The organism is Streptomyces sp. NBC_00237 (assembly GCF_026342435.1).
Lineage (GTDB): Bacteria > Actinomycetota > Actinomycetes > Streptomycetales > Streptomycetaceae > Streptomyces.
The window spans coordinates 1,611,763-1,669,433 of sequence record NZ_JAPEMT010000002.1 but is presented as its reverse complement, the minus strand read 5'-3'; the positions used below and the strand labels follow the sequence as shown (position 1 = coordinate 1,669,433).

50 protein-coding genes and 2 pseudogenes (2 of these 52 only partly in view) are annotated in these 57,671 nt (G+C 70.1%); 46 read left to right on the top strand and 6 right to left on the bottom strand.

From position 1 onward, the window contains the following. The 9 genes from OG897_RS21210 to mutM all read left to right on the top strand — a co-directional run. Nucleotides 1–2,520 carry the 3' portion of a BTAD domain-containing putative transcriptional regulator gene (locus OG897_RS21210; protein ID WP_266658775.1) on the top strand. The gene continues 561 nt to the left of window position 1, outside the view, so 2,520 of the gene's 3,081 nt are visible here — the last part of the coding sequence; the start codon falls outside the window, past its left edge; its stop codon occupies nt 2,518–2,520. 101 nt (nt 2,521–2,621) lie between these two features. After that, nucleotides 2,622–4,835, top strand: a complete 2,214-nt coding sequence (recG, locus tag OG897_RS21205) for an ATP-dependent DNA helicase RecG (RefSeq protein ID WP_266658774.1) — start codon at nt 2,622–2,624, stop codon at nt 4,833–4,835. 76 nt (nt 4,836–4,911) lie between these two features. Further along, nucleotides 4,912–5,496, top strand: coding sequence for a 16S rRNA (guanine(966)-N(2))-methyltransferase RsmD (gene rsmD, locus OG897_RS21200; protein WP_266658773.1), 585 nt, complete (start codon nt 4,912–4,914; stop codon nt 5,494–5,496). Nucleotides 5,497–5,522: 26 nt separating this feature from the next. After that, nucleotides 5,523–6,023 carry a pantetheine-phosphate adenylyltransferase gene (coaD, locus tag OG897_RS21195; protein ID WP_266658772.1) on the top strand — a complete coding sequence of 167 codons (501 nt, stop codon included), beginning with the start codon at nt 5,523–5,525 and terminating at the stop codon, nt 6,021–6,023. 91 nt (nt 6,024–6,114) lie between these two features. Further along, nucleotides 6,115–7,221, top strand: a complete 1,107-nt coding sequence (locus tag OG897_RS21190) for an ATP synthase F0 subunit B (protein ID WP_266658771.1) — start codon at nt 6,115–6,117, stop codon at nt 7,219–7,221. Between the two features lie 107 nt (nt 7,222–7,328). Then, entirely contained in the window at nt 7,329–8,030 is a 702-nt protein-coding gene (locus OG897_RS21185) for a DUF177 domain-containing protein (RefSeq protein WP_266658770.1), read from the top strand. A gap of 2 nt (nt 8,031–8,032) precedes the next feature. After that, nucleotides 8,033–8,206, top strand: a complete 174-nt coding sequence (rpmF, locus tag OG897_RS21180) for a 50S ribosomal protein L32 (protein WP_003965982.1) — start codon at nt 8,033–8,035, stop codon at nt 8,204–8,206. Nucleotides 8,207–8,225: 19 nt separating this feature from the next. Further along, a complete protein-coding gene (gene rnc, locus OG897_RS21175; protein ID WP_266658769.1) occupies nt 8,226–9,026 on the top strand; it encodes a ribonuclease III in 801 nt (266 codons plus the stop codon). Nucleotides 9,027–9,135: 109 nt separating this feature from the next. Further along, nucleotides 9,136–9,999 (top strand): bifunctional DNA-formamidopyrimidine glycosylase/DNA-(apurinic or apyrimidinic site) lyase, encoded by an 864-nt coding sequence (gene mutM / locus OG897_RS21170; RefSeq protein WP_266658768.1) that lies wholly within the window; start codon nt 9,136–9,138, stop codon nt 9,997–9,999. Nucleotides 10,000–10,056: 57 nt separating this feature from the next. On the opposite strand, the gene OG897_RS21165 is transcribed toward mutM, so the two are convergent. Beyond that, a complete protein-coding gene (locus OG897_RS21165) occupies nt 10,057–10,986 on the bottom strand; it encodes a CAP domain-containing protein (RefSeq protein ID WP_266658767.1) in 930 nt (309 codons plus the stop codon). A 134-nt stretch (nt 10,987–11,120) separates the two neighbouring features. Between OG897_RS21165 and OG897_RS21160 the strand changes: the two genes are divergently transcribed. From OG897_RS21160 to OG897_RS21145, 4 genes are all read left to right on the top strand, one after another. Further along, nucleotides 11,121–11,414 carry an acylphosphatase gene (locus OG897_RS21160; protein WP_266658766.1) on the top strand — a complete coding sequence of 98 codons (294 nt, stop codon included), beginning with the start codon at nt 11,121–11,123 and terminating at the stop codon, nt 11,412–11,414. Between the two features lie 407 nt (nt 11,415–11,821). Further along, nucleotides 11,822–12,043: a hypothetical protein gene (locus tag OG897_RS21155; RefSeq protein WP_266658765.1), complete on the top strand. Its 222-nt coding sequence runs from the start codon at nt 11,822–11,824 to the stop codon at nt 12,041–12,043. Nucleotides 12,044–12,306: 263 nt separating this feature from the next. After that, complete coding sequence (gene smc / locus OG897_RS21150) at nt 12,307–15,858, top strand: chromosome segregation protein SMC (protein ID WP_266658764.1); 3,552 nt, start codon at nt 12,307–12,309, stop codon at nt 15,856–15,858. A 142-nt stretch (nt 15,859–16,000) separates the two neighbouring features. Continuing rightward, nucleotides 16,001–17,401 carry a sugar porter family MFS transporter gene (locus OG897_RS21145; protein ID WP_266660371.1) on the top strand — a complete coding sequence of 467 codons (1,401 nt, stop codon included), beginning with the start codon at nt 16,001–16,003 and terminating at the stop codon, nt 17,399–17,401. A 62-nt stretch (nt 17,402–17,463) separates the two neighbouring features. Here OG897_RS21145 and OG897_RS21140 read toward each other — a convergent pair whose 3' ends face one another. After that, nucleotides 17,464–18,447 carry an LLM class flavin-dependent oxidoreductase gene (locus OG897_RS21140; protein WP_266658763.1) on the bottom strand — a complete coding sequence of 328 codons (984 nt, stop codon included), beginning with the start codon at nt 18,445–18,447 and terminating at the stop codon, nt 17,464–17,466. Between the two features lie 61 nt (nt 18,448–18,508). Beyond that, a complete protein-coding gene (locus OG897_RS21135) occupies nt 18,509–19,966 on the bottom strand; it encodes a cytosine permease (protein ID WP_266658762.1) in 1,458 nt (485 codons plus the stop codon). 198 nt (nt 19,967–20,164) lie between these two features. Between OG897_RS21135 and ftsY the strand changes: the two genes are divergently transcribed. Then, nucleotides 20,165–21,388, top strand: coding sequence for a signal recognition particle-docking protein FtsY (gene ftsY, locus OG897_RS21130; protein WP_266658761.1), 1,224 nt, complete (start codon nt 20,165–20,167; stop codon nt 21,386–21,388). A 67-nt stretch (nt 21,389–21,455) separates the two neighbouring features. On the opposite strand, the gene OG897_RS21125 is transcribed toward ftsY, so the two are convergent. Then, the gene (locus tag OG897_RS21125; RefSeq protein WP_266658760.1) at nt 21,456–22,109 is read right to left on the bottom strand and encodes a bifunctional DNA primase/polymerase; all 654 of its coding nucleotides are present in this window, start codon (nt 22,107–22,109) and stop codon (nt 21,456–21,458) included. 504 nt (nt 22,110–22,613) lie between these two features. On the opposite strand from OG897_RS21125, the gene OG897_RS21120 reads away from it, so the two are divergent. The 6 genes from OG897_RS21120 (at nt 22,614) to ftsH (ending at nt 32,576) form a co-directional block, all read left to right on the top strand. Next, nucleotides 22,614–24,104 carry a hypothetical protein gene (locus OG897_RS21120; protein ID WP_266658759.1) on the top strand — a complete coding sequence of 497 codons (1,491 nt, stop codon included), beginning with the start codon at nt 22,614–22,616 and terminating at the stop codon, nt 24,102–24,104. 330 nt (nt 24,105–24,434) lie between these two features. Beyond that, complete coding sequence (locus OG897_RS21115) at nt 24,435–25,814, top strand: ammonium transporter (RefSeq protein WP_266658758.1); 1,380 nt, start codon at nt 24,435–24,437, stop codon at nt 25,812–25,814. Then, the gene (locus OG897_RS21110) at nt 25,811–26,149 is read left to right on the top strand and encodes a P-II family nitrogen regulator (RefSeq protein WP_069170469.1); all 339 of its coding nucleotides are present in this window, start codon (nt 25,811–25,813) and stop codon (nt 26,147–26,149) included. The genes OG897_RS21115 and OG897_RS21110 overlap by 4 nt, the downstream gene beginning before the upstream one ends. 91 nt (nt 26,150–26,240) lie before the next feature. Then, nucleotides 26,241–28,685: a [protein-PII] uridylyltransferase gene (locus tag OG897_RS21105; protein ID WP_266658757.1), complete on the top strand. Its 2,445-nt coding sequence runs from the start codon at nt 26,241–26,243 to the stop codon at nt 28,683–28,685. Between the two features lie 288 nt (nt 28,686–28,973). Continuing rightward, nucleotides 28,974–30,530 carry a signal recognition particle protein gene (gene ffh, locus OG897_RS21100; RefSeq protein ID WP_266658756.1) on the top strand — a complete coding sequence of 519 codons (1,557 nt, stop codon included), beginning with the start codon at nt 28,974–28,976 and terminating at the stop codon, nt 30,528–30,530. 114 nt (nt 30,531–30,644) lie between these two features. Beyond that, complete coding sequence (ftsH, locus tag OG897_RS21095) at nt 30,645–32,576, top strand: ATP-dependent zinc metalloprotease FtsH (protein WP_266658755.1); 1,932 nt, start codon at nt 30,645–30,647, stop codon at nt 32,574–32,576. A 16-nt stretch (nt 32,577–32,592) separates the two neighbouring features. On the opposite strand, the gene OG897_RS21090 is transcribed toward ftsH, so the two are convergent. Then, entirely contained in the window at nt 32,593–33,435 is an 843-nt protein-coding gene (locus tag OG897_RS21090; protein ID WP_266658754.1) for a class I SAM-dependent methyltransferase, read from the bottom strand. Nucleotides 33,436–33,972: 537 nt separating this feature from the next. On the opposite strand from OG897_RS21090, the gene OG897_RS21085 reads away from it, so the two are divergent. The 22 genes and pseudogenes from OG897_RS21085 to OG897_RS20980 all read left to right on the top strand — a co-directional run bounded on the left by OG897_RS21085 (nt 33,973) and on the right by OG897_RS20980 (nt 53,268). Further along, on the top strand, nt 33,973–34,566 hold the full coding sequence (locus OG897_RS21085) for a hypothetical protein (protein ID WP_266658753.1): 594 nt from the start codon (nt 33,973–33,975) through the stop codon (nt 34,564–34,566). Between the two features lie 191 nt (nt 34,567–34,757). Beyond that, nucleotides 34,758–35,195 (top strand): 30S ribosomal protein S16, encoded by a 438-nt coding sequence (rpsP, locus tag OG897_RS21080; protein ID WP_266658752.1) that lies wholly within the window; start codon nt 34,758–34,760, stop codon nt 35,193–35,195. Nucleotides 35,196–35,197: 2 nt separating this feature from the next. After that, nucleotides 35,198–35,437 (top strand): RNA-binding protein, encoded by a 240-nt coding sequence (locus OG897_RS21075; RefSeq protein ID WP_067164759.1) that lies wholly within the window; start codon nt 35,198–35,200, stop codon nt 35,435–35,437. 181 nt (nt 35,438–35,618) lie between these two features. Then, a complete protein-coding gene (rimM, locus tag OG897_RS21070; RefSeq protein ID WP_266658751.1) occupies nt 35,619–36,200 on the top strand; it encodes a ribosome maturation factor RimM in 582 nt (193 codons plus the stop codon). After that, nucleotides 36,200–37,021: a tRNA (guanosine(37)-N1)-methyltransferase TrmD gene (gene trmD, locus OG897_RS21065; RefSeq protein WP_266658750.1), complete on the top strand. Its 822-nt coding sequence runs from the start codon at nt 36,200–36,202 to the stop codon at nt 37,019–37,021. The genes rimM and trmD overlap by 1 nt, the downstream gene beginning before the upstream one ends. Before the next feature lie 131 nt (nt 37,022–37,152). Then, nucleotides 37,153–37,503, top strand: coding sequence for a 50S ribosomal protein L19 (rplS, locus tag OG897_RS21060; RefSeq protein WP_266658749.1), 351 nt, complete (start codon nt 37,153–37,155; stop codon nt 37,501–37,503). Nucleotides 37,504–37,548: 45 nt separating this feature from the next. Beyond that, nucleotides 37,549–38,289, top strand: coding sequence for a signal peptidase I (gene lepB / locus OG897_RS21055; protein ID WP_266658748.1), 741 nt, complete (start codon nt 37,549–37,551; stop codon nt 38,287–38,289). Beyond that, complete coding sequence (lepB, locus tag OG897_RS21050) at nt 38,282–39,391, top strand: signal peptidase I (RefSeq protein WP_266658747.1); 1,110 nt, start codon at nt 38,282–38,284, stop codon at nt 39,389–39,391. The genes lepB (OG897_RS21055) and lepB (OG897_RS21050) overlap by 8 nt, the downstream gene beginning before the upstream one ends. Next, entirely contained in the window at nt 39,384–40,229 is an 846-nt protein-coding gene (gene lepB / locus OG897_RS21045) for a signal peptidase I (RefSeq protein WP_266658746.1), read from the top strand. Before lepB (OG897_RS21050) ends, lepB (OG897_RS21045) begins: the two co-directional genes overlap by 8 nt. Nucleotides 40,230–40,275: 46 nt before the next feature. Beyond that, nucleotides 40,276–41,004 (top strand): signal peptidase I, encoded by a 729-nt coding sequence (gene lepB, locus OG897_RS21040; RefSeq protein ID WP_266658745.1) that lies wholly within the window; start codon nt 40,276–40,278, stop codon nt 41,002–41,004. Between the two features lie 101 nt (nt 41,005–41,105). Continuing rightward, the gene (locus tag OG897_RS21035; protein ID WP_266660369.1) at nt 41,106–41,594 is read left to right on the top strand and encodes an NUDIX hydrolase; all 489 of its coding nucleotides are present in this window, start codon (nt 41,106–41,108) and stop codon (nt 41,592–41,594) included. A 55-nt stretch (nt 41,595–41,649) separates the two neighbouring features. Then, nucleotides 41,650–41,958, top strand: coding sequence for a DUF2469 domain-containing protein (locus tag OG897_RS21030; RefSeq protein WP_266658744.1), 309 nt, complete (start codon nt 41,650–41,652; stop codon nt 41,956–41,958). Between the two features lie 126 nt (nt 41,959–42,084). Next, nucleotides 42,085–42,516, top strand: a complete 432-nt coding sequence (locus OG897_RS21025) for a YraN family protein (protein WP_266658743.1) — start codon at nt 42,085–42,087, stop codon at nt 42,514–42,516. Next, nucleotides 42,516–44,156 carry a YifB family Mg chelatase-like AAA ATPase gene (locus OG897_RS21020; RefSeq protein ID WP_266658742.1) on the top strand — a complete coding sequence of 547 codons (1,641 nt, stop codon included), beginning with the start codon at nt 42,516–42,518 and terminating at the stop codon, nt 44,154–44,156. The genes OG897_RS21025 and OG897_RS21020 overlap by 1 nt, the downstream gene beginning before the upstream one ends. Nucleotides 44,157–44,257: 101 nt before the next feature. Then, nucleotides 44,258–44,734: pseudogene (locus tag OG897_RS21015) on the top strand (DNA-processing protein DprA); the annotation flags it as partial. Nucleotides 44,735–44,767: 33 nt separating this feature from the next. Then, entirely contained in the window at nt 44,768–46,246 is a 1,479-nt protein-coding gene (locus tag OG897_RS21010) for a site-specific integrase (RefSeq protein WP_266658741.1), read from the top strand. 59 nt (nt 46,247–46,305) lie between these two features. Beyond that, nucleotides 46,306–48,123, top strand: coding sequence for a hypothetical protein (locus tag OG897_RS21005; RefSeq protein WP_266658740.1), 1,818 nt, complete (start codon nt 46,306–46,308; stop codon nt 48,121–48,123). Next, nucleotides 48,120–50,264 (top strand): hypothetical protein, encoded by a 2,145-nt coding sequence (locus OG897_RS21000; RefSeq protein WP_266658739.1) that lies wholly within the window; start codon nt 48,120–48,122, stop codon nt 50,262–50,264. The genes OG897_RS21005 and OG897_RS21000 overlap by 4 nt, the downstream gene beginning before the upstream one ends. Continuing rightward, nucleotides 50,261–50,695 carry a hypothetical protein gene (locus OG897_RS20995; protein WP_266658738.1) on the top strand — a complete coding sequence of 145 codons (435 nt, stop codon included), beginning with the start codon at nt 50,261–50,263 and terminating at the stop codon, nt 50,693–50,695. The genes OG897_RS21000 and OG897_RS20995 overlap by 4 nt, the downstream gene beginning before the upstream one ends. Nucleotides 50,696–50,822: 127 nt before the next feature. Beyond that, a pseudogene (locus OG897_RS20990) lies at nt 50,823–51,506 on the top strand (DNA-processing protein DprA); the annotation flags it as partial. 257 nt (nt 51,507–51,763) lie between these two features. Further along, nucleotides 51,764–52,597 (top strand): RNA polymerase sigma factor WhiG, encoded by an 834-nt coding sequence (gene whiG / locus OG897_RS20985; protein WP_189825854.1) that lies wholly within the window; start codon nt 51,764–51,766, stop codon nt 52,595–52,597. Between the two features lie 110 nt (nt 52,598–52,707). Continuing rightward, nucleotides 52,708–53,268, top strand: a complete 561-nt coding sequence (locus tag OG897_RS20980) for a TetR/AcrR family transcriptional regulator (protein WP_266660367.1) — start codon at nt 52,708–52,710, stop codon at nt 53,266–53,268. Here OG897_RS20980 and OG897_RS20975 read toward each other — a convergent pair. Beyond that, nucleotides 53,222–53,944, bottom strand: a complete 723-nt coding sequence (locus OG897_RS20975) for a M23 family metallopeptidase (protein ID WP_323188083.1) — start codon at nt 53,942–53,944, stop codon at nt 53,222–53,224. The two genes, OG897_RS20980 and OG897_RS20975, sit on opposite strands and share 47 nt — an antisense overlap. Nucleotides 53,945–54,253: 309 nt before the next feature. Here OG897_RS20975 and rpsB point away from each other — a divergent pair, with 309 nt between their 5' ends. The 4 genes from rpsB to frr form a co-directional block, all read left to right on the top strand. Next, the gene (gene rpsB / locus OG897_RS20970; RefSeq protein WP_266658737.1) at nt 54,254–55,183 is read left to right on the top strand and encodes a 30S ribosomal protein S2; all 930 of its coding nucleotides are present in this window, start codon (nt 54,254–54,256) and stop codon (nt 55,181–55,183) included. Between the two features lie 156 nt (nt 55,184–55,339). Beyond that, nucleotides 55,340–56,176, top strand: coding sequence for a translation elongation factor Ts (tsf, locus tag OG897_RS20965; RefSeq protein ID WP_266658736.1), 837 nt, complete (start codon nt 55,340–55,342; stop codon nt 56,174–56,176). A gap of 187 nt (nt 56,177–56,363) precedes the next feature. Continuing rightward, nucleotides 56,364–57,107, top strand: a complete 744-nt coding sequence (gene pyrH, locus OG897_RS20960; protein WP_266658735.1) for a UMP kinase — start codon at nt 56,364–56,366, stop codon at nt 57,105–57,107. A gap of 138 nt (nt 57,108–57,245) precedes the next feature. Beyond that, a protein-coding gene (frr, locus tag OG897_RS20955) for a ribosome recycling factor (protein WP_266658734.1) crosses the window boundary here: on the top strand, nt 57,246–57,671 show its 5' portion. It continues 132 nt past the right edge of the window; only the first 426 of its 558 coding nucleotides appear in the window; the start codon lies at nt 57,246–57,248; the stop codon falls past the right edge of the window.

Here is a 57,671-nt window from a genome sequence, read left to right as displayed (position 1 = left end):
CACCCGCTCAGGGAGCGCCCGTACGGGCTCTTGATGCGGGCACTGCGGGCGGCGGGGCGGCCCGCGGAGGCGCTCGCCGTCCACGAGGACGCCCGCCGCACCCTCGCCGAGCAGCTCGGCGCGGACCCCTCGCCCGAGCTGGCCGCCCTGCACCTGGAACTCCTCAACCCACCGAGCGCCGCCGTGCCGCGCCCCCTGCCCGCCCGGCTCACCAGCTTCGTCGGGCGCGACGAGGACCTGGCACGGCTCGGCGGGCTGCTCCGTACGGCACGCCTGGTGACCCTCACCGGGCCCGGCGGGGCGGGCAAGACGCGGCTGGCACAGGAGGGTGCGGGGCGCTGGCCCGGCGAGGTCTGTTACGTGGAGCTGGCACCGGTGCCGGACGCGGCGGGCCTGCCGTACGCCGTGCTGGCGGCCCTCGGCGTGCGGGAGAACGGCTTCCCGGACCGGGCAGGCGCGGGAGACGCCCTGGAACGGCTGCTGGCGGCGCTGGCCGCGTTCGCCGGACGGGAGATGCTGCTCGTCCTGGACAACTGCGAGCACCTGGTCGACGGCGCGGCAGGACTGGCCGTACGGCTGCTGGGAGCCTGCCCGGACCTGCGGGTGCTGGCCACCAGCAGGGAGGCCCTCGGGATCACCGGGGAGACGCTGGTCACAGTGGAGCCGCTGGAGGCGCCCGAGGCGGTACGCCTCTTCGAGGAGCGTGCGGCGGCCGTACGGCCAGGACTCGACCTGCGCCCCGGCAGCGCGGGGCACGCGCGGGCCGAGCGCCTGTGCGCCGCACTGGACGGGCTGCCGCTCGCCCTCGAACTCGCGGCGGCACGCCTGCGCACCCTCTCCGTGGAAGACCTCGCCGACCGGCTCGGCGACCGGCTCGGCGCACCGGGCCCGGGCGACGACCGCTTCCGGCTCCTGTCGCGCGGCGACCGCACCAAGGAGCCCCGGCACCGCACCCTGCGCGCGGTGGTGGAGTGGAGCTGGGAACTCCTCGACGAGCCGGAACGGGAGCTGGCGCGCAGGTTCACCGTCTTCGCCGGAGGGGCCACCGCGGACGCCGTGCAGCGCGTGTGCGGGGTCGCCGAAGCGGAGGACGTCCTGGCCTCCCTGGTGGAGAAGTCCTTCGTGGCGGCCTCCGAGGGGCGCTACCGGATGCTGGAGACGATCAGGGCCTTCTGCGCGGAGCAGCTGGGGCGACCGGGCGCGGAGGAGGAGCGCTACCGGGCGGCCCACACCGCGTACTTCCTGGACCTCGCGGAGCAGGCCGAACCCCACCTGCGCGGGGCGGCACAGCTGCTGTGGCTCGACCGCCTCGAAGCCGAGCACACCGACCTCCTGGCGGCCGTGCGCCGAAGCGACACCGCCTCCTCCCTGAAGCTGCTCGCGTGCCTGTCCTGGTACGCACCGCTGCGCGGACGCTCCGGGGAGCTGGCGCAGGCGGCACGCGAGGTGCTGTTGACCGTGGGCGAGCACCCTCCCGAGGGTCTCGCCGAGGAGTACGCCCTGTGCCTGCTGGCGGCGGTCGACTACCGGTCCTGCCCGGACGGCAGCCCGGCCGACGAGGGGCTGACCGCCCGCGCCGACCGGCTGATCGAGAGCCTGATCGGGAGCCTGCGCCGACCGCACGTCCTGACCCTGTGGTCCCTGGCGTCCGGCCCGCGCATGAGCACGGGGGCGACGCGGGAGGCGGAGAAGGCGTACGGCGACAGCAGCCCGTGGGCGGCGGCGCTGCTGCGGATGGGCCGCGCCTACCAGCACCTGTTCGCGGGACGCCCGGGGCCGTCCGAGGAGGAGTTCGCGGCCGCACTGACCGACTTCCGGGCGACCGGGGACCGTTGGGGCATCGCCAACGCCCTCGATCCGCTGGCCGTGTTCGCGTACTGGCGCGGCGACCACGAGCGGGCGCTCGCCCTCCTGGACGGGGCGCTCGTCCTCGTCACCGAGCTGCGTTCCCCCGAGGAGACCGCCGACATGCTGATGCGGCGCGGCCACGTCCTGCTGCACGCGGGCAGGGCGGCCGAGGCGGTCGGCCTCTTCACCCGCTCCGCCGAACTGGCCCGTGGCATCGGCGTCCCCGACAAGGCCGCCGGGGCGCTGCGCGGACTCGGCGACGCGGCCCGCCTCGCGGGAGACACGGCACGCGCACGCCAGCACTACGAGGCGGCGATCGAAGGCGGCACCGCCAGCTGGTTCGGTACGGGGGAGACCCTGCGCGTGTTCCTGGGCCTCGGCCGCACGGCCCTGGCCGAGGGGGACCCGGCCCAGGCCGAGGAGTGGTTCGCCCAGGCCGCGGTCCTGGCCGAGGACCAGCCCGGCCGCCTGATCCTCGCCGAACTCGCCGAGACCCGGGCGCAGGCGTGCCCTCCGGAGCGGGCGGCGGAACTGCTGGGGGAGGCGGAGGGGCTGCGCGGGACGGCGCTGCTGGGCGACCTCGACGTCGTACGGACGAGGCGGGACGCGCGGTCGCGGCTGACGCCGGAGGTCTACCGGGCGGCGTACGAACGCGGCCGGGCCCGTGCCTGACGGGAGCACGGGAATCGGAAGCCGTCCCCAGGAAGCCGTCCCCAGGAAGTTGTCCACAGGCCGGACGGCCCTGGCCCCCGCTGTCAGACCCATGGTGTCCAATGGATCTCGTGCCCTCGCTCGACGAACCACTCAAGAAGACACTCGGCGGCACCACCGCGAAGGTGATGGCCGAGCACCTCGACCTGCACACGGTCGGCGACCTGCTGCACCACTACCCGCGGCGGTACGCCGAGCGCGGCGAGCTCACCCAGCTCGCCGACCTCCCGCTCGACGAGCACGCCACCGTCGTCGCCCAGGTCGCGGACGCCCGCGTCCTGCGCTTCAACAACGGCAAGGGCCAGCGCCTCGAAGTCACCCTCACCGACGGCAGCGGACGCCTCCAGCTGGTCTTCTTCGGCAAGACGATCTACCACCACCAGAAGGAACTCCTGCCCGGCCGCAAGGGAATGTTCTCCGGCAAGGTCGGCATGTTCCGCAACATCCGCCAGCTGTCCCACCCCGCGTACGAGATGCTCGGCAAGGACGCGGGCGAGGACGCCGTCGAGGCGTGGGCGAACCAGCTGATCCCGCTCTATCCGGCCTGCGCCCAGATGGAGAGCTGGAAGATCGCCAAGACCGTCGACCTGGTCCTGGCCTCCATGGAAGCCACCACCTGGTCCGAGCTCGTCGACCCCCTGCCCTCCGCTCTCCGCGAGGGCCGGGGCCTGATCCCCCTCCCGGACGCCTTCCGCAAGATCCACCGCCCGCGCACCAAGGCGGAGATCGCCGACGCCCGCGACCGCCTCAAGTGGGACGAGGCGTTCGTCCTCCAAGTCGCCCTGGCCCGCCGCCGGTTCGCCGAGACCCAGCTCCCGGCCGTCGCCCGCAGACCCACCCCCGACGGCCTCCTCGACGCCTTCGACGCCAAGCTCCCCTTCACCCTCACCGACGGCCAGCAGAAGGTCTCCCGGGAGATCTTCGACGACCTCGCCACCGAGCACCCGATGCACCGCCTCCTCCAGGGAGAAGTCGGTTCCGGGAAAACGATGGTGGCCCTGCGCGCCATGCTCACCGTCGTCGACGCGGGCGGGCAGGCGGCCATGCTCGCGCCCACCGAGGTGCTCGCCCAGCAGCACCACCGCTCCATCGTCGAGATGATGGGCGAGCTGGCCGAGGGGGGCATGCTCGGCGGGTCCTCGCTCGGGACGAAGGTGGTGCTGCTCACCGGGTCGATGGGGATGCCCGCCCGCAGGCAGGCGCTCCTCGACCTGGTGACAGGCGAGGCGGGCCTCGTCATCGGCACGCACGCGCTGATCGAGGACAAGGTGCAGTTCCACGACCTGGGGCTGGTCGTGGTCGACGAGCAGCACCGCTTCGGCGTCGAGCAGCGCGACGCGCTCCGCTCCAAGGGCAAGCAGCCCCCGCACCTCCTCGTCATGACGGCCACGCCCATTCCGCGCACGGTCGCGATGACCGTCTTCGGCGACCTGGAGACGTCCGTACTGGACCAGCTCCCCGCCGGACGCTCGCCCATCGCCACCCATGTCGTACCGGCCAAGGACAAGCCGCACTTCCTGACCCGGGCCTGGGAACGGGTGCGGGAGGAAGTGGAGAACGGGCACCAGGCGTACGTCGTCTGCCCGCGCATCGGGGACGGCGAGGACGAGCCGAAGAAGAAGTCCAAGAAGGCGGCCGAGGAGGCCGAGGACCCCGAGAAGCGGCCGCCGCTCGCCGTGCTGGAGATCGCCGAACAGCTCCGCACCGGCGCGCTCCACGGTCTGCGCGTCGAGGTGCTGCACGGGCGGATGCAGCCCGACGACAAGGACGACGTGATGCGCCGCTTCGCCGCCGGGGACGTGGACGTGCTGGTCGCGACCACCGTCATCGAGGTCGGGGTGAACGTGCCGAACGCCACCGCGATGGTGATCATGGACGCCGACCGCTTCGGCGTCTCCCAACTGCACCAGCTGCGCGGCCGGGTCGGCCGAGGATCGGCCCCCGGGCTGTGTCTGCTGGTCAGCGAGATGCCCGAGGCCAGTCCTGCCAGGGCCCGGCTCGCCGCCGTCGCCGCCACCCTCGACGGGTTCGAGCTGTCCCGCATCGACCTCGAACAACGGCGTGAGGGCGATGTGCTCGGGCAGGCCCAGTCCGGTGTGCGGTCCTCGCTGCGGGTCCTCGCCGTCATCGAGGACGAGGAGGTCATCGCGGCCGCCCGCGAGGAGGCCGTCACGATCGTCGCCGACGATCCCGAACTGGAGCGGCTCCCGGAGCTGCGGACGGCGCTGGACGCGCTCCTCGACAAGGACCGGGAGGAGTACCTGGACAAGGGGTGACCGGCCCCTACGTCCTATCGTGGGACAGCAGACACCACCCTGCGGACACCACCAGCAGGCCGACCCAGAGGAACCCATGACCCGCGTGATCGCAGGCACCGCCGGCGGACGCCGCCTGGCCGTACCGCCGGGCAACGGCACCCGCCCCACCTCCGACCGCGCGCGCGAGGGCCTGTTCTCGACGTGGGAGGCGCTGCGCGGAACGCTGGAAGGGGTCAGGATCGCGGACCTGTACGCGGGGTCCGGGGCCGTCGGCCTCGAAGCACTGTCCCGCGGCGGGGTGCACGCCCTGCTCGTCGAGGCGGACCAGAAGGCCGTGCGGACCATTCGGGACAACGTGCGCACCCTGGGACTGCCCGGCGCCGAGGTCCGGGCGGGCAAGGCCGAGCAGGTCGTGACGGGGGCCGCGCCCGCCGATCCGTACGACGTCGTCTTCCTGGACCCGCCGTACGCGGTCACCGACGACGATCTTCGGGAGATTCTCCTCACACTGCGAACCCAGGAATGGCTCACGGAGGACGCGATCGTCACCGTGGAACGCAGCACCAGGGGCGGAGAATTCAAGTGGCCCAAGGGATTTGAGCCGTTGCGGGCCCGCCGTTATGGCGAAGGGACCCTTTGGTACGGTCACGCCGCCTCGTCGTGCGAAGACGCACGATGACCGGACCGGAGAGCGAGGGACCTCAGATGCGCCGGGCAGTCTGTCCCGGGTCGTTCGACCCCATCACCAACGGACATCTTGACATCATCGGCCGAGCCTCCAGGCTGTACGACGTCGTGCACGTCGCGGTGATGATCAACCAGTCGAAGAAAGGTCTCTTCTCGGTAGAGGAGCGGATCGAACTGATCAGAGAGGCCACCGCCGACTACGGCAACCTCGTGATCGAGTCCCACCACGGGCTGCTCGTCGACTTCTGCAAGGACCGCGACATCCCCGCGATCGTCAAGGGGCTGCGGGCCGTCAGCGACTTCGACTACGAACTCCAGATGGCACAGATGAACAACGGGCTCGCGGGCGTCGACACCCTGTTCATGCCGACCAACCCCACCTACAGCTTCCTCTCCTCCAGTCTGGTCAAGGAGGTCGCCGCCTGGGGCGGCGACGTCGCCCACCTGCTGCCGGAACACGTCCACGCGGCGCTGATGAAGCGCCTCGCGGAGAACCGCGCCGAAGCACAGGAGAACTGACAGTCCGTCACCCGGTGTCGGACGGGAGCCGACTGGCCTTACAGTCGTCCCGTCCGTCTCCAAACCAGGCCGAGAGAGTGGCGAGCACACGGTGGACGTGCAGAACAAGCTGGACGAGATCGTCGAGGCGATCGGCAGCGCCCGGTCCATGCCCATGTCGGCCTCGTGCGTGGTCAACCGCGCCGACCTGCTGGACATGCTCGAAGAGGTGCGGCAGGCCCTGCCGAACTCCCTCGCCCATGCCCAGGAGCTGATCGGCGGCCGCGAGCAGATGGTCGAGCAGGCCCGCCAGGAGGCGACGCGGATCATCGAGTCCGCCCAGGCCCAGCGCGGCGACCTGATCTCCGACACCGAGGTCGCCCGCCGCTCCCAGGCCGAGGCCGACCGCATCCTCGCCGAGGCCCGCCAGGAGGCCGACGAGATCCGCGCGGAGGCCGACGAGTACGTCGACTCCAAGCTCGCCAACTTCGAGGTCGTCCTCACCAAGACCATCGGTTCGGTGGGCCGGGGCCGCGAGAAGCTGCTCGGCCGGGGCCCCGGCCTCGACGAGCAGGGTTACTCCGACGAGGACGCCCCCGACTACAGCCCGGACCCCGCCACCCTCCTCGGCCGCGCCGACGAGTACGTCGACACCAAGCTCGGCGCCTTCGAGGCCGTCCTCGCCAAGACCCTCGAAGCGGTCGGCAAGGGCCGCCAGAAGCTGCACGGCCGGGTCGCGTCCGACGACCTCGGCCTGCACATGGCCGAGCAGGACGGCCTGGACCACTCGCAGCTGCGCGGCTCCGACGCGGACTTCCTCGCCGACCTGGCCGAGCCCCAGCCCGCCGCCCCGCTGCGCACCCCGGAGCCCCCTCGGCTCCAGCCCCAGGTCCCCGCCCAGCAGCCGTACGACCCGTACGCGGCGCAGTACGGCCAGCAGCCCCAGCCCCCGCAGCAGGACCCCTACGCGGCCTCGTACGGGCAGCAGCCGGATCCGTACGGCTACCAGCAGGACCCGTACGCGGCCTCCTACGCCCAGCACGGCGCGGTCCACGGCGAGCAGCAGGGTTACGACCAGTACGGCCGGCCCGCGCAGCAGCAGCCCCAACAGCAGCCCCAGCAGTCGCACCAGCAGCAGGGCTCCCTCGACGAGACCAGCATGTTCGACACGAGCATGATCAATCTCGACCAGCTGCGCGAGTACGAGCAGGGCCGCTAGGGGCTGGTCGAGGTCGCCAGGGGACCGGATTGGGCCCTGGGCGAAGCGTCAAGTATCCTGGCCATTCGTCGCGGACCACGTCTGCGATCTCGGCTGCCCGATTCGCCATGGATTTCCGTCCTGCGACGCTACGGCAGCCCCTCCACAGCAATCCGAAAGCAGGAAATCCCCTGAACGCGCGCCTCGACCACCGCAACCCTCTCGTGTTCGACACACACGAGCTGGGCCGGCGTCCCGGTGCGCTCCAGCGGCTGACCCGCTCCGCGGAGGCCCCCAAGGACTTCGGTGTCGAAGGGGTCATCGGCGTACCGGAAGGTGCGCCCTTGGAGATCAGGCTCCGCCTCGAATCCGTCATGGAAGGGGTGCTTGTCACAGGCACCGTCCGTGCGGACGCCGAGGGGGAGTGCGTAAGGTGTCTGGAGCCGGTGCGACTCAACGTCAAGGCGGACTTCCAGGAGATGTTCTCGTACCCTGACGCCGACGACCGGGGCCGTGCACAAGCGGAACCGGGCGACGACGCCGAGGACGACGAGGACACTCTCTTCCTTGAGGACGGCTTGTTCGACCTCGAACCGGTGCTGCGTGATGCGGTAGTGCTCGCACTGCCCATGCAGCCGGTGTGCCGGGAGGACTGTGCAGGTATGTGCTCGCAGTGCGGGACCAGCCTGAACGAGAACCCCGACCACCACCATGACGCCGTCGACATCCGTTGGGCGGCATTGCAGGGACTCGTCGAGACCGGCCAGGTCGACGAGAAGGACAACGTGAACGACGCTGAATCTGGCGTCGACGAGAAGCAGGAGAAGTAGCCGTGGCTGTTCCGAAGCGGAAGATGTCGCGCAGCAACACGCGCCACCGCCGGTCGCAGTGGAAGGCTGCGGTCCCCACCCTGGTTTCGTGCGAGCGCTGCCAGGAGCCGAAGCTCCAGCACATTGCGTGCCCGAGCTGCGGCACGTACAACAAGCGCCAGGTCCTCGAGGTCTGAGCGGCTGGTGAGAGGCACCATGTCTGAGTCACACAAGACGGACAATGCCTCGTCTCACACGCTTCTGGAAGGGCGGCTCGGGTATCACCTCGAGTCCGCCCTTCTGGTGCGTGCGCTGACCCATCGTTCGTACGCGTACGAGAACGGCGGCCTGCCGACGAACGAGCGTTTGGAGTTCCTCGGGGACTCCGTGCTCGGCCTCGTCGTCACGGACACGCTGTACCGCACCCACCCCGATCTCCCGGAAGGCCAGTTGGCCAAACTCCGGGCCGCGGTGGTCAACTCTCGTGCGCTGGCGGAAGTGGGCCGCGGCCTCGAACTCGGCTCCTTCATCCGGCTCGGCCGGGGCGAAGAGGGCACGGGAGGCAGGGACAAGGCATCCATTCTGGCCGACACCCTTGAAGCGGTGATCGGTGCGGTCTATCTCGACCAGGGTCTGGACACCGCTTCCGAGCTGGTGCACCGGCTCTTCGATCCGCTGATCGAGAAGTCGTCCAGCCTCGGCGCCGGCCTGGACTGGAAGACCAGTCTCCAGGAGCTCACCGCGGCCGAGGGACTCGGTGTTCCCGAGTACCTGGTCACGGAGACGGGCCCGGACCACGAGAAGACCTTCACTGCTGCCGCCCGCGTCGGTGGTGTCTCGTACGGCACCGGCACCGGCCGCAGCAAGAAGGAAGCGGAACAGCAGGCGGCGGAGTCCGCATGGCGCGCGATCAGCGCGGCGGCGGCGGAGCGCGAGGCGGCGGCGAAGGCCGAAGCCGAGGCTCCGGCGGCTCCCGCTTCCCAGCCGGACGACGAGAACTCGTCGCCGGTCGTCTGACCAGCAGTACTCGCTTCATCAGTAAGCACGTGCCCGGCCCCGGTACCGCCCCTCGCAGGGCGGCGCCGGGGCCGGACGCGTACCCGCAACGCATCACCCGAGGAGAGCCGTGCCCGAGCTGCCCGAAGTGGAAGTCGTACGCCGTGGACTGGAACGGTGGGTCGCCGGGCGGACGGTCGCCTCGGTGCAGGTGCTGCACCCGCGTGCGGTGCGCAGGCACCTCGCGGGCGGCGAGGACTTCGCGTCGCGGCTGCGCGGGCACCGCGTCGGGACGGCGCAGCGTCGCGGCAAGTACCTGTGGCTGCCGCTGGACGACGCTCCGCTCGCGGTCCTCGGCCACCTCGGGATGAGCGGGCAACTGCTCGTGCAGCCCGAGGAGGCGTCGGACGAGAAGCACCTGCGGGTGCGGGTGCGGTTCGAGGACGGTCTCGGTACGGAACTGCGCTTCGTCGACCAGCGCACCTTCGGCGGGCTCTCGCTCCACGACACCACCCCCGACGGGCTGCCGGACGTCATCGGGCACATCGCCCGCGACCCGCTCGACGGGGCCTTCGACGACGCCGCGTTCCACACGGCACTGCGGCTGCGGCGTACGACGATCAAGCGGGCGCTGCTCGACCAGTCGCTGATCAGCGGCGTCGGCAACATCTACGCGGACGAGGCGCTGTGGCGCTCGAAGCTGCACTACGACCGGCCCACCGCCACCATGACCCGGCCGCGCTCGGCCGAACTGCTCGGTCACGTACGGGACGTGATGAACGCGGCGCTCGCCGTCGGCGGGACCAGCTTCGACAGCCTGTACGTCAACGTGAACGGGGAGTCGGGCTACTTCGACCGCTCGCTCGACGCGTACGGGCGCGAGGGCGAGCCGTGCGGACGGTGCGGCACCCTGATGCGACGCCGCCCGTGGATGAACCGGTCGAGCTACTTCTGCCCGAAGTGCCAGCGCCCGCCGCGCCCGACCCTCGCGTGAGGGCGTGGGCGTCGTGAGGACCGTGGGCGTCGTGAGGTCCGTGGGTGTCGTGAGGGTCTAGAACCCGAAGTCCTGCGTCCACCACGGGCCGCCATCGGCGACGTGCACGCCGACGCCCAGCGTCGTGTACTCGCAGTTCAGGATGTTCTTGCGGTGGCCTTCGCTCTTCATCCAGGCGTCCATGACGGCCTGGGCGTCGGCCTGACCGCGGGCGATGTTCTCGCCGCCGAGGTTCTTGATGCCCGCCTTCGCGGCGCGGTCCCACGGGGTCGCGCCGTCCGGGTCGGTGTGGTCGAAGAAGCCTCGGGCCGCCATGTCGCGGCTGAAGTTGGCGGCGAGCGTGGCCAGACCCGTGTCCGGGCGGAGCGGGCTGCACCCGACCTTGGCGCGCTCCTGGTTGACCAGGGACAGGACGGCCGCCGCCGCGTCGTTCGCCGAGGCGGGGGCCTTGCGCAGCTGGGGTGCTGCCGGGGTGGCCGCCGCGGCGGGGGTGTTCTCCGCGCGCTGCGGGGTCGCGGCCTCGGGAGCCTTCACGGACTCCTTCTTCGCGTCGTCCGCCTTCGTCTGCTTCTGCGAATCGGCGTCGTCCGCCTGGTGGGCGTCGGGCAGGGCGGGGCGCTCGGGGGACGGGGTCTTCGAGGGGCCCTGCGGCCGTTCCGCCCCGCGTGCCGAGGCAGGGGCGGAGGCGCGGTCGGTCGGGGACGGGGCGGCGCCGCCCTGGGCCCTCAGATCCACCGCGCCACCCGCGGTGACCCGGTCGCCGGAGCTGGTTCCGCCGCTGCCGAAGGTGTAGTTCTCACCGCCGGGGAGGATTCCGGAGGCGACCGCCACAGCACCGAAGGCCACGGCTGCGGAGACTCCGAGCAGTCCGGTGCGAACGGGCGCGGGGCGCTTCTTGCGGCGGCCACCGGCCTGGTTGCCGCCTGCCGTTCCGTCCGCGAATTCCGCTGCGGCGGGCCCGGCGGCAGTGCGTCGATGGCGTCCCATCTGCTGTGCCTTCCTCAACTACTCGACGGTCAATGTGTTCACCCGTAAGGATGAGCCTCATTGGGTCGGGACTGTACGGCATGACGGGTGGGGGCGAAGTGCCGCTTGAGCATTTGGCCGGTTAGCGTGCAGTCATGAACGAAGATGCACGACCCGACGCACGGCTCACCGCATGGGTGCGCGGTCGGGTACAGGGAGTGGGCTTTCGCTGGTTCACCAGGGCAAACGCTTTGCAGATCGGCGACCTCACGGGCTTCGCCCTCAACCTCGACGACGGGCGGGTGCAGGTGGTCGCCGAGGGGCCGCGTGAGAATTGCCACCGTCTCCTGGAATGGCTCCGCTCGGACGACACTCCCGGCCGGGTCGACGGCGTCACTGAGATATGGGGCACACCCCGTGGGGGGTACACAGGCTTCGCGATCCGCTGACGGGGTCGGCCGGGGGAAGCACCCCGTCGGCCTCGCGGGAGGGGCGGGCGAGGGTGCCTCGGTCACGTGCGTCCGGCAGAAACGCCCTGGTGGTTGCCAGAAACAGCTTGCCGTGGAAGGCTGCCCGTACGAGGATGATCTCCACGCCCGCAGGGCCCCGAAGAGAGAGCGTCGCCGCCGACACCGCGTGTCGCAGACGGCCGAACGCCCCCGGGTTGCCCGTCGATACGGGCTGTGATCGTGTTGACCGTCAAACTTTTTGGTGAGACTCTGGAATCCCCGCGCACCTTAGCTGTTTGGCAGCGAGAACCGCAGTGAAACAACAGCACTGCCAAGCACCGCGGGTGCGATTCCCTCACGACCCACACCGCTCTCGGTCGGTCACTCAGTGTGGAGGACCACTCATCATGGCAAAGGCGCTTCTCGGTTACGTCGGCGGCTCCGACCCGCGACTCCTCGCCGAGATGCGACGGCTTCAGCAGCGTGTCCAGGATCTGGAATCCGAGCTCAACCGGATCCAGAACGAGAACGACACGCTCACCGCCGCCGCTCAGCACCGCGGAGACTCTTCTCTGCTCGACGAGGACTTCGACATCGACGTCCCGCGCGCGGAGCCCGCGCTCACCTGATTCAGTCGTTTCCGCTCCAGCCGCTCCGGGTCGTCACCTGTGCGGCCAGGAATCCCGAGGAAACTCCATGAATCCTGCAAGGGACGTTTCGGCGTCCCTTCTCTCTTTCGTCGGCTTCCGCCGACTCCTCGTCGTCTCCGGTCGACCCCCCGGTCACACCACGTTTTCCTAACGTCTGATGTGCCCTGCACGTTCATCGGTGAAACCGGGACCGCCCGGCGAGTCCGGTGTGAGAGCGCGGCATCCCGGTAAAGTCCGGCTGCGTGCATCTCAAGGCCATGACCCTCCGAGGTTTCAAGTCGTTCGCTTCCGCCACGACGCTCCGTTTCGAGCCGGGCATCACGTGTGTCGTGGGCCCCAACGGCTCGGGCAAGTCCAACGTGGTGGACGCGCTCTCCTGGGTCATGGGCGAGCAGGGTGCCAAATCCCTGCGCGGCGGCAAGATGGAGGACGTCATCTTCGCCGGCACGACCGGGCGGCCTCCGCTCGGCCGTGCCGAGGTGTCGCTCACCATCGACAACTCCGACGGCGCGCTGCCCATCGAGTACGCCGAGGTCACCATCACGCGGATCATGTTCCGCAACGGCGGCAGCGAGTACCAGATCAACGGCGACACCTGCCGTCTGCTCGACATCCAGGACCTGCTGTCCGACTCCGGCATCGGCCGCGAGATGCACGTCATCGTCGGGCAGGGGCAGCTCGACTCGGTCCTGCACGCCGACCCGATGGGCCGTCGCGCCTTCATCGAGGAGGCGGCGGGCGTCCTCAAGCACCGCAAGCGCAAGGAGAAGGCGCTGCGGAAGCTGGAGGCGATGAAGGCGAACCTGGCCCGCGTCGAGGACCTCACCGGTGAACTCCGCCGCCAGCTCAAGCCGTTGGGCCGTCAGGCCGCCGTGGCGCGGCGGGCCGCCGTCATCCAGGCCGACCTGCGTGACGTACGGCTGCGGCTGCTCGCCGACGATCTCGTCACGATGCGGGAGGCGCTGGGCGCGGAGATCGCCGACGAGGCGGCGCTCAAGACGCGCAAGGAGGCCGCCGAGGCCCAGCTCAAGGCCGCCCTCCAACGGGAGGCGGAGCTTGAGGAGGAGGTGCGCAGGCTCGCGCCCAGGCTTCAGCGGGCGCAGCAGACCTGGTACGAGCTGTCGCAGTTCGCCGAGCGGGTGCGCGGCACGATCTCGCTGGCCGACGCCCGCGTGACCAGCGCGAACGCCGCTCCCGCCGAGGAGCGCAGAGGCCGCGACCCCGAGGAGATGGAGCGTGAGGCCGCCCGCGTCCGCGAGCAGGAGGCCGAGCTGGAGGCCGCCCTGGAGGCCGCGCAGCACGCCCTGGAGAACACCGTCGAGCACCGCGCCGAGCTGGAGCGCGACCTCGCGGCGGAGGAGCGTCGGCTCAAGGACCTGGCACGGGCGATCGCCGACCGGCGGGAGGGCCTCGCCCGGCTGCACGGTCAGGTCAACGCGGCCCGTGGCAGGGCCGGTTCGGCGCAGGCCGAGATCGACCGGCTCGCCGAGGCCAGGGACGCAGCGCAGGAGCGTGCCGCCGCCGCTCAGGAGGAGTACGAGCAGCTCAAGGCGGAGGTCGAAGGGCTCGACGCGGGCGACGAGGAGCTGGCCGTACGGCACGAGGACGCCAAGCGTGAACTGGCCGACGCCGAAGAGAACGTGAGTGACGTACGCGACGAGCTGACGGCCGTCGAGCGCAAGCGGGCGGCGACGTCCGCCCGGCGGGACGCACTCGCGCTCGGGCTGCGGCGCAAGGACGGGACGGGTGCGCTCCTCGCCGCCGGTGAGACGCTCGCCGGGCTGCTCGGTCCGGCGGCGGAGCTGCTGACCGTCACCCCCGGGTACGAGACGCAGGTCGCGGCGGCGCTCGGCGCGGCGGCGGACGCGGTCGCCGTGCAGGGGCCGGGGGCCGCCGCCGAGGCCATCCGGCTGCTGCGCAAGCAGGACGCGGGGCGGGCGGCGCTGCTGCTGGCGGGGGAGGGGCACGGGGCTGTGGTGCCGGAAGGGGCTCCCGCGCCGTACGCCGTGGACTTCGTGCGCGGTCCCGACGGGCTGATGGGGGCCGTACGGCGGCTGCTGAGCGGGATCGTCGTCGTGGGGACCCTGGAAGACGCCGAGGATCTCGTCTACGCGCACCCCGGGCTGACCGCCGTCACCGCCGAGGGCGACGTGCTGGGGGCGCACTTCGCGCAGGGCGGTTCGGCGGGAGCGCCGAGCCTGCTGGAGGTGCAGGCGTCCGTGGACGAGGCGGACGCCGAGCTGGCCGAGCTGTCCCTGCGGTGCGAGGAACTGGCCGGGGCACAGACGGCGGCGAAGGAGCGCAAGGCCCGATGTGCCGTACGGGTCGAGGAGTTGGGGGAGGTGCGGCGCGCCGGGGACCGGGAGCGGTCGGCGGTGGCGCAGCAGCTCGGGCGGCTCGCCGGGCAGGCGCGCGGAGCCTCCGGCGAGGCCGAGCGGTCGGCCACTGCGGCGGCGAAGGCGCAGGACGCGCTGGAGCGGGCCGTGGAGGAGGCCGAGGTGCTGGCCGAGCGGCTGGAGGTCGCCGAGGAGGCACCCGTCGAGGAGGAGCCGGACACCGCGATGCGGGACCGGCTCGCGGCGGACGGGGCGAACGCCCGGCAGACCGAGATGGAGGCCAGGCTCCAGGTCCGTACGCACGAGGAGCGCGTGAAGGCGCTGGCCGGACGGGCGGACTCGCTCGACCGGGGAGCCCGCGCCGAGCGCGAGGCCCGGGCGCGGGCCGAGCAGCGGCGGGCCCGGATGCGGTACGAGGCCCAGGTCGCGGCGGCGGTCGCGGCCGGTGCCCGGCAGCTCCTCGCGCACGCCGAGGTCTCTCTCGTACGGGCGGACGAGGAGCGGTCCGTCGCGGAGGCGGCGAAGGCGGAGTGGGAGAAGGAGCTCGCCGCGGAGCGGGCCCGGGGGCGGGAGCTCAAGCAGGAACTCGACAAGCTGACGGACTCGGTGCACCGGGGCGAGGTGCTCGGCGCGGAGAAGCGGCTGCGGATCGAGCAGCTGGAGACCAGGGCGCTGGAGGAGCTGGGGGTGGAACCGGCGTCGCTGGCGGCGGAGTACGGCCCCGCCCAGCTCGTACCGCCGTCCCTCGCGGCGGAGGGGGAGGAGCTGCCGGACGACCCGGAGCATCCGCGCAATCTGCCCCGGCCCTTCGTGCGCGGGGAGCAGGAGAAGCGGCTGAAGTCCGCCGAACGGGCGTATCAGCAGCTCGGGAAGGTGAATCCGCTGGCCCTTGAGGAGTTCGCGGCGCTGGAGGAGCGGCATCAGTTCCTGTCCGAGCAACTGGAGGACCTCAAGCGGACCCGGGCCGACCTGATGCAGGTGATCAAGGAGGTCGACGAGCGGGTGGAGCAGGTCTTCACCGAGGCGTACCGGGACACGGCGCGCGAGTTCGAGGGCGTCTTCTCCCGGCTGTTCCCGGGCGGTGAGGGGCGGCTGGTCCTCACCGACCCCGACAACATGCTGACCACGGGCGTCGACGTGGAGGCGCGTCCGCCGGGGAAGAAGGTCAAGCGGCTGTCGCTGCTCTCGGGCGGTGAGCGTTCACTGACCGCCGTCGCCCTGCTCGTCTCGATCTTCAAGGCGCGGCCCAGTCCCTTCTACGTGATGGACGAGGTGGAGGCGGCGCTCGACGACACGAACCTCCAGCGGCTGATCCGGATCATGAAGGAACTCCAGGAGAGCTCCCAGCTGATCGTCATCACCCACCAGAAGCGCACGATGGAGGTGGCGGACGCCCTCTACGGCGTCTCGATGCAGGGTGACGGGGTGTCGAAGGTGATCAGTCAGCGGCTGAGCTGAGCCGTTCGGGGCAGGAGGCTTCGAGTGGTGGACAACGCGCAGGTGTGCGCCACTGGTAGTCCACTTGAAGAGCCTGCCCCCACGGACATGCCCGGCGACGCGGCCGGGTCCAGGAGTTCACGTGACCAGCAGCACAGCGCAGATGCCGTCCGGAGGCCGGGAAGCCGCTCCCGAACACCTCGGCCACGTCATCTTCATCACCGCCGCCGCCGCGATGGGCGGCTTCCTCTTCGGCTACGACAGCTCCGTGATCAACGGTGCCACCAAGGCCATCGGTGACAAGTACGACATCGGAGCCGGTGCCCTCGGGCAGGTCATCGCCGTCGCCCTGATCGGCTGTGCGATCGGCGCCGCGACCGCCGGCCGCGTCGCCGACCGGATCGGCCGCATCCGCGTCATGCAGATCGCCGCCGTGCTGTTCACCATCAGCGCCGTCGGTTCCTCCCTGCCGTTCGCGCTGTGGGACCTGACGATGTGGCGCTTCCTCGGCGGCATCGCGATCGGCATGGCGTCCGTGATCGGCCCGGCGTACATCGCGGAGGTCGCCCCGCCCGCGTACCGGGGCCGTCTCGGTTCCTTCCAGCAGGGCGCGATCGTCCTGGGCATCGCGATCTCCCAGCTCGTCAACTGGGGCATCCTCAACTGGGCGGGCGGCGACGACCGGCACAAGGTCTTCGCGGGCATGGAAGCCTGGCAGGTCATGCTCGGCGTGATGGTCATCCCCGCCGTCATCTACGGTCTGCTCTCCTTCGTGATCCCGGAGTCGCCCCGCTTCCTGGTCTCCGTCGGCAAGACCGAGAAGGCCAAGAAGATCCTGGCCGAGGTCGAGGGCGAGCACATCGACCTCGACGCGCGCGTCGCCGAGATCGAGCAGGGCATGCGCAGCGAGCACAAGTCGACCTTCAAGGACCTGCTGGGCAGCAGGTTCGGCTTCCTGCCGATCGTCTGGATCGGCATCGGCCTCTCCGTCTTCCAGCAACTGGTCGGCATCAACGTCGCGTTCTACTACTCCGCGACGCTGTGGCAGTCCGTGGGCATCGACCCGAGCGACTCGTTCTTCTACTCGTTCACCACGTCGATCATCAACATCATCGGCACCGTGATCGCGATGATCTTCGTCGACCGGATCGGCCGCCGCCCGCTCGCCCTGATCGGTTCGGTCGGCATGGCCATCGCCCTCGCCTTCGAGGCGTGGGCCTTCTCCGCCGACATGGTGAACGGCAAACTCCCGGACACGCAGGGCATGGTGGCGCTGATCGCCGCCCACGTCTTCGTGCTCTTCTTCGCCCTGTCGTGGGGTGTCGTCGTCTGGGTCTTCCTCGGCGAGATGTTCCCCAACCGCATCCGCGCCGCGGCGCTCGGCGTGGCCGCGGCGGCGCAGTGGATCGCCAACTGGGCCATCACCGCGAGCTTCCCGAGCCTCTCCGACTGGAACCTCTCGGGGACGTACGTCATCTACACCGTCTTCGCGGTGCTCTCGATCCCCTTCGTGCTCAAGTTCGTGAAGGAGACCAAGGGCAAGAAGCTGGAGGACATGGGCTGACGCCCACCGCGTCCATGAAGGTGCTGCCCCGGCTCATCCCCTGAACCGGGGCAGCACGCGTTTCAGGCCGGGGGTCCGGGGGCTGACCCCCGGGAAAGCACCGTCGCGAACAGCGCCAGGCTGCGCCGCCCCTCCTCCACCGGCATGCCGCCGCACAGCGGATGCAGGACGAGGCTCTGCGCGTCCAGCGCCGCGCACTGCTCCGGCGTCAGGATCCGGTACACCCCTTCGGCGCGCAGCTCCTCGACGGTGGTCGCGGAGGACCGCACCGCCGAGCGGATGTCCTTGGACTGCCAGGAGGCGTACGTGCGGGCCTCGTGCAGGAAGTGCTTCCCGTACGTCGCCCAGGCGCGCTCCGGGTCCTCGCTGAGGTGCAGCAGCGGGGTCTCGGCCCCCGGCATCATGCAGAAGCCCCGCGTCCCGTGGGCCGTGCACTGCTCCTCGTAGTACGTCTGGAGCTCCGGCAGGTGCGCGCTCGGGAAGAACGGCAGCCCGAGCCGGGCCGCCCGCCGGGCCGCCGCCTTCGAGCTGCCGCCGACCAGGAGCATCGGGTGGGGCTGGGTGTACGGACGCGGAGTGACCCGCACGGTCCGGCCGCGGAAGACGAACGGCTCGCCCGACCACGCCTTCAGCAGGGTCTCCAGGAGCTCGTCCTGGAGCTTGCCGCGCCTGCCCCACTCGGCGCCGAGCTGCTCGTACTCCTCGGGGCGGTAGCCGATCCCCGCGACGGTGACCAGACGGCCGCCGCTCAGCAGGTCGAGCACGGCGATGTCCTCGGCCAGGCGCAGCGGATCGTACAGCGGGCCGATGATCGCGGAGACGGTGACGGCGATGCGCCGGGTCGCGCCGAAGACCGCGCCCGCGAAGGCGAAGGGGGAGGGCAGCCAGCCGTTGGCCGCGCCGTGGTGCTCCTCCGTCTGGACGGTGTCGACGCCGTGCTCGTCGGCGTACGCGGCCATCTCCAGCGCGGCGCGGTAGCGGGCGGACAGGGACGCGGGAGTCGCGTCGGGATCGACCAGGTTGAACCGGACCACTGAGAACGCCATGACGCGAAATCCCCCTCCGCCGGTGTGGGAACGGCGAAGGGGGACGCTAGCTGACGAGGAGTCAGATGGACAGGGTCCCGGACGTTTCCGCAGCGGCCTTCTCGACGGGCTTCTGGCGCGGCAGCACCGCGTACAGGGCGGCGGCGACCAGGATCGTCACGACCCAGCCGAGACCGTTCTCGCCGAGCCAGGTGGTGGCCAGCGGGCCGGTGAACCACTCGACCTTGGTGAAGAGCAGGCCCACGACCAGCGCGACGCCCCAGGCGACCATCGCGGTCCAGGCGAAGCCGCCCTTGTACCAGTAGGCGCTGGTGCGCGTGGTGTCCATGAGGGCCTCGCCGTCGTACGACGTGCGCGTGAACATGTCGACACCGAAGACGCCGATCCACGCCGAGAACGCCACCGCGAGCAGCGTCAGGAAGGAGATGAACGAGCCGATGAAGCTGGTCGCCACCACCATCAGCAGGAAGCCGAAGATCAGGCTGATGATCGCGTTGACGCTGACCGCCCAGGCGCGCGGCACCTTGATGCCGAGGGTCTGCGCGGTGAAACCGGCCGAGTACATCGACATCGAGTTGATGAGCAGCATCCCGATCAGGGCGATGACCAGGTACGGAACCGAGATCCACATCGGCAGCAGCTCACCGATGAACGACACCGGGTCCTGCGCCTTCGCCAGGTCCGGGGTCGAGACGGCCATGACCGCGCCCATCAGGACCATCGGCAGCACCACGATGCCCGCGCCGCCGATCGACGCACCGACCATGCCCTTGGGGGACGCGGTACGCGGCAGGTAGCGGGTGAAGTCGGGGCCGGAGGGGACCCAGCTGATGCCGCCTGCGGCGATGGTGCCGATGCCCGCGATCAGCATCGCGGTGGAGCCCGCGGGCTTGGCGAAGACGGACGCCCAGTCCGTGTTCGCGATCAGGTAGACCAGGACGAGGACGCTGAAGACGCCGAAGAGGTACGTCGACCACTTCTGGCACACGCGCAGCGCGTTGATGCCCAGGCCCGAGACGACGAAGGTGCACGCCACGAACAGCAGCAGGGTGACGATGACCAGCGTGGTGTTGCTCTGCACGCCGAAGAGCAGGTCCAGCACGGTCAGGACGGCGTACGCGCCGGTCACCGCGTTGATCGTCTCCCAGCCCCAGCGGGCCACCCAGATGAGCGAGCCGGGGAAGAGGTTGCCGCGCTGGCCGAAGACCGCCCGGGAGAGCGCCATGCCGGGGGAGCCGCCGCGCTTGCCCGCGATGGAGATCAGGCCGACCAGACCGTACGAGACGATCGGGGCGGTGATCGCGACGATCAGCACCTGCCAGAAGTTCAGGCCGTTGAAGACGATGAGACCCGCACCCATGGTGAGCAGAAGCACACTGATGTTCGCGGCGACCCAGGTCGGGAACAGTTCGCCGACGCGGCCGTTGCGCTCGTCGTCGGGTACGGGTTCCAGGCCGCGGGTCTCGACCGTGCTCTCGTTGCCCTCGGCAGGAGGGGTTTTCGCGGTGGTGCTGCTCATGGTGTGGGGTTCCATGCCTCTCGCTCGGCACGCCACGTTGCGAGCCGGTGGGGGAGTGATCGTGAGGGACTCTACGCGCGTTGATACAGGCTGGGCCATCGTACTTTGACCCGACTGCGTCCCTGAAAAGGGGTATGTCGCTTGGAGGAAGCCACGACGAGGGCCCCGGGCGAACTCGTGGCCGATACTGGTGGGGTTATGGACATCCTCACGCTTGTCGTAGTCATCGCCGTCATCGCCCTGGTCGCGGTCGGTGCGATCAGCGGGCTCGTGGTCAGCAGCCGCAAGAAGAAGAAGCTGCCGCCCTCGGCGCCGCCGAGCACGCCGACCATCACTGCCCCGCCCGCCGAACCTCAGGTCGGTGAGGACGCCGCTCCGCCGAAGGACGAAGCGCGCCGCACCATCGAGGAGGTGGACCTCCCCGACGCGCCCGTCGTCGAGGGCCCTGCCGGGGAAACAGCCCCGGCGGAGCCGGAGGCTCCCGCACTCGACGTACCCGAGCCCACCGCGGGCCGCCTGGTGCGGCTGCGCGCCCGGCTCGCCCGCTCGCAGAACTCCCTGGGCAAGGGCCTGCTCACGCTGCTCTCCCGGGACAACCTCGACGAGGACACCTGGGAGGAGATCGAGGACACCCTCCTCACCGCCGACGTCGGCGTCGCCCCCACCCAGGAGCTCGTCGAGCGCCTGCGCGAGCGCGTCCGCGTGCTCGGCACCCGTACCCCCGACGAGCTGCGCACCCTGCTCCGCGAGGAACTGCTCAACCTCCTCGGTACCGACTTCGACCGCGCCGTGAAGACGGAGAGCGGCGTCGACACCCCCGGCGTCGTCATGGTCGTCGGCGTCAACGGCACCGGAAAGACCACCACCACCGGCAAGCTCGCCCGCGTCCTGGTGGCCGACGGCCGCTCGGTCGTGCTCGGCGCGGCCGACACCTTCCGCGCCGCCGCCGCCGACCAGCTCCAGACCTGGGGCGACCGGGTGGGCGCCCGTACGGTACGGGGCCCGGAGGGCGGCGACCCGGCGTCGATCGCCTTCGACGCCGTCAAGGAAGGCATCGCCCAGGGCGCGGACGTCGTGCTCATCGACACCGCGGGCCGCCTGCACACCAAGACCGGCCTCATGGACGAGCTCGGCAAGGTCAAGCGCGTCGTCGAGAAGCACGGCCCGCTCGACGAGATCCTGCTCGTCCTCGACGCCACCACCGGGCAGAACGGCCTGGTGCAGGCGCGGGTCTTCGCCGAGGTCGTCGACATCACCGGCATCGTGCTCACCAAGCTCGACGGCACCGCCAAGGGCGGCATCGTCATCGCCGTGCAGCGCGAGCTGGGCGTGCCGGTGAAGCTGGTGGGTCTGGGCGAGGGCGCGGACGACCTGGCTCCGTTCGAGCCGGAGGCGTTCGTGGACGCGCTCATCGGGGACTGACGTTCCGCACGCGTACGCGAAAGGGCCACCGGACGATGCGTCCGGTGGCCCTTTTACGTAGGCGGGCTCAGGCCAGATGCCGGTGGCAGATGTACGCCAGCGTGCCCAGCAGAAGCCGTGCCTGCGGAGGCTTCGTCGCGGTGTCCAGGGACGGCGGGCGCAGCCACTGGACGTGACCCAGGCCCGCGTGGTCGGAGGGGGGAGCGGTCAGGTACGAACCCGGGCCCAGACAGCGCAGATCGAGGTCCGCGTCGTCCCAGCCCATCCGGTACAGCAGCTCCGGCAGCGCCGCCGCCGCGCCGGGCGCCACGAAGAAGTGCGCCCGCCCGTCCGGGGACACGCTCACCGGGCCCAGCGGCACACCCATCCGTTCCAGCCGGACCAGCGCCCGGCGGCCCGCCGCCTCCGCCACCTCCAGCACGTCGAAGGTCCGCCCGACCGGCAGCAGCACCGCCGCACCGGGGAACTGCGCCCAGGCCGCCGTGACCTCGTCCAGCGTCGCCCCGGCCGGAACCACCTGCGCGAAGTCGAAGGGGTGGGCGCCGGGCGCCGCGCAGACCGCGTCGCCGCAGGAGCAGACTCCCGCGACGGCCCTCGCTCCCGGGACCACGTCCCAGCCCCACAGCCCGGTGTACTCCGCCACCGCTGTGCCCTCTGACGTACGGCTGCGGCGCCGAGTGCCGGAGCGCATGTCCCGGATGCCGCCGATCGTGAAGCCCATGCCCCCTCCAACGGGTCGAACTCGCCGGTGGTTACGACGCGGAGTGCTGTCGTGACGCTCCGTCATCTTGCCGGAGCCGCCGATCCGGCTTCGGCGGCGCGCCGGGGCTCCCTGGGTGGTGCGGGGTGGTGCGCGCGCTGGGGCGTGCGTCGCTCCGCCAGTTCCTGATCGTCCCGTGTCAAGTGAATCGCGCCCGGCCGGAACGGAGTTCACTCGGAGGGGTGGCGAATGGTGGCGTTTCTGTAAGTGCCCTCGCTGTGGGGGTGATCGTAGGATTACTTTCAGTACATGGACCCCGGAGGTGTGCGCGTTCATGGGTATGCCGGGGGCAAGCCGGATTCCCGTTCGAGGGGGCGCATCGTGGGGACAGAGGGCGTCAACTCGCGGCATTCTGTAGGGGGTTCCACCCCGGCGGGTGGTGTGGGTACGGACCCGAGGCAGGGCATGGAAGCGGCAGGAATCCCGGAGCGCGGTGTGCGGCCCGCTCCGGACGACGGACGACGAATGGGGGGCGTTCCCGTGGGCGGCAGCAGCGCTGGTACAGGAAACGCTGGAAAGCGCCCGAACGAGCAGCTCGGTTCGTGGTTCGCGCGCAGCGGCTGGTCCAAGGGCGAACTGGCCCGCCAGGTCAACCGCAGGGCGCGCCAGATGGGCGCCCACCACATCAGCACCGACACCTCCCGGGTGCGCCGCTGGCTGGACGGGGAGAATCCGCGCGAGCCCATTCCGCGCATCCTCTCCGAGCTGTTCTCCGAGCGCTTCGGCGCGGTCGTCGCCATCGAGGACCTCGGGCTGCGCGCCGCCCACCAGTCGCCGTCCGTGTCCGGCGTGGACCTGCCCTGGGCCGGACCGCAGACCGTGTCGCTGCTCAGCGAGTTCTCCCGCAGCGACCTGATGCTCGCCCGGCGCGGCTTCCTCGGCTCCTCGCTCGCCCTGTCCGCGGGCCCCGCCCTGATCGAGCCGATGCAGCGCTGGCTGGTCCCCTCGCCCGCCGGTGCCCCGGGGCCCGCCGAGACCGCGGGAGCCTCCCGGCGGCCGTCCCGGCTGTCCGAACCCGAGCTCAGACTGCTCGAAGAGACCACCAAGATGTTCCGCCAGTGGGACGCCCAGTGCGGCGGCGGGCTGCGCCGCAAGGCCGTCGTCGGGCAGCTCCACGAGGTCACCGACCTGCTCCAGGAGCCGCAGCCGGCCGCCACCGCCCAGCGCCTCTTCCGGTGCGCCGCCGAACTCGCCGAACTGGCGGGCTGGATGAGCTACGACATCGGGCTCCAGCCCACCGCCCAGAAGTACTTCGTCCTCGCGCTGCACGCCGCCAAGGAGGCGGGCGACAAGCCGCTGGGTTCGTACGTCCTGTCCAGCATGAGCCGCCAGATGATCCACCTCGGCCGCCCCGACGACGCACTGGAACTGGTCCACCTCGCCCAGTACGGCAGCCGCGAGTGCGCCACCGCCCGCACCCAGGCGATGCTGTATGCGATGGAGGCCCGCGCCTACGCCAACATGGGGCAGCCCAGCAAGTGCAAGCGGGCCGTCCGGATGGCCGAGGACACCTTCGTCGACGCGGGGCTCGACGACGAGCAGGACCCCGACTGGATCCGCTTCTTCTCCGAGGCCGAACTCAACGGCGAGAACTCGCACTCCTACCGCGACCTCGCCTACGTCGCCGGGCGCAGCCCCACCTACGCCTCGCTCGCCGAACCCGTCATGGAGCGCGCCGTACAGCTCTTCGAGAAGGACGAGGAGCACCAGCGGTCGTACGCGCTCAACCTCGTCGGCATGGCCACCGTGCACCTCCTCAAGAGGCAGCCCGAACAGGCCGTCCAGTACTCGGAGCTGGCCCTCGACGTCGCCGGGAAGATCCGCTCCGAGCGGGTCAACAACCGGCTGCGCAAGACCGTCGAGGGAGCGGTGCGGGAATTCGGCGACGTCGCCGAAGTGCACGATCTGACCGACCAGCTGGGGGCGAAGCTCCCCGAAGCCGCGGAAGCGGTGTAGCCCTGCGGGCCCTCGCTCGTACGGGCCCCGAGAACCCGGCCGCGACAGCGACCCCGTGAAGCCCGACTCGGCTCCCCCACGCCAGGTCACCCGGGTAGCTGTCGCGGTCGGCCCCTGTCAGAACGGGGTGTGCCGCTGCCCGGACCGGGTGCGCCGCTGCCCGATCGGGTGCGCCGCGCGAGATCGGTCCGTTCATTTCCGCGTAACACGTACGTCGTCATCGTCACCCCCGCGAAACACCCAGCGGCATCCGCCGAAACCGTGCTCCGCCAATCTCAGGGCCCATAACCAGCCACCCCGCACTGGCCGCCCCGAGACGAGGAGACGCCGATGCCCCCAGGCATCACGACGTTGACGCTTGCCGCAGACGCTCCCACGCTGTCCGCCGCCAACACCGGCTTCATGCTCATCTGCTCCGCCCTGGTGATGCTGATGACACCGGGCCTGGCCTTCTTCTACGGAGGCATGGTCCGGGTCAAGTCCACCCTGAACATGCTGATGATGAGCTTCATCAGCCTCGGGATCGTCACGATCCTGTGGGTGCTCTTCGGCTTCAGCCTCGCCTTCGGCGACGACATCGGCTCCGTGATCGGCTGGAGCTCGGACTTCGTCGGCCTCAGCGGCATCGGCGTCACCGAACTCTGGGACGGCTACACCATCCCGGTGTACGTCTTCGCCGTCTTCCAGCTGATGTTCGCGGTCCTCACACCCGCCCTGATCAGCGGGGCGCTCGCGGACCGGGTGAAGTTCACCGCCTGGGCGCTGTTCGTCGTGCTCTGGGTGTCCGTCGTGTACTTCCCCGTCGCGCACTGGGTGTGGGGCGCGGGCGGCTGGCTCTTCGAGCTGGGCGTCATCGACTTCGCGGGCGGCACGGCCGTCCACATCAACGCGGGCGCGGCGGCACTCGGCGTGATCCTGGTGATCGGCAAGCGGATCGGCTTCAAGAAGGACCCGATGCGACCGCACAGCCTGCCGCTGGTGATGCTCGGCGCCGGCCTGCTGTGGTTCGGCTGGTTCGGTTTCAACGCCGGGTCCTGGCTGGGCAACGACGACGGCGTGGGCGCGGTCATGTTCGTCAACACCCAGGTCGCCACGGCCGCCGCGATGCTCGCCTGGCTGGCGTACGAGAAGATCCGGCACGGCGCGTTCACCACGCTGGGCGCGGCCTCGGGCGCGGTGGCCGGTCTGGTCGCCATCACCCCGTCCGGCGGCTCCTGCTCCCCGCTCGGCGCGATCGCCATCGGGCTCATCGCCGGTGTGGTCTGCGCGATGGCCGTGGGGCTCAAGTTCAAGCTGGGGTACGACGACTCGCTGGACGTCATCGGCGTCCACCTCGTCGGCGGTGTCATCGGCTCGCTGCTGGTCGGTCTCTTCGCCACCGGAGGCGTCCAGTCCGACGCCAAGGGCCTCTTCTACGGCGGCGGCTTCGAGCAGCTCGGCAAGCAGGCCGTCGGCGTCTTCGCCGTACTCGCCTACTCCCTGCTCGTCTCCGCACTGCTCGCCTTCGTCATCGACAAGGTGATGGGCATGCGCGTCGAGGAGGACGTCGAGGTCTCCGGCATCGACCGCACCGAACACGCGGAGACGGCATACGACTTCACGGGGGCGGGCGGCGGCACGGCCCCGCGCACCCCCGTCCCCGCACCCCCCGCCGAGGCCGGCCCCGCCGAGGGCACGAGCACGGGCACGAGCAAGAAGGTGGACGCATGAAGCTGATCACGGCGGTCGTCAAGCCGCACCGGCTCGACGAGATCAAGGAAGCCCTCCAGGCATTCGGAGTGCAGGGCCTCACCGTCACCGAGGCCAGCGGCTACGGCCGCCAGCGCGGCCACACCGAGGTCTACCGGGGCGCCGAGTACACCGTCGACCTGGTCCCGAAGATCCGCATCGAGGTACTCGTCGAGGACGAGGACGCCGAGCAGCTGATCGACGTCGTCGTCAAGGCGGCCCGCACCGGAAAGATCGGCGACGGCAAGGTGTGGAGCGTGCCGGTCGAGACGGCGGTACGGGTGCGCACCGGCGAGCGCGGACCGGACGCGCTCTGACACTCCGCCCGGTGCGGGTGCGCGGCTGAGGCCGCGGTGCCGGGGCACGCCCGGACGGCGGCCCCGGGCCCTCGCGGGGCCCGAATCCCTGATGACCAACCCCTGGGTGGCGAGAGTGCACGAGAACGACGAGACCCCTTCCTCCGGACCCAGCGGCTACGCGGCGGCCCGGCTGCGACTCCTCGACACGGAGTCGCGGTCCGGGCCGTCGCGCCGTTCCGGCCTCTCCCGGATCACCGACGAGTGGGTGGCGGCGCTCTTCGACACCGCCGCCCGCGAGTCCGGGGTGCGCGGTGCGGCACTCGTGGCCGTCGGCGGCTACGGCAGGGGCGAACTCTCCCCGCGCAGCGACCTCGACCTGCTGCTGTTGCACGACGGCGGTGACAGCGGTGCGGTCGCCGCCCTCGCCGACCGGATCTGGTACCCGGTCTGGGACCTCGGCATCGCCCTCGACCACTCGGTACGCACCCCCGCAGAGGCGCGCAAGATCGCGGGCGACGACCTCAAGGCCCACCTCGGCCTGCTCGACGCCCGCCACGTCGCGGGCGACCTCGGTCTCACCGCGGGACTGCGCACCGCCGTCCTCGCCGACTGGCGCAACCAGGCCGTCAAACGCCTCCCCGCCCTGCGCGAACTGTGCCTCGAACGGGCCGAGCGGGCGGGGGAGTTGCAGTACCTCCTGGAACCCGACCTCAAGGAGGCGCACGGCGGCCTCCGCGACGCCACCGCCCTGCGCGCCGTCGCCGCCTCCTGGGTCGCCGACGCCCCGCGCGAGGGCCTCGCCGCCGCCCGCCGCACCCTCCTCGACGTACGCGACGCCCTGCACCTGACCACCGGACGCGCCACCGACCGGCTCGCCCTCCAGGAACAGGACCAGGTGGCGGACGCCCTCGGGCTGCTCGACGCGGACGTGCTGCTGCGCCATGTGTACGAGGCCGCGCGCACCCTGTCGTACGCGAGTGAGGTGACGTGGCGGGAAGTCGAGCGCGTGCTCACGTCCCGTTCCGCGCGTCCTCGCCTCAAGGCTCTCCTCGGGGGGCGTCCGGCACCGGAGCGCACGCCGCTCGCCGACGGGGTGGTCGAACAGGACGGCGAGGCGGTCCTCGCCCGCACCGCCCGGCCGGAGAAGGACGCGGTGCTGGTGCTGCGGGCCGCCGCCGCGGCCGCGCAGGCGGGGCTGCCGGTCAACCTCCATGTCGTACGACGACTGGCGAAGGTCTCGCCGCCGCTGCCGGTGCCCTGGCCCGCAGAGGCCAGGGAGGAACTCGTCACGCTGCTCGGGGCGGCACAGGCGGCGGTTCCGGTGTGGGAGGCGCTGGAGGCGGAAGGGCTGATCACCCGGCTCCTGCCGGACTGGGAGCGGGTGCGGTGCAGGCCGCAGCGCAACCCCGTGCACACCTGGACCGTGGACCGGCACCTGGTGGAGACGGCGGTCCGGGCGGCCGGGATGACACGGCGGGTGGGGCGCCCGGACCTGCTGCTTGTGGCCGCGCTGCTGCACGACATCGGCAAGGGGTGGCCGGGGGACCACTCGGTCGCGGGGGAGACGATCGCGCGGGACATGGCGGCGCGGATCGGGTTCGACGCGGCGGACGTGGGCGTCGTCGCCGCTCTCGTACGGCATCACCTGCTGCTGGTCGACACGGCGACGCGGCGCGACCTGGACGATCCGGCGACGGTGCGAGGGGTGGCGGAGGCGGTGGGGTCGCTCTCCACTCTGGAACTGCTGCACGCCCTGACGGAGGCGGACGCGCTGGCCACGGGACCTGCCGCGTGGTCGGCGTGGCGGGCGTCGCTGGTGGCCGATCTGGTGAAGCGGGTGGGGGCCGTGCTGGCGGGGGAGCCCCTGGCGGAGGCTGAGCCCGGTGCGTTGAGCGCGGAGCAGGAGCGGCTGACGGTCGAGGCGCACCGCACGGGCGGTCCGGTGCTGACGCTGCGGGCGCGGGAGGAGGGTGACGCGGCACTGGGGGTGGAGCTGTCGATCGCCGTGCCCGATCAGCCGGGGGTGCTGCCGTCGGTGGCCGGGGTGCTGGCGATGCACCGGCTGACCGTGCGGACGGCGGAGATCCGGTCGGCGGACGTACCGGTGGAGGGGGCAGAGCCGGTGCTGCTGCTGGTGTGGCGGGTGGCGGCGGCGTACGGGGGGCTGCCCGACGCTTCGCGGCTGCGGGCGGACCTGGTGCGCGCGCTGGACGGCTCACTGGACCTGCCGTCCCGGCTGGCGGAGCGGGAGAAGGCGTACGCGGCGGGGGTGCGGCGCAGGTCGGTGCAGCCTCCGCCGCCGAGGGTGACGGTGGCGGCTTCGGCGTCCCGGCACGCGACGGTGCTGGAGGTACGGGCGCAGGACGCCCCGGGGCTGCTGCACCGGATCGGGCGGGCGTTGGAGGGGGCGGGGGTGCGGGTGAGGAGTGCGCATGTGTCGACGTTGGGGGCGAGTGCGGTCGACACGGTCTATGTGACGGGGCCCTCCGGGGCGGAGCTGTCCGGTGGTGAAGCGGCTCAGCTGGCCAAGGTGGTGGAGCAAGCCTTGGGGTGAGGCGTAACGGGGTGGCGATGCCTTCGTTGAAGTGGGCAAATCCCCGCACGTGCGGGGGTGGTCCGGCGTCTACCGCGCTCGCGCCCAGCGTCGATACCTGGTCCCCGCCGTACGCGGGGGTGTTCCACAGTTGGACGTGGTCGTCGTCGAGACCGCCGGTTGCTCCCCGCCCACGCGGGGCTCCAGCCCCTGTCCGCTGAAAACCGGCGGGCGGGGGCTGACGTTTTGTCGGGCCGGATACTCTGGGGGCCAAGGACTCCGCCCCCAACCCGAGGATCTGCGACCACAGTGTTCGATACCCTCTCCGATCGCCTTTCCGCGACTTTCAAGAATCTCCGGGGCAAGGGCCGCTTGTCCGAGGCGGACATCGACGCCACCGCCCGCGAGATCCGCATCGCCCTGCTGGAAGCGGACGTCGCCCTGCCCGTCGTCCGGGCCTTCATCAAGAAGGTGAAGGAGCGTGCCGCCGGAGCCGAGGTCTCGAAGGCGCTGAACCCTGCTCAGCAGGTGCTCAAGATCGTCAACGAGGAACTCGTCACCATCCTCGGCGGCGAGACCCGCCGCCTGAGGTTCGCCAAGTCCGGCCCGACCGTGATCATGCTCGCGGGTCTCCAGGGTGCTGGTAAGACGACCCTTGCCGGAAAGCTCGGCCTCTGGCTCAAGGAGCAGGGTCACTCTCCGATCCTCGTCGCCTGTGACCTTCAGCGCCCCAACGCCGTCAACCAGCTCAGCGTGGTCGCTCAGCGCGCGGGCGTGGCGGTCTACGCCCCCGAGCCCGGCAACGGCGTGGGTGACCCGGTCAAGGTCGCCAAGGACTCGATCGAGTACGCCAAGAACAAGCTCCACGACGTGGTCGTCGTCGACACCGCCGGTCGCCTCGGCATCGACCAGGAGCTGATGCAGCAGGCCGCGGACATCCGCGACGCCGTCAGCCCGGACGAGATCCTCTTCGTCGTCGACGCGATGATCGGTCAGGACGCGGTCAACACCGCGGAGGCGTTCCGCGACGGCGTCGGCTTCGACGGTGTGGTCCTGTCGAAGCTCGACGGTGACGCCCGTGGTGGTGCCGCGCTGTCGATCGCGCACGTCACCGGCCGTCAGATCATGTTCGCCTCCAACGGCGAGAAGCTGGACGAGTTCGACGCGTTCCACCCGGACCGCATGGCCTCCCGCATCCTCGACATGGGTGACCTGCTCACCCTGATCGAGCAGGCGGAGAAGACCTTCAGCCAGGAAGAGGCCGCCAAAATGGCCTCCAAGCTGGCGTCCTCCAAGGGCGGCAAGGACTTCACGCTCGACGACTTCCTGGCCCAGATGGAGCAGGTCAGGAAGATGGGTTCGATCTCCAAGCTGCTCGGCATGCTGCCGGGCATGGGGCAGATCAAGGACCAGATCGCCAACCTGGACGAGAAGGACGTCGACCGTACGGCGGCCATCATCAAGTCGATGACCCCGGCCGAGCGCCACGAGCCGACCATCATCAACGGCTCGCGCCGTGCCCGTATCGCCAAGGGTTCCGGCGTCGAGGTCAGCGCCGTGAAGAACCTGGTGGAGCGGTTCTTCGACGCCCGCAAGATGATGTCGAAGATGGCCCAGGGCGGCGGAATGCCCGGCATGCCGGGGATGCCCGGGATGGGTGGCGGTCCCGGCAAGCAGAAGAAGCAGGTCAAGCAGGCCAAGGGCAAGCGCAAGTCCGGCAACCCGATGAAGCGCAAGGCGGAGGAGCAGGCCGAGGCCGAGCGCCGCGAGCAGGCCGCGCAGGGGGGTGGCGCGTTCGGCCTTCCCGCGGGTCAGGACGGCAAGGACTTCGAGCTCCCGGACGAGTTCAAGAAGTTCATGGGCTAGCCGTCCCGGCTGGTCGTACGACGCCGTGGGCGCCCTCCTCCGAGGGTGCCCACGGCGTTCTCGTGGTGAGCTCCCGCGCATGCCCGGCGGGCCCATGTGTCGTAACGTCCCGGTATGACCAACCCCGTGCCGCCGCGCCAGACCCCGGACCAGCCGTGGCGGTCCGAGGGTGCCCCGCCACCGCCGCCCGAGAAGAAGAAGATGCCCGGCGGTTGGGGCAGGCTCGCGATGACGGCGCTGATCGTCTATCTGCTCACCAACATCGTGCTCGGTCTCTTCAACGAGGGCGACGAGCCGACGGTCGCCTACACCGAGTTCAGCAAGCAGGTGACCTCGAACAACGTCTCCAAGATCTACTCCAAGGGCGACGCGATCCAGGGCGAGCTGAAGAAGGAACAGCCTGTTCCGGACGGTGCGAAGGACGCGAAGTACACCAAGTTCCTGACCCAGCGCCCGGCCTTCGCCGACGACAAGCTGTGGGACGAGCTGACCAAGGACGGCGTCACCGTCACCGCGAAGCCGGTCGTGGAGGAGCGTTCCTTCCTGGCCAACCTCCTCATCTCGCTCGCCCCGATGCTGCTCCTCGTCGCCCTGTGGGTGATCATCGCCCGGCGGATGAGCGGCGGGCTGGGCGGCGGAGGGATGGGCGGCCTCGGCCGCAAGGCACCGCCGAAGCCCGTCGAGGTGGCCGCCGACAAGCGCACCACCTTCGAGGACGTGGCGGGCATCGACGAGGTCGAGGGAGAGCTGGAGGAGGTCGTCGACTTCCTCAAGAACCCGGAGGAGTACCGGAAGCTGGGCGCCCGGATGCCCGGCGGCGTGCTCCTCGCGGGTCCGCCCGGCACCGGGAAGACCCTGCTCGCGCGGGCCGTCGCGGGTGAGGCCGGGGTTCCGTTCTTCTCGGCCTCGGCCTCCGAGTTCATCGAGATGATCGTGGGTGTGGGTGCGGGGCGGGTGCGCGAACTGTTCGCGGAGGCCCGCAAGGTGGCTCCCGCGATCATCTTCATCGACGAGATCGACACCATCGGCCGGGCCCGCGGCGGCGGCGCGGGCATGGGCGGTCACGACGAGCGGGAGCAGACGCTCAACCAGATCCTCACCGAGATGGACGGCTTCTCCGGTTCCGAGGGCGTCGTCGTCATCGCCGCCACCAACCGCGTCGACGTCCTGGACCCCGCCCTCACCCGGCCGGGCCGCTTCGACCGCGTCGTCACCGTCAGCCCGCCCGACCGGGGCGGCCGCGAGGCCATCCTCAAGATCCACACCCGGTCCATCCCGCTCGCCGACGGCGTCGACCTCGCCCAGGTCGCCCGTACGACACCGGGCATGACCGGCGCGGACCTCGCCAACCTCGCCAACGAGGCGGCCCTCCTCGCCGTCAAGCGCAAGCAGAGCGCCGTCACCCAGACGGACCTCTCGGACGCCCTGGAGAAGGTGCAGCTGGGTGCGGAGCGTCCCCTCGTGATGCCGGAGGAGGAGCGCCGCAGGACCGCGTACCACGAGAGCGGGCACGCCCTCCTCGGCATGCTCCAGCCCGGCGCGGACCCCGTACGCAAGATCACGATCGTGCCGCGCGGCCGGGCGCTCGGCGTCACGCTCTCCACGCCGGACGCCGACAAGTACGCGTACACCGAGGAATATCTGCGCGGCAGAATCATCGGAGCCCTCGGCGGCATGGCCGCCGAGCAGGTCGTCTTCGACGTGATTACGACAGGTGCCGAGAACGACTTGGAGCAGGTCACCAACCTGGCCAGGGGCATGGTGGGCCGCTGGGGGATGAGCGAGCGGGTCGGCCGTCTCACCGCCATCCCGTCCGATGCGCAGCAGGCGTACGGACTGTCCGCGGCCCCCGCGACGCTCGACGCGGTCGACAGCGAGATGCGCCGGATCGTCGACGAGTGCTACGCGAAGGCGATCCGCCTCCTGGAGGAGAACCGGCCCAAGCTGGACGCCCTCTCGCAGGCGCTCCTGGAGAACGAGACCTTGGAGGAGGCGGCCGCGTACCGGGCGGCGGGCATCACGCGCCTGTCGAAGCCGGACGCGTGACGCCCGTGAGCGAGATCTACGGCTTGCGGGTGATCAAGTACCGGAACACGTTCGGCATCCAGACCGTTCCGTCCGCCCGCTGATGCGGATGCAGCGCCTCCGCCAGCTCCTTCTCCACCTGTGCCGGGTCCGTCGCCCGTACCGCCGCGTCGAAGAAGCCGGTCGACATCAGACCCCGCACCGCGCTGTCCATGTCGCCGTACCCGAACGGGCAGGCCACCCGCCCCGAGCCGTCCGGCTTGAGGCCGGCCCGTGCCGCCACGTCCTCCAGGTCGTCCCGCAGCGCGGGGCGCCACGTTCCCGGGTTGCGGCCGGACTCGGTCAGTCGCGAGGCCACCCGCAGCACTCCTGTCGTGGTGCACCGCTCCGGCGGGCCCCAGCCGGTGAGGACCACGGGGGTGCCTCGGCCGACGAGCGGCACGGCCTCCTCCAGTACCGGACCGATCCAGTCGGTCTCGCGTGCGGCACAGCCGATCGGCGAGAAGGCGGTGACCAGGTTGTACGGCGCCTCGTCCGCCGCGTCGGCGGGGCTGCCGCACAGCACGGACGCCGTGCCGTCGCCCGGTGCGCCGTCGTCGTGCAGCCGTTGCCGCGCGTGCGTGACGAGTGCGGGTTGCGAGTCGACGCCCGTGACCCGTGCGCCCCGGGAGGCCGCGACGAGCAGGGCCAGGCCCGCGCCGCAGTCGAGGCCGAGCAGCCGGGTGGCAGGGCCTACCTCAAGCCGCTCGTACACCGCTTCGTAGAGCGGAACCAGCATCCGTTCCTGGATCTCGGCCCAGTCACGCGCGCGGGCGTGCGCGCGCGTGCCCGTACGGGCCGAGGCCGCGCTCGGGTGGTGCTGGACGAGCGTTGGTGTCATCGAAAGCGCCCCAATCCGCCATGAGGTCGGTTGTGCCCGTGTGTGGCAACCCCCGTGCTGTGTGCGCTACGGCACTTCCCCCGTATGTCAGGGAACTCCGCATCCGTCCCCAAGTCCAGGGGGCAACAGGCAATGCTTGCGCCCGCACCTGCGCCTCGTGCGCGGTGCGTCGCGCTCCCGGCTCCGGACGCGCGGGCGACCGTACGGTGTCTGTCCGACCGGCGTCCTCCGCGCGGGCGCCGTCACGGTGGGACGGGTGCTCCGCACCGGTGGCAGCGCGACTCTGCCGTGAGGGCCGGGATGCCGCCGTCACCACACGTGGCACAGGGGCCGACCGAGGCCCCCGACCGGCGGGCGGGCTACCTGCGGGGGCGTAGCCGGGGATACGTACCGCCTTGGCGCGCACTGCGCGGGTCCTCCACAGATCGGCGCACCCGCCCTCGTCGGGAAGCATCAGCGGGAACTGACTGGTACGTGCAAATTATTTGGGATGCCCCGGAATAGGAACACGGGGGCACTCCCGGTCGTTGTCACGTCGTGAGCACGACACCACCTGTCCTCGCCGCAGAACTGGCGCAGGCGTGGGCCGACATTCAGCGGTACCACCCCGAGCTGCCCGATCTTGCCGCGCCCGAGTCCCTGATCGGAGAGTCCTCGTCCGCCTGCGGCGCGGCTCTCTCCTTCGAACGACTGCTGCACGAGGCAGTCCACGGCATCGCCGCAGCCCGCGGCATCCGTGACACCTCGCGTGCCGGTCGCTACCACAACCGCCGATTCCTGGCGATCGCCGAGGAGTTGGGCCTGGACCACCCGGAGGAACCGCATCCCAGCAGCGGTTTCTCCCTGGTCGCGCTCAACTCCGAGGCGAAGCGCCGCTACCGGCCCACGATCGAGCGACTGACGCGCGCGCTGAAGGCGCACACGGTCGCGACGGCCGCCGATACCAAGAGGTCCTTCCGCGGCCCCGCCGCCCGGCACGGGTCCTCCGGGGGAGGGGTGCGGGTCAAGGCCGTCTGCGACTGCGGGCGCAACGTCCGCGTCGTGCCGTCGGTGCTGGCCCAGGCCCCGATCGTGTGCGGCGGCTGCGGCAAGCCGTTCCGCATTCCGGACGTGGTGGGTGCCGCGAGCTGAGGCCATAGAGCACGACCAGGGCCGGGGAACGGCGTGTGCCGCAGCTGTGGCACAATGGGTAGCTGTACTCGACAGCCGCACAGGACCCCTCTCTCCTCCGGCTGACGCGTCCATCGGGCACCCCGAGTACCGCAACCCCACGTGGCATCCCGTTGTGCCCAACCACGTCAATTCCAGGAGAGAACACTCCAGTGCTCAAGATCAAGCTGAAGCGCCTCGGTAAGATCCGTTCGCCGCACTACCGCATCGTCGTCGCCGATGCCCGTGTGCGCCGTGACGGCCGTGCCATCGAAGAGATCGGCCTGTACCACCCGGTGCAGAACCCGTCGCGCATCGAGGTCAACGCCGAGCGTGCCCAGTACTGGCTGTCCGTCGGCGCCCAGCCGACCGAGGCCGTCCTCGCCATCCTGAAGCTCACCGGCGACTGGCAGGCCCACAAGGGTCTCCCGGCCCCGGCCCCGCTGCTCCAGCCGGCGACGAAGGAAGACAAGCGCGCTTCCTTCGACGCGTTCGCGAAGGCCCTTGAGGGTGGCGACGCCAAGGGCGAGGCCATCACCCCGAAGGCGAAGAAGGCCGACAAGAAGGCGGAAGAGGCTCCGGCCGACGCCGCTGAGTCGACCGAGGCCTGAGCATGCTCGAGGAGGCTCTTGAGCACCTCGTGAAGGGCATCGTGGACAACCCCGACGACGTGCAGGTCGCCTCGCGCACCCTGCGTCGCGGACGCGTCCTTGAGGTTCGGGTGCACCCCGACGACCTCGGCAAGGTGATCGGCCGCAACGGCCGTACCGCCCGCGCCCTGCGTACCGTCGTGGGGGCCATCGGTGGCCGTGGCATTCGCGTCGACCTCGTCGACGTGGACCAGGCCCACTGAGCATCAGGCAGTAGAGCATTACCGGCAGGGGCCGGGGAGGGCTGAGGCCCGCCCCGGCCCGTTGTCATTTCTGCGTCATTCCCCGCAGATCGCAGTCACGCAGATCGCAGTCGCGTAGATCGAAGTCGCGTAGATCGCCGTCGCGCGGGATCGCCGTCGTACGAAACAGGAGAGAACGAGAGTGCAGCTGGTAGTCGCGCGGATCGGCCGCGCCCACGGGATCAAGGGCGAGGTCACCGTCGAGGTGCGCACGGACGAGCCCGAACTGCGGCTCGGACCCGGCGCCGTACTGACCACGGACCCCGCAGGCGTGGGCCCGCTGACCGTCGAGACGGGCCGGGTGCACAGCGGTCGGCTGCTGCTGCGCTTCGAGGGCGTCAAGGACCGCACCGGGGCCGAGGCCCTGCGCAACACCCTGCTGATCTCCGACGTCGACCCCGAGCAGCGTCCCGAGGACCCCGAGGAGTTCTACGACCACCAGCTGGTCGACCTCGACGTGGTGCTCGCCGACGGCACGGTGATCGGCCGGATCAGCGAGATCACGCACCTGCCCTCGCAGGACCTGTTCATCGTGGAGCGCGAGGACGGCAGCGAGGTGATGATCCCGTTCGTCGAGGAGATCGTCACCTCGATCGACCTGGAGGAGCAGCGCGCCGTCATCGACCCGCCGCCGGGTCTGATCGACGACAGCGAGGCCGTCGTGGCCTCCACCAGGGACGCCGAAGAGGACGCCCCAGGGGACGCCGAGAAGGACGCGAACTGATGCGGCTCGACGTCGTCACGATCTTCCCGGAGTACCTGGAACCGCTGAACGTCTCCCTCGTCGGCAAGGCCCGCGCCCGAGGCGTCCTCGACGTCCACGCGCACGACCTCCGCGCATGGACGTACGACCGCCACAACACCGTCGACGACACCCCGTACGGCGGCGGCCCCGGCATGGTCATGAAGCCCGACCCGTGGGGCGCCTGCGTCGACGAGGCCCTCGCCGACGGGTACGAGGCGGGCGCGCACGGCCCCGTCATGGTCGTTCCCACGCCCAGCGGCCGCCCCTTCACCCAGGAGCTCGCCGTCGAGCTCTCCGAGCAGCCGTGGCTGGTCTTCGCCCCGGCCCGCTACGAGGGCATCGACCGGCGCGTCATGGACGAGTACGCGACCCGGATGCCGGTGTACGAGGTCTCCATCGGCGACTACGTCCTCGCGGGCGGCGAAGCGGCCGTCCTCGTCATCACTGAGGCCGTCGCCCGTCTGCTCCCCGGCGTCCTCGGCAACGCCGAGTCCCACCAGGACGACTCCTTCGCCCCCGGCGCGATGGCCAACCTCCTGGAGGGGCCCGTCTACACGAAGCCCCCCGAGTGGCGCGGCCGGGGCATCCCCGACGTACTCCTCAGCGGGCACCACGGGAAGATCGCCCGCTGGCGGCGCGACGAGGCATTCCGCCGTACGACCGCGAACCGGCCCGACCTGATCGAGCGAACGGACCCGGCCGCCTTCGACAAGAAGGACCGCGAGATGCTCTCGATCCTGGGCTGGAAGCCCGGCCCCGACGGCCGATTTGGGCCGAGCCCCGAGGCCGTGGAAGAATAAGCAGCTGTTGTCCGTCCACGTGCGCCCCTGCCACAGGGGGAACGACGCCCGGAGCGACGCGAACAGCACTCCCTTTCATCTCGATACATGCCGCTGATGACCTGTGGCATCAGCGAAGAAAGCAGACACACATGTCTCACCTGCTCGACTCCCTCGACGCTGCGTCGATCCGCAGCGACGTCCCGTCCTTCCGCCCGGGTGACACCGTCAACGTGCACGTGCGCGTCATCGAAGGCAACCGCTCCCGTGTGCAGCAGTTCAAGGGTGTCGTCATCCGTCGCCAGGGTGCGGGCGTCCGCGAGACCTTCACGGTCCGCAAGGTCTCCTTCTCCGTCGGCGTCGAGCGCACCTTCCCGGTGAACTCCCCGATCTTCGAGAAGATCGAGGTCGTCACCCGCGGTGACGTGCGTCGCGCGAAGCTGTACTACCTGCGCGAGCTGCGCGGCAAGGCCGCCAAGATCAAGGAGAAGCGCGACAACTGATCGCGCCTGAGGCGTCCGGAACCCGCCGGATAGGCTCGGGTTCCGATGGACACCGAAGCAGCACAGCACGAGGAGCGCGACCGCTCTTCCGACTCCCCTCCGGGGGACGAGGAGCGGTCGCGCTCCGCGCGTTTCTCCAGCCCTCTCGTGTACGCCGCCGCCTGCCTCGTCTTCCTGCTGCTGCTCAGCGGCTTCGTGATGCAGCCCTTCCTGATTCCCAGCACCTCGATGCAGCCCACCTTGGAGGTGGGCGACCGGGTGCTGGTCAACAAGCTGGCGTACCGTTTCGGGGCCGAGCCGCAGCGCGGGGACGTGGTGGTCTTCGACGGAGAGGGTTCCTTCGTACGGGAACGGCCCGCGGGCAACCCCGTCACGGGCGCGCTGCACTGGGCCGGCGCCTCGCTCGGCCTGGCGGAGCCCGACGAGACCGACTTCGTGAAACGGGTGGTGGGCGTGGGCGGCGACCGCGTCGTCTGTGACGAGCGGGGGAGGCTCCGGGTGAACGGGCGGGGCGTGGACGAGGCGTACCTGTATCCCGGCGACAGCGCGTCCCGGGTGCCCTTCGACATCGTGGTGCCCGAAGGGAAGCTGTGGGTGATGGGCGACCACCGCTCCCGTTCCAGCGACTCCCGCGACCACCTGGGCAGTCCCGGCGGGGGCATGGTGCCGGTCGAGCGGGTGATCGGCCGGGCGGACTGGACCGTGTGGCCGCTGGGCCGCTGGGGCGCTCCGCAGCGTACGGACGCCTTCGACGGCATACGGGAGCCGGGCGGGGCCCATGGGTAGCCGAGGCCGGGACAGGGCGCAGGCACCGGCCCCGCTGCCGACGGGCAGCCGTTCCACGCTGCCGCCTTCCGGTGGCGAGGAGCGGACGGGCGGCCGGGCCGAGCGGCGCAAACTGGCCCGCCGGGTGAAGCGGCGGCGGCGCAGGTCCGCCGTCAAGGAGATACCCGTCCTCATCGTCGTGGCGCTGTTCATCGCGTTGGTGCTGAAGACGTTCCTGGTGCAGGCGTTCGTGATTCCGTCGGGCTCGATGGAGCAGACGATCCGGATCGGCGACCGGGTGCTGGTCGACAAACTGACCCCGTGGTTCGGCTCGCGGCCCGAGCGGGGCGAGGTCGTCGTCTTCAAGGACCCGGGCGGCTGGCTGGAGCAGGAGAAGAAGCCCGCGAAGGACGACCCCGTGGTGATCAAGCAGGTGAAGGAGGGGCTGACCTTCATAGGGCTGCTGCCGTCGGCGGACGAGCAGGACCTCATCAAGAGGGTGGTCGCGGTCGGCGGCGACACGGTGAAGTGCTGCGACAAGAATGGTCAGGTCACCGTCAACGGCGTACCGCTCAGTGAACCCTATGTGTTTCCGAACGACCGGCCGTCCAAGACCTCGTTCGAGGTGAAGGTCCCCGAGGGGCGGGTCTTCGTTCTCGGAGACCACCGGTCGAACTCGGCCGATTCCCGATTCCACCTGAACGAGAAGTACCAGGGAACGGTCTCGGAAGAGGACGTTCTGGGCCGGGCCTTCGTCATCGGCTGGCCGATCGGTCACTGGCGTCGGCTGGAGGTCCCGGAGACCTTCGCCCGGGTCCCCGAACCGCGTGCCGGGGCGGCGGACGCGGGACCGCCGTCGAATAGGGTGGCGTCCCAGGATCGTCAGGTCCTACTCCCGAGCCCAGGGGAACTCCCGCTCGTTATGGGAGTGGTGGGCCTGCGCCTTCTCGGGCGCGGGCGGTGGCACGGAGTGAGGAGTGGACGTGGGGGATGTGGCGGTCGGTGCCCGGTCCGGACACGAAGGACCCGAGGAGAAGCCCGAGCCCGAGCGGCGTGCCGATGCGTCCCCGCACGTGACCGGCCCTCCGGCGGCGGAGCAGCAGAGCGGTGGAACGGTGAGTGACGCACAGGACGTCCAGGGCGGCGGCGGAAGCAGCGACGACAGCAGCGGTGAGGACGAGGGCGCCAAGAAGCCGCGTTCCTTCTGGAAGGAACTGCCGCTGCTCATCGGCATCGCCCTGCTCTTGGCGCTGCTGATCAAGACCTTCCTGGTCCAGGCATTCTCGATTCCCTCCGAATCGATGCAGGAGACCCTCCAGAAGGGCGACCGGGTACTGGTCGACAAGCTGACCCCGTGGTTCGGCGCGGAGCCGGAGCGCGGCGAGGTCGTCGTCTTCCACGACCCGGGCAAGTGGCTGCCGCCGGGCGAAGTGGCCGAGCCCAACGCCGTGCAGAAGGTGCTGAGCTTCATCGGACTGATGCCGTCCGCCGAGGACAAGGACCTGATCAAGCGGGTCATCGCGGTCGGCGGCGACACCGTGGAGTGCAAGACCGGCGGCTCGGTGCACGTCAACGGCAAGGCGCTGGACGACAAGTCGTACATCTCGCCGCAGGGCACCCCGTGCGACGACAATCCCTTCGGCCCGCTGAAGGTGCCGGAAGGCAAGATCTGGGTGATGGGCGACAACCGGAAGAACTCGCTCGACTCCCGCTACCACACCAAGCTCCCGACCAAGGGCTTCGTCGACACCGACGAGGTCGTCGGGCGGGCCGTGGTGGTGGCCTGGCCGATCAGCCGCTGGGCGACGCTGCCGGTGCCGGACACGTTCGACCAGCCGGGGCTGGCGAGCGCGACGGCCGCCGCGGTGTCGGTGGCGCCGGGAGCGCTGGGTCTGGCGGGTGCTGTGCCGATGGTTCTCTGGCGGCGGAAGAGGCTGTCCGGGGCACGTACCGACCGGTAGGGTGCCGTCCCAGATCGTTGATCTCCGAAACAGGGGGAGCGCTGGGATGAGCGAAGCAGGACGTACGGACGGCGGCCGCGGCCGCCTCGGCAATGTGTTGTCGGGGCTGGCCGTGGCCGTCGGCTGTGTGCTCTTCCTCGGCGGCTTCGCCTGGGGAGCGCTGGTGTACAAGCCGTACACCGTGCCGTCGGACTCGATGACCCCGTCGATCAAGACCGGGGACCGGGTGCTCGCGCAGCGGATATCCGGCGACCAGGTGCGGCGCGGGGACGTCGTGGTCTTCACCGACGAGGTGTGGGGCGCGATGCCGATGGTGAAGCGCGTGGTCGGCGTCGGCGGCGACAAGGTCGTCTGCTGCGACAAGCAAAACCGCCTCCAGGTGAACGGGAAGGCGCTCGACGAAACGTATCTGCCTGCCGCGTCCCGGCAGGGGTCGGCGATCGAGTCCTTCAGCGCCTCGGTGCCCGAGGGGGAGCTCTTCCTCCTCGGCGACGAGCGGCGCACCTCGGTGGACTCCCGCAAGCACCTCGGGGACTCCACGAACGGCACGGTGCCGCTGGCCAAGGTGGATGCCAGGGTGGACGCCGTGGCCTGGCCGATCGGTGGCGTACTGGACCGGCCGGGGGCCTTCGCGGAGCTGCCGGGCGGAGTCTCCGAACCGGGTCCTGTGCGGCTGCTGGTGGCGGCCGTGGTGGCGGGCGTGGTGCTGATCTTCGGCGGGGCGGCGTACGGGCCGCTCGCCAAGCTGGCCGGACGACGGAAGGTGCGGGCGTGACGGAAAGTACGGGCGTGTCGGCGGAAACGGCGAAGTCGGCGGGCACGAGGGACGTGGCGGGCGCGACGGACGTGGCGGGCGCGACGGATACGGACAACGTGCTGGGCAGACCGCTGCGGAAGGTCGCACGGGTCGTCCTGCTCGACCCCGAGGACCGGGTGCTGTTGATGCACGGCTTCGAGCCCGAGGACCCCGCCCGCAAGTGGTGGTTCACCCCGGGCGGCGGCCTGGAGGGCGACGAGACGCCCGAGGAGGCGGCGCTGCGGGAGGTCGCGGAGGAGACGGGGATCACGGACATCGAGCTGGGTCCGGTGCTGTGGCGGCGCGTCTGCTCGTTCGTGTTCGACGGGCGCCGCTGGGACCAGGAGGAATGGTTCTTCTTGGCGCGTACCCGGCAGACCGAGACGGTGCTGACCGGTCTCACGGAGCTGGAACGGCGCAGCACGGCGGGACTGCGGTGGTGGTCCTCCACTGCCCTTCTCGCGACGCGTGAGACGGTGTACCCGACCAGGCTCGCCGAGCTGCTGCGCACGCTGCTCGACGAGGGTCCTCCGAGTACGCCGATCGTCCTGGCCCCGGAAATCGCATAGGGGCGTACGGGGCTGGCGCACAATAGGGGGACGCACGGCTGAAGGGGAACATGCCATGAGCGCCGAGGACCTCGAAAAGTACGAGACCGAGATGGAGCTGAAGCTCTACCGGGAGTACCGCGATGTCGTCGGTCTGTTCAAATATGTGATCGAGACCGAACGGCGCTTCTACCTCACCAACGACTACGAGATGCAAGTGCACTCGGTCCAGGGCGAGGTGTTTTTCGAAGTATCGATGGCGGACGCGTGGGTCTGGGACATGTACCGGCCCGCCAGGTTCGTCAAGCAGGTGCGGGTGCTCACGTTCAAGGACGTGAACGTGGAAGAGCTCAACAAGAGCGATCTGGAGCTGCCGGGGAGCTGATCACGGTTGATCGTGGCTGATCCGGACACTTCCGGGTGACGGAGTTTTCCACAACGACCCCGTTGTCCACCAAGATCCACTAGTTCGCGGGGATTGCGTCACATTCGGTTCCGGAGGTGGAACCGAATGAACGCGAAGAACACACAGCCCGCCAGCGAACGACCCCTCAACGAACGACCCCTGAACGAACGATCCCCCAAGAGCGCACGCGGAGGTCTCGGCCGGTACGGCGAGGACCTCGCCGTCCGGCGTCTGACCGAGGCCGGAATGACCGTCCTGGAGCGCAACTGGCGCTGCCGGACGGGAGAGATCGACATCGTGGCCCGCGACGGCGACGCGCTCGTCGTCTGCGAGGTCAAGACCCGGCGGACCGGCGCCTTCCAGCAACCCATGGAAGGCGTCACCGCCGAAAAGGCCCGACGCCTGCACACCCTCGCCGAGCTCTGGCTGCACGAGCACGGCGGCCCGCCCCCGGGAGGTGCCCGGATCGACGTCGTGGGCGTCACCCTGCCCCGGCGCGGGGCTCCCGTCGTGGAACACGTGCGGGGGGTGGCCTGATGGGATTCGCGCGTACGTGCTCGGTGGCGCTGGTCGGCGTCGAAGGCGTGGTCGTCGAGGTGCAGGCCGACCTGGAACCGGGTGTGGCGGCCTTCGCCCTGGTGGGCCTGCCGGACAAGAGCCTGGTGGAGAGCCGGGACCGGGTGCGGGCCGCGGTGGTCAACTCCGGTGTCGGCTGGCCGCAGAAGAAGCTCACGGTGGGGCTCAGCCCGGCATCGGTGCCCAAGGGCGGGTCGGGGTTCGACCTCGCCGTCGCGGTGGCCGTGCTCGGGGCGGCCGAACGGATCGATCCCCGGGAGATCGCCGACCTGGTGGTGATCGGCGAACTGGGCCTCGACGGCCGGGTCCGACCGGTGCGCGGGATCCTCCCGGCGGTGCTCGCCGCCGCCGAGGCGGGTTACCGCCAGGTGGTCGTGCCCGAACAGTGCGCGGCGGAGGCCGCGCTGGTGCCGGGCATCTCGGTCCTCGGCGTACGCAGCCTGCGCCAGGTCATCGCGGTACTCGCCGGGGAGGAGGTGCCCGAGGAGGAACCCGCGGAGGAGGGCAGGCCCGACGCCATGCTGGCCGGGCTCATGGTGCCCGGCGCGGGAGCGGGCACCGGACTGTCCTGCGGCGGCGACGAGCTGGCCGACCTCGCGGACGTGAGCGGTCAGGAGCCGGCCCGCTTCGCGCTGGAGGTCGCCGCGGCGGGCGGACACCACCTGCTGCTGCACGGGCCGCCGGGCGCGGGCAAGACCATGCTCGCGGAACGGCTCCGCGGTCTCCTGCCGCCGCTCACCCGGCAGGAGTCCCTCGAAGTCACCGCCGTGCACTCGGTCGCCGGGATCCTCCCGCCCGGCGAACCCCTGGTCACCCGGGCGCCCTACTGCGCGCCCCACCACTCCGCGACCATGCAGTCCCTCATCGGCGGCGGCAACGGATTCCCTCGCCCCGGCGCGGTGTCGCTCGCCCACCGAGGGATGCTCTTCATGGACGAGGCCCCGGAGTTCACGGCCAAGGCGCTCGACTCGCTGCGCCAGCCGCTGGAGTCGGGGCACGTGGTGGTGGCCCGCAGTGCCGGGGTGGTGCGGCTGCCCGCCCGCTTCCAGATGGTGCTGGCCGCGAACCCGTGCCCCTGCGGGCGGCACGGGCAGAAGGACGCGGTGTGCGACTGCGGTTCCGCGACGGTCCGGCGCTACCAGGCGAGGCTGTCCGGGCCGCTCATCGACCGGATCGACCTCAGGGTCAGGGTCGAGGCCGTGATGCGGGCGGACCTGATGGACCAGGGGGGCCGGGGCGAGTCCACCGAGACGGTCGCCGAGCGGGTGCGCGCCGCCAGACAGCGGGCCGCCGCACGGCTGGAGGGCACCCCCTGGACCAACAACAGCGAGGTGCCGGGCCACGAACTGCGGACCCGCTGGGTGTCGGCCCCCGAGGCGCTCGGCGCCGCCGAGCGGGACATGGAGCGGGGGCTGCTCACCGCCCGGGGGTTCGACCGGGTGCTGCGCGTCGCCTGGACCATCGCCGATCTGCACGGCCACGACCGGCCCGACCGCAACGACCTGGGACTGGCCCTCCAGATGCGCACCGGGGTCGACCGGGGCGCGGTCAGACCGCAAGGGGTGGTCCCTGCGGTCCTGGTGGGCGGGGGAGTGACGTGAACCCGGGGAACGACGGGGCGGCCGGGCCGGAGGCGGCCGGGCCACAGACACCGGAAGCGGAGGGGACGGTACGGGCGGGCGGGGAGGAGCCGGCGGCCCGGGTGGACGCGCAGGAGCGGGCCGCGCGGGCCGCCCTCACCGGGATCATCGAGCCCGGTGACGAGACCGGCGGACGCTGGCTGCGCGAGCACGGCCCCGTCGAGGTGCTGAGACGGCTGACCGCCTCCGTGCCCTGGCCCGACGAGGCCCTGACCGGAGCCGGCGCGAAACGGCTCGACGGCTACCGCAGCCGGGCCGCCGCGGTCGACCCGCGACGCTACGAGGAGGCGGCGGCCTCCGTCGGCGGGCGTCTGGTCTGTCCCGGCGACGGGGAGTGGCCGAGGCAGCTCGACGACCTGGGGGACGCCCGGCCGGTCGGACTGTGGGTCAGGGGCCGCCCGAACCTGCGGATGTGGGCCCTGCGCTCCGTCGCCGTCGTGGGCGCCCGCGCCTGCACTCCGTACGGGGCGCACATGGCGACCACCCTCGGCGCGGGCCTCGCGGAACGCGGCTGGGTGGTGGTGTCGGGGGCCGCCTTCGTTCTATAGCCATAAAGCTGTTGTAGTAGTTGCATGCTTGTGGCTGAAGAGAGTGAAGTGGTCGCCAACTCCGTTGGTTGGCAGGTGTATCGGTACGACTTGGAGCGTCCAGCGCGTGCGCTCCCTGAGCACTTATCTCTGTACGCGCCGGACCTGCGTACGTGGATAGAGAAGCTCGGCGGGCGGCACGGGCAACGGTTCCTGCTCGGTCCCGATGGTCTGCCCGATCTGAGGGTGAACGCGTTCTTCGCGTCCCCGACGATGAGGAACCGGTCCGATCTGACGAACCGGGACTACGCGTACTCCCTGGCGCTGTGGCTGAACTTCCTGCTGGTGCTGGGCCGGGGCTGGTGGGATGCGACCGAGGACGATGCAACGGAGTTCCAGTTCTGGCGGCTGACCGACCCGAGGAACGAGGAACGGGTGCGGAAGTCGTCGTTCGCGAAGGACGTCGCCGGCTGCAAGAAGTTCTACAAGTGGGCGGGCAAGCGCTACCAGGTCGTCGACCCCTTCGACGAGTTGGAGTACGAGCGCGGACGGCGGCAGGACAACGTGAAGTGGCTCGACCCGGCCGCGATCCGGCGGTGGCGTGACCTGGGGGTTCGGGGACGTGGACTGGACGGCCGTCGGGACCGTCGGTGGCGGGGCCGCAATGACCAACGCGACGGTGCGTTCGTGGACGGGCTCTACGGCACCGGTCTGCGGCTGACGTCCTGGTCGAGCGTGCTCCTGCCCGAGCTGCCCCGCATGGCGCCGGGCCGCGGGTATTTCACCTGTGAGCTGGCTGATCAGTGCGCCAAGCGCGAGAACGGCTACACCTATTGGATGCCGCGGTCGGTGGCGGCCGGAGCCCACGGTTATCGCGAGGGGGCACGCGCCCGAGCGGTTCGAAGAGCTCAGGAATCGGGTCTCTACGAGTCCGTTCGCGGGCTCCGGGTGGTTCAGCTGTCCGGCAAGGGCAAGGGCGTCCACCTGCCGGACGAGAAGGGCGGCACGGTCGAGAAACCGTGGAACGACCTCCCGCCGCAGATCAGGAAACGGCTGTTCACGGAGACGCCGCAGGGCCTGGAACCGCTGTCGTTGTGGCTCAACGAGGACGGACTGCCGCGCGACGCACATAGCTGGCACCACACCTTCGAAGCGGCCAACACGCGGATCGAGGATCTCGGGCTGGAGAACTTCTCCTGCACCGCCCACATGCACCGGCACTCCTTTGCCCTGCGGTGGTTCTCCGTCGGCAAGCTCATCTGGGCCCAGCGGCTGGGGCACCTGACGGAGGAGGAGAGCCAGGACTTCCGGGAACAGTTCGGCGACCACTGGCACCTGGTGCAGACGATGCTCGGGCACCTGCGGGTGGAGACCACGAAAGAGGTCTACCTTGGCCCCTTCAGGAACCTCCAGGTCGAGGTGCTGCTTGCCCACGCGGAAGGCTTCCCCGTGGGCAAGTTCATGGCCGACGTGTTCGCCAGGCATCCCCGGGTCCGCACCGACCCGCTGGCGGTGACTAGATGAGCCCTCGCGGCAGGCGGGCCAACCTGCCAGGCCAGGGTGGCAGAACCGCCCATGGCCTCATGGAGGGCCTGGTCGTGCGGTGCTTCGCTGAGGACGGCACCGAATCACGTGACTACCCCTTCGATGGCCTGCTGGTCGCCCCGGGACTGCGACAGGGTCTCGCGGAGGCCTTCAGCCGCCGCACCGCTCCTGGCTCTGGTCTCACGTCACTGCACTCGACCGACAAGCCTTACAAAGCGGCGAGGTTCTTCACCCGTTACCTGGCCACGCTGGCCTGGCCGCCGACTGAGCTCGTCCATCTGCAGCCCGCGCACCTGGATGGGTTCTTCGACAAACGCAAGGACGAGACCCATGTGGCTGCGCGGGAACTGGCCTGCCTCAAGCTGCTGCTGAAGCATGCCGAGGGCTTGTCCGATGCGATGCTGGCCAAGCTGCGCGAGAGAAGCCCGCGCCGTCAGCCGTCCAAAGAGCCGAAGAAGAGCTACAGCCAGCACGAGCTCAAACGCATCGCCGACGCCGCCCGCGCCGACCTTCGTCTCGCGGCTGCCCGGATCCGTGAGAACCGCGAGGCCCTGGCTCGGTTCCGGCAAGGCGAGCTGAGCTCCGGCAAGAGCCGGCGCCTGGAACTGCTGGATTGGGTCGACCGCTTCGGAGACGTCCCGCGCCGGCGCCGTGCAAGCGGCGTTCACGGCGGGTCTGAAGTCGTCCGCGAGTGGGTCTTGGACTACGGCCGAGTTGAACAGATCGTGCCCTGGCTGCACCCGACCGGCATGGAGGTCACGGCCGGTGCTGTCCTGCTGGCCGCCATGACCGGGCAGAACAAGAGCGTGATCTTGAAGACCCCGGCGGTCCATCACCGGGCCGACGGCTACACCGGCCAGACCCCGACAGCGATCTTGGAGACGCACAAACCCAGACGTGGGCGGAGGGCCCACATGAACCTGGCCTTGAGTGACCTGCCGGACTGGATCAGCATCCCCGCTGACCTGGAGAACATCTCGGCCCGCGACGAGCTGCACACCCCGTTCGGGCTCTATGCGCTACTGCACGAACTGACCTCCCGGTCCCGGGAACTGGCCGGCAGCGATCGACTGCTGATCGGATGGAACGTTAGTGGCGGTCGCGGAGCCGGGCGGGGAATGAGACAGCCGACATCGTCCGACTGGGCCACTCGGTGGGCAGTCCCGCACGGCCTGAAGGCAGATGAGCCCGACATGAAGGGCCGCCCGGTTCAACTGCACGTCACACTGGACCTGATTCGGCTCACTTACCTCGAGCTTCATCAGGCTCCAGTGGGCCACACGGAACAGACCCTGGCCACCGACTATCTGGCTCGCAACCGCGGCAACCTCACCGAGTACCAAAAAGTGGTCGCCGCGGCTTTGCAGGAGGAAGTCGCTAAAGCCCGGGTCCGGGGCGTGATGACCGTGCTTACCCGCACCGATCTCGAGCGGGCCAGCACCGATGCCGAGACGGTCGCAGCGGAGTACGGCATCGACGCGGTGACGCTGAAACGGATGATTGCCGGCGAGCTGGACACCGTCATGAACGCCTGCAGCGATCACCAAAACGGACCGCATGCTCCACCTGGCGAGTCCTGCCGGGCTTCGTTCATGCTCTGCCTGGGCTGTCCTTGCGCCCGCGCTCTCCCCCGCCACCTGCCTGTTCAGGTCCTGGTCCACGACCGGCTGGCTGAACGACGGACCGAGATGACCCCGCTCCAGTGGACCCAGCGGTTCGCCCTGCCGCACACCCAACTCGCCGACCTGTTGTCTCGGCATGACGAGGTGGACATCGACGATGCCCGGGCGAACGTCACAGAGACCGACCAGGCCGTGGTGACACGGTTCCTGAACAGAGAGCTTGATCTTCGATGAGTGCTGTTTCCCCGCTGGTCGCCGACTGGGACGTGCCCCCCGAGGGCACAGAATGGCCCGGCCCCGACACTCTCGTGTTGCTCCACCGCCCACTGCGGCCAGGCACCGACCTCAAACGTCTGTCCCGGTTCGCCGACGACCGCTGGGATCTCGACCCCGCGATCTTCGAGGACCACGCCAAGGCCAAGAGCCTGAACTTCGCTCCCATTCCCGGACCGTTGCGGCTGGAGGCGAAGCACTACGTCTGGCAGCTGTTGAACCATCCCAGACCAGGGACTATGCGCCGAGGAACTGGTAACCGCCCCGCACCCGGCACAGTCCTTGCAGCCTTCAACCCGTTCAAATCGTTCCTGAGCTGGCTTCACCGGCAGAACGTCACCGCCTTCGGCCACGTCACTTCAGCACTGCTGGATGACTACCTCGCCGACTTGGGTGACGAGCAGATCAGCCTGGAACGCAAATACCGGCGCGTCACCGAAGTGCGAAGACTGTGGTCAGTCCGCAGCCTCCTGCCAGAGCGCATGAGGCTGCCCGCCACGCCGCCCGGAGGCGGCGAGGACTCCCGAGAGATCTTCGGACGGGTCCGCACCGAACGGGACAACCGCACCCGTCGAATAGGCGAGCTGACAATGCAACACCTGCTGGTCTGGGCGATCCGGTTCGTTGAAGACTTCGCCGAGGACATCCTGGCCGCACACGCCGAGCACCTGGAGCTTCACGGGCGCCAGCCGGAGGATCGTCGCCGAACAGGTCAGAACGCGCGGCCACCACGCGGTGATGTCCACCGACGGATGAGCGCCTACCTGGACGGACTACGACGGCACGGCGGGATGCTGCCTGGCAAGTTGACGGACGACGGCACCCTCAGGATCGACTGGAGGCACATCGGCAGGATTGTGTCCTGCTCGGACGCAATCCAGCACTCCGTGAGCGGCCGGATGGCGACCGAATCGGGCATCCCCATCGCCGACAACTCCTACCTCGACGCCCCGATCACGGGCCGGCTCGACGGCCGGCCTTGGCGAGAGAAGCGCATCACCTACCGCGAAGCCAAGAAGCTCGCCCGACTGCTGAGCACGGCCTGCTTCGTCATCGTCGCTTACCTTTCGGGCGCTCGTCCCGGTGAGGTCTTGAACCTGCGACGCGGCTGCATCGCCCATGACGCTGAGAACGACCTGTGGTTGATGAAGGGCCTCTACTACAAGAACGCCGTCGACAAGGACGGCAACAAGCTCCCGGCAGGTGAGCTCCGCCGCGATCCCTGGGTCGTCATCGAGATCGTCGCCCAAGCCGTCCGGGTACTGGAACGGCTACATCCGAGCCCGCTGCTGTTCCCGAGGTGGATCGAGCCCTACCACCTGCGCAAAGGCGCCAAGCGTTTGGGAGAAGCTCGCACCGACGACTCGATGGCCGAGGACGTCGACGCATTCGTCGCCTGGGTCAATGCTGAATGCCGGGGCCTGGGCCGGAGCGACCTCATCCCCGGCGAGGGACAGGGACGTCTGTCGACTTCCCGCTTTCGCAGGACTCTGGCCTGGTTCATCAGGCGCCGTCCTCGCGGGCTGGTGGCCGCCTCGATTCAGTACGGCCATCTGCATACACGGCTCCTCCAGGGCTACGCAGGCTCCTACGAATCCGGCTTCCCCGACGAGTACGCCTTCGAGGACTGGCTCTACCGCATCGAGATCCTCGCCGAAGATGCCGAGGCCCTCGAGAACGGCGAACACGTCAGCGGACCCGCAGCCGACGCCTACCGCCAGCGCGTCGCCGCAGCCAACCGCCAGTTCGCCGGGCATGTCCTGACCAATGAGCGCCAGGCTCGCGACCTGGTCGGCAATCCGCTCTTGCAGATCCACCACGGACAAGGGATGACCTGCGTTCTCGAGCCCGCCCAGGCCGCCTGCCGACTTCGAGGAACCATCGACGATCCGCTGGTCACCCCGGACACCGACGACTGCCGACCCAATTGTCGATGCCTTGCCCGCACCGACCGCGATATCGCGGAGGTCAGACAACAGGAAGTACAACTCGCGGAGGCCGTTGCTGACCCTCTTGCTCCGTCCATCCGCCACGAACGTGAGCGCCATGAACTCCAACGACTTCAACGCATCATCGACGAGCATGAGGAAGGCGACCAGTGACCGCCCGCTCAACCGCAGCAGACCCGGTCCGCGACGTGATCCTCGCCGCGATGGACCGTCTTCTCGCCGGAACTCCGCTCCGCTCCACTGGGCGTCTCAGCGTTTCTCAGCTGGCCGTCGAAGCCGACGTCAAGCGCTGGCAACTCACCCACCAGCACCTTGATCTCAAGGAGCTCTTCCAAGCCCGGGTGAAGGCTCAGGGCAGCACCCCCGCGGCCTTCAGCAAGGAGCTGAGCGAGCACGAGGAGCTCAAAAGGAAGTACGCAGATCTCCGCCAGCACTGCGCTGACCTGGAGGAACGGCTACGGGTCTATGCCGCCGCGATCAACCTTCTCTCTCTGGAGAACGGTGTCCTCACCGGCCGAGAGGAGGGCGCCCGGGTGATCCACATGCCCCGGGCGCAGGGGCCCTCCGAGCTCTCGTCTGAATGACCCAGAACAGCACCAACGCAAGACGGCAAGCTGTTGCTACCTGCAGGCCCGGAGGATATGGGTCTGACCTGGAGACCCTCTGTCCTAGAGGAGAGATTCAACAACAGGTAAAACATGCGAGATAACCTTCGGTATCGACGGGGCGGCACACCGCGGGGTGCTGGGCGCGGGTGGGGCCACCGTCGCGGTGCTCGCCTGCGGGATCGACGTCGTCTATCCGCGCGGGCACGCCGAGTTGATCGGCCGCATCGCCGAACAGGGCCTTGTGGTAGGTGAGTTGCCGCCGGGAAGCCATCCCACGCCGAGTCGCTTCGTGCTGCGCAACCGGGTCATCGCCGCCCTCACCCGGGGCACCGTCGTCGTGGAGGCCGAGTACCGCAGCGGCTCGCTCGTCACCGCCCGCGGCGCCCAGCGCCTCGGCCGGTTCACCATGGGCGTCCCGGGGCCCGTCACCAGTGGCCTCTCGGCGGGAGTGCACGAACTGCTCCGCGGCGAGGGAGTGCTGGTGACCGACGCCGCCGAAATCGTCGAACTCGTCGGCGAAATCGGTGAACTCGCCCCCGCCCGGCGCGGACCCGTCCTGCCCAAGGACCTGCTCGACCCCGTCACCGCCCGGGTGCTGGAGGCGCTGCCCGGCCGTTGTGCCGTCGACGCGCGCGACGTCGCACGGGAAGCGGCGACCACCCGGGACGAGGCGCTCGCGAGACTGTACGAACTGCACTCCCTCGGGTTCGTCGAACGTCACGGAGACGACTGGAAGTTGGCGTCAAGCGCCGTACGCGCCGGGCGAGCCCGGCGAGGCGGTGCTTGACCAGGGGCATCCGGGTGAAAGGGTGTCCGGAATGACTGTCGAACCAGGCGCCGGAGCCCGGCGGGAGCAGCCGTGCGCGACCACGGCTCCCACGGCGCGGCGCTGCCTGCGGCCGTCAACCGGACGATTCAGTTCCATGTCCTTCGCGCACCGCGACGCCTCTGTCACGCTACGCTCGCAAGGTTTTCGCCCCGCTCAGGCAGCACGCACGGCACCAAGTCCCCCTCACGTCACAGCAGAACGGCTCAAGGCAACGCATGCCCCAGCACACCTCCGGGTCTGACCGCGCGGCAGCGCCCCCGGCTGCCCGCGGAGCCGTACGGCCCCCGGCGCCCTCGTCCGTGGACGAGTTGTGGCGGTCGTACAAGACCACGGGCGACGAGCGGCTGCGGGAGCAGCTGATCCTGCACTACTCGCCGCTGGTGAAGTACGTCGCGGGCCGGGTCAGCGTGGGCCTGCCCGCCAACGTCGAGCAGGCCGACTTCGTGTCCTCCGGGGTCTTCGGGCTGATTGATGCCATCGAGAAGTTCGACATCGAACGCTCGATCAAGTTCGAGACGTACGCCATCACCCGCATCCGCGGCGCGATGATCGACGAGCTGCGTGCCCTTGACTGGATTCCCCGCTCCGTGCGCCAGAAGGCCAAGGCCGTCGAGCGGGCCTACGCCACCCTGGAGGCGAAGCTGCGCCGCACCCCCTCCGAGGGTGAGGTCGCCTCCGAGATGGGCATCGCGGTCGAGGAACTGCACGCCGTCTTCAGCCAGTTGTCGCTCGCCAACGTCGTCGCGCTGGAGGAGCTGCTGCACGCGGGCGGCGAGGGCGACCGGCTGAGCCTGATGGAGACGCTGGAGGACACCAGCGCCGACAACCCCGTCGAGGTCGCCGAGGACCGCGAGCTGCGCCGCCTGCTCGCCCGCTCCATCAACACCCTCCCCGACCGCGAGAAGACCGTGATCACCCTCTACTACTACGAGGGCCTCACCCTCGCCGAGATCGGCAACGTGCTCGGCGTCACGGAGAGCCGGGTCAGCCAGATCCACACCAAGTCGGTCCTCCAGCTCAGGGCCAAGCTCGCCGACGTCGGCCGCTGACCGGGCAAGCGGCGCAAATCCCGAGGAATCGTCCCTGCCGGGTGTACCCCGTCGTCATCTCCGGCGGGCATCCGTAGAGTGGATGCGTGCCAAGGATTCGAGCGGCCTCCGTGGCCGAGCACCGGACGATGCAGCGCAGCGCCCTTCTGGACGCTGCCCGATCCCTCCTGTCCGAAGGCGGTACGGAGGCTCTGACCTTCCCCGCCCTCGCCGAGCGCACGGGCCTGGCCCGTTCCTCGGTCTACGAGTATTTCCGCTCCCGGGGGGCGGTCGTCGAGGAGCTGTGCGCCGTCGACTTCCCCGTTTGGGCGGCCGAGGTCGAGGACGCCATGGCGGCCGCCGACACCGCCGAGGGCAAGGTCGAGGCGTACGTACGGCAACAGCTGACGCTGGTCGCCGACCGTCGCCACCGTGCCGTCGTCGCGATCTCCGCGAGCGAGCTGGACGCCGGTGCCCGCGAGAAGATCCGCGCCGCGCACGGCGGACTCGTCACGATGATCGGCGACGCCCTGCGCGACCTGGGCCACGAGCAGCCCCGGCTGGCGGCCATGATGCTCCAGGGCGTGGTCGACGCGGCCGTGCGCCGTCTGGAGCTCGGCGGCGCCGCCGAGGATCCCGCCCTGATCACCGACGCGGCCGTCTCGATGGCCCTGCGGGGCGTCCGGGGCTGAGACTCCGCCGCCACCACGGCACGGGGCACGCCAGTACCGCCACCGGCAGCGCTCCGTCCCGTACGGCTGCCGACAGCGCTCGGTCCTGTACGGCTGCCGACGGTGATCGGTCCCGTACGGCTGCCGGAAGCGGCTCGGTGGCGGGTGCCGGGACCCCGAACACCGGCAGCAGGCGGGGCGGGCCCCGGTGCAGCAGGCCGGGCGGGAGCAGGGACAGCGGATCCAGGTAGTCCGCGCCCCGCAGCAGGCCCCAGTGCAGACAGCTGACCGCCGGGCAGTGGTACGCACCGGACTCCAGCACCCCCACCACCTGGCCCGCCGCCACCTCCTCGCCCTCCGCGACCAGCGGGCGCACCGGTTCGTACGTCGTGCGCAGCGGTGGGTCCCCGCTGCCGGGCAGCGTGATCGAGAGCACTCCGCGCCCGGCCACCCGGCCCGCGAAGGACACCTTTCCCGCCGCCGCGGCCCGTACCCCCTCGCCGGGAACGGCCGCCAGGTCCACGCCCCGGTGCCCGGCCGCGTACCGCGAAGGCGGCGGCTCCCAGGCCCGTACGACAGGGGGGCGGACGCCCACCGGCCACGAGCGGTCGGGACCCTCGGCGGCGAAGGCAGGGGAGGGGCGTACGAAGAGCGCGGCGACGGTCAGGGACAGGGTCAGGAACACCATTCGGTACATGCCGAGAACGGTCCCGCAACGAGCGTTCTCGCGGGGATCATGGACCGCTTCTGTGGACGGCCGACCGGTTGTGGACAACGCCGTCACCCGGCACTGTGCGGGTCCCGTACACTTCTTGTGGCGATCCGGGTCACCGGGTCGACTTCGCACGTCCCGCCACCACCCACTCTTCAGCGGTCAGTGGCAGCGCTGCTCGGTCCTCAGAGTCTCCGACCACACGGTCCGGACCTCATGGGCACAGCGCGTGGGGCGTCAGGCGCGACCGCCGTCCGGCGGAAGCGATAACCGAGTACCTCAAGGAGTACGGCCATGGCCGTCGTCACGATGCGGGAGCTGCTGGAAAGCGGCGTCCACTTCGGTCACCAGACCCGTCGTTGGAACCCGAAGATGAAGCGCTTCATCTTCACGGAGCGCAACGGCATCTACATCATCGACCTGCTCCAGTCGCTGTCGTACATCGACCGCGCCTACGAGTTCGTCAAGGAGACCGTCGCGCACGGTGGCTCCATCATGTTCGTCGGCACCAAGAAGCAGGCGCAGGAAGCGATCGCCGAGCAGGCGACGCGCGTGGGCATGCCCTACGTCAACCAGCGCTGGCTCGGCGGCATGCTGACCAACTTCTCCACCGTCTACAAGCGCCTCCAGCGCCTGAAGGAGCTGGAGCTCATCGACTTCGAGGACGTGGCCGCGTCGGGCCTCACCAAGAAGGAGCTCCTGGTTCTCTCGCGCGAGAAGGCCAAGCTGGAGAAGACCCTCGGCGGTATCCGCGAGATGTCGAAGGTTCCCAGCGCCGTCTGGATCGTCGACACCAAGAAGGAGCACATCGCCGTCGGCGAGGCGCGCAAGCTGCGCATCCCGGTCGTCGCGATCCTCGACACCAACTGCGACCCCGACGAGGTCGACTACAAGATCCCCGGCAACGACGACGCGATCCGCTCTGTCACGCTGCTCACCCGCGTGATCGCCGACGCCGTCGCCGAGGGCCTCATCGCCCGTTCCGGTGCCGCCACCGGTGACTCCAAGCCGGGCGAGAAGGCCGCCGGCGAGCCCCTCGCCGAGTGGGAGCGCGACCTGCTTGAGGGCGACAAGAAGGCTGACGAGGCTCCGGCCGCCGACGCCGCTGCCGCTCCGGCCGAGGCTGCTCCGGCCGCCGACGCCGAGGCTGCCCCGGTCGCCGAGGCCGAGAAGCCGGCCGAGGCCGCCGCCGAGGCTCCGGCCGCGGACGCCGAGCAGTCCTGACCCAGCCCGTAACGGCTGACTGACGGCGGGGGAGGGTACGCCCACAGGCGTACCGCCCCCGCCGTTCACCCGTAGATCACGTAGACGCTGACTTCACCGTCGACGCGGATCACGTAGATCACGACCTTCGACTTTCGAGAAGAGATTCACAGACTCATGGCGAACTACACCGCCGCTGACGTCAAGAAGCTCCGCGAGCTCACCGGCGCCGGCATGATGGACTGCAAGAAGGCCCTCGACGAGGCCGACGGCAGCGTCGACAAGGCCGTCGAAGCCCTTCGCATCAAGGGCCAGAAGGGCGTCGCCAAGCGCGAGGGCCGTTCGGCCGAGAACGGCGCCGTCGTCTCCCTGATCGCCGACGACAACACCTCCGGTGTCATCGTCGAGCTCAAGTGCGAGACCGACTTCGTCGCCAAGGGCGAGAAGTTCCAGGCCGTCGCCAACCAGCTCGCCGAGCACGTCGCCGCCACCAAGCCGGCCGACCTCGCGACCCTGCTAGCCTCCGAGATCGAGGCCGGCAAGACCGTGCAGGCGTTCGTCGACGAGGCCAACGCCAACCTCGGCGAGAAGATCGTCCTGGAGCGCTTCGCCCAGTACGAGGGTGCCTTCGTCTCCGCGTACATGCACCGCACCATGCCCGACCTGCCCCCGCAGATCGGTGTTCTGGTCGAGCTGGACAAGGCCGACGCCGAGCTCGCTCGCGGCATCGCCCAGCACATCGCCGCCTTCGCGCCGAAGTACCTCACCAAGGAAGACGTTCCGGCCGAGGTCGTCGAGACCGAGCGCCGCGTCGCCGAGGAGACCACGCGCGCCGAGGGCAAGCCCGAGGCCGCCCTCCCGAAGATCGTCGAGGGCCGCGTGAACGGCTTCTTCAAGGAGGCCACCCTCCTCGGCCAGCCGTACGCGCTGGACAACAAGAAGTCCGTCCAGAAGGTCCTGGACGAGGCCGGCGTCACCCTGAAGCGCTTCGCGCGCATCAAGGTCGGCATCTGAGTCCGTACGTCCGACCCTGTCGACGTAACGCGAACATCGCCAGACCCGGCTAGGGTCTGATGCAGCCGCCCGGAGTACGCACCGGGCGGCCGCAGATCTGACGAGGAGGCCATTGCCGCAGAGGGAACCGCAAGGATTTCCACCGGCAATGGCCTTCTTCGTATGTGCACGAGGAGATATCACCCCCATGAATCAGGACAGCGGCAAGAAGACCGGGCGCTTCATGCTGAAGCTCTCCGGCGAGGCGTTCGCCGGCGGCGGTGCCCTCGGTGTCGACCCCGACGTCGTCCACGCCATCGCGCGTGAGATCGCCGCGGTCGTACGCGACGGCGCGGAGATCGCGGTCGTCATCGGCGGCGGTAACTTCTTCCGCGGCGCCGAACTCCAGCAGCGCGGCATGGACCGGGCCCGCTCGGACTACATGGGCATGCTCGGCACCGTCATGAACTGCCTCGCCCTCCAGGACTTCCTGGAGAAGGAGGGCATCGACTCCCGTGTCCAGACCGCCATCACCATGGGCCAGGTCGCGGAGCCGTACATCCCGCTGCGCGCCGTGCGCCACCTGGAGAAGGGGCGCGTCGTGATCTTCGGCGCGGGCATGGGCATGCCGTACTTCTCCACGGACACCACCGCCGCCCAGCGCGCGCTGGAGATCGACGCGGAAGCCCTGCTCATGGGCAAGAACGGGGTCGACGGGGTCTACGACTCCGACCCCAAGAAGAACCCCGAAGCGGTCAAGTTCGACGCGCTGGAGTATAGCGAGGTGCTGTCCCGCGACCTCAAGGTCGCCGACGCCACCGCGATCACCCTCTGCCGCGACAACGACCTGCCGATCCTGGTCTTCGAACTGCTGGCCGAGGGCAATATCGCCCGCGCGGTCAAGGGTGAGAAGATCGGCACGCTCGTCAACGCCCGGGGCAACCGGGACTGACAGGTTTCCGTTTCGTCCTCCTGGCCCGGCCGGGGGATGGACAATGTCCTGCCGGTCGGACACCGTGCAGGAGAAGACGCACGCAGCAGCAGCAGTCCAAGACATGCAGCAGCAGTTCCAGACATGCAGGAGTACGTGGTGATTGAAGAAATCCTCCTCGAGGCCGAGGAGAAAATGGAGAAGGCCGTCGTGGTCGCCAAGGAGGACTTCGCCGCGATCCGCACCGGCCGTGCGCACCCGGCGATGTTCAACAAGATCGTGGCCGACTACTACGGTGCCCTGACGCCCATCAACCAGCTGGCGTCGTTCTCGGTCCCCGAGCCGCGCATGGCCGTGGTGACCCCCTTCGACGCGACCGCCCTGCGCAACATCGAGCAGGCGATCCGCGACTCGGACCTCGGCGTCAACCCGAGCAACGACGGCCGCATCATCCGAGTGACGTTCCCGCAGCTGACGGAAGAGCGCCGCAAGGACTACATCAAGGTCGCGCGCAACAAGGCCGAGGACTCCCGGATCTCGATCCGCTCCATCCGCCGCAAGGCCAAGGAGACCCTCGACAAGCTC

Coding starts and splice junctions, on each gene's coding strand:
- OG897_RS21125 (WP_266658760.1), bottom strand. CDS start 22,109: ATGGGCTTCACGATCGGCGGCATCCGGGACATGCGCTCCGGCACTCGG.
- rpsB (WP_266658737.1), top strand. CDS start 54,254: ATGGCCGTCGTCACGATGCGGGAGCTGCTGGAAAGCGGCGTCCACTTC.
- OG897_RS21010 (WP_266658741.1), top strand. CDS start 44,768: ATGCTTGTGGCTGAAGAGAGTGAAGTGGTCGCCAACTCCGTTGGTTGG.
- OG897_RS21115 (WP_266658758.1), top strand. CDS start 24,435: ATGCCCCCAGGCATCACGACGTTGACGCTTGCCGCAGACGCTCCCACG.
- OG897_RS21135 (WP_266658762.1), bottom strand. CDS start 19,966: ATGAGCAGCACCACCGCGAAAACCCCTCCTGCCGAGGGCAACGAGAGC.
- coaD (WP_266658772.1), top strand. CDS start 5,523: ATGCGCCGGGCAGTCTGTCCCGGGTCGTTCGACCCCATCACCAACGGA.
- OG897_RS21075 (WP_067164759.1), top strand. CDS start 35,198: ATGCTCGAGGAGGCTCTTGAGCACCTCGTGAAGGGCATCGTGGACAAC.
- rnc (WP_266658769.1), top strand. CDS start 8,226: ATGTCTGAGTCACACAAGACGGACAATGCCTCGTCTCACACGCTTCTG.
- OG897_RS21185 (WP_266658770.1), top strand. CDS start 7,329: ATGGATTTCCGTCCTGCGACGCTACGGCAGCCCCTCCACAGCAATCCG.
- OG897_RS20975 (WP_323188083.1), bottom strand. CDS start 53,944: ATGTACCGAATGGTGTTCCTGACCCTGTCCCTGACCGTCGCCGCGCTC.
- OG897_RS21005 (WP_266658740.1), top strand. CDS start 46,306: ATGGAGGGCCTGGTCGTGCGGTGCTTCGCTGAGGACGGCACCGAATCA.
- trmD (WP_266658750.1), top strand. CDS start 36,200: ATGCGGCTCGACGTCGTCACGATCTTCCCGGAGTACCTGGAACCGCTG.
- recG (WP_266658774.1), top strand. CDS start 2,622: ATGGATCTCGTGCCCTCGCTCGACGAACCACTCAAGAAGACACTCGGC.
- rplS (WP_266658749.1), top strand. CDS start 37,153: ATGTCTCACCTGCTCGACTCCCTCGACGCTGCGTCGATCCGCAGCGAC.
- rsmD (WP_266658773.1), top strand. CDS start 4,912: ATGACCCGCGTGATCGCAGGCACCGCCGGCGGACGCCGCCTGGCCGTA.
- OG897_RS21145 (WP_266660371.1), top strand. CDS start 16,001: ATGCCGTCCGGAGGCCGGGAAGCCGCTCCCGAACACCTCGGCCACGTC.
- OG897_RS21110 (WP_069170469.1), top strand. CDS start 25,811: ATGAAGCTGATCACGGCGGTCGTCAAGCCGCACCGGCTCGACGAGATC.
- pyrH (WP_266658735.1), top strand. CDS start 56,364: ATGAATCAGGACAGCGGCAAGAAGACCGGGCGCTTCATGCTGAAGCTC.
- OG897_RS21000 (WP_266658739.1), top strand. CDS start 48,120: ATGAGTGCTGTTTCCCCGCTGGTCGCCGACTGGGACGTGCCCCCCGAG.
- whiG (WP_189825854.1), top strand. CDS start 51,764: ATGCCCCAGCACACCTCCGGGTCTGACCGCGCGGCAGCGCCCCCGGCT.
- OG897_RS21020 (WP_266658742.1), top strand. CDS start 42,516: ATGGGATTCGCGCGTACGTGCTCGGTGGCGCTGGTCGGCGTCGAAGGC.
- ftsH (WP_266658755.1), top strand. CDS start 30,645: ATGACCAACCCCGTGCCGCCGCGCCAGACCCCGGACCAGCCGTGGCGG.
- OG897_RS21160 (WP_266658766.1), top strand. CDS start 11,121: ATGAACGAAGATGCACGACCCGACGCACGGCTCACCGCATGGGTGCGC.
- OG897_RS21090 (WP_266658754.1), bottom strand. CDS start 33,435: ATGACACCAACGCTCGTCCAGCACCACCCGAGCGCGGCCTCGGCCCGT.
- tsf (WP_266658736.1), top strand. CDS start 55,340: ATGGCGAACTACACCGCCGCTGACGTCAAGAAGCTCCGCGAGCTCACC.
- OG897_RS21155 (WP_266658765.1), top strand. CDS start 11,822: ATGGCAAAGGCGCTTCTCGGTTACGTCGGCGGCTCCGACCCGCGACTC.
- OG897_RS21030 (WP_266658744.1), top strand. CDS start 41,650: ATGAGCGCCGAGGACCTCGAAAAGTACGAGACCGAGATGGAGCTGAAG.
- ftsY (WP_266658761.1), top strand. CDS start 20,165: ATGGACATCCTCACGCTTGTCGTAGTCATCGCCGTCATCGCCCTGGTC.
- OG897_RS21025 (WP_266658743.1), top strand. CDS start 42,085: ATGAACGCGAAGAACACACAGCCCGCCAGCGAACGACCCCTCAACGAA.
- lepB (WP_266658748.1), top strand. CDS start 37,549: ATGGACACCGAAGCAGCACAGCACGAGGAGCGCGACCGCTCTTCCGAC.
- lepB (WP_266658747.1), top strand. CDS start 38,282: ATGGGTAGCCGAGGCCGGGACAGGGCGCAGGCACCGGCCCCGCTGCCG.
- OG897_RS21120 (WP_266658759.1), top strand. CDS start 22,614: ATGGGGGGCGTTCCCGTGGGCGGCAGCAGCGCTGGTACAGGAAACGCT.
- OG897_RS21165 (WP_266658767.1), bottom strand. CDS start 10,986: ATGGGACGCCATCGACGCACTGCCGCCGGGCCCGCCGCAGCGGAATTC.
- OG897_RS21140 (WP_266658763.1), bottom strand. CDS start 18,447: ATGGCGTTCTCAGTGGTCCGGTTCAACCTGGTCGATCCCGACGCGACT.
- lepB (WP_266658745.1), top strand. CDS start 40,276: ATGAGCGAAGCAGGACGTACGGACGGCGGCCGCGGCCGCCTCGGCAAT.
- OG897_RS21105 (WP_266658757.1), top strand. CDS start 26,241: ATGACCAACCCCTGGGTGGCGAGAGTGCACGAGAACGACGAGACCCCT.